At 46.0% G+C, this 57,671-nt stretch carries 50 protein-coding genes and 1 other RNA gene (1 of these 51 running past the window's edge); 29 read left to right on the top strand and 22 right to left on the bottom strand.

Translation table 11 applies throughout. From position 1 onward, the window contains the following. Positions 1–147, top strand: the 3' end of a protein-coding gene (locus V2H45_RS04055; RefSeq protein ID WP_330482338.1) for a type IV pilin-like G/H family protein. 771 nt of this gene lie to the left of the window's left edge; only the last 147 of its 918 coding nucleotides appear in the window; its start codon lies off the left edge, out of view; its stop codon occupies positions 145–147. A gap of 196 nt (positions 148–343) precedes the next feature. Continuing rightward, complete coding sequence (locus V2H45_RS04050) at positions 344–571, top strand: hypothetical protein (protein ID WP_330482337.1); 228 nt, start codon at positions 344–346, stop codon at positions 569–571. A gap of 33 nt (positions 572–604) precedes the next feature. On the opposite strand, the gene V2H45_RS04045 is transcribed toward V2H45_RS04050, so the two are convergent. Continuing rightward, the gene (locus V2H45_RS04045; RefSeq protein WP_330482336.1) at positions 605–1,309 is read right to left on the bottom strand and encodes a Uma2 family endonuclease; all 705 of its coding nucleotides are present in this window, start codon (positions 1,307–1,309) and stop codon (positions 605–607) included. 176 nt (positions 1,310–1,485) lie between these two features. On the opposite strand from V2H45_RS04045, the gene V2H45_RS04040 reads away from it, so the two are divergent. After that, entirely contained in the window at positions 1,486–2,277 is a 792-nt protein-coding gene (locus V2H45_RS04040) for an ABC transporter permease (RefSeq protein ID WP_330482335.1), read from the top strand. 71 nt (positions 2,278–2,348) lie between these two features. On the opposite strand, the gene V2H45_RS04035 is transcribed toward V2H45_RS04040, so the two are convergent. Then, complete coding sequence (locus tag V2H45_RS04035) at positions 2,349–3,188, bottom strand: RNA polymerase sigma factor SigF (RefSeq protein ID WP_330482334.1); 840 nt, start codon at positions 3,186–3,188, stop codon at positions 2,349–2,351. Between the two features lie 341 nt (positions 3,189–3,529). Between V2H45_RS04035 and V2H45_RS04030 the strand changes: the two genes are divergently transcribed. After that, positions 3,530–5,158, top strand: a complete 1,629-nt coding sequence (locus tag V2H45_RS04030; RefSeq protein WP_330482333.1) for an NB-ARC domain-containing protein — start codon at positions 3,530–3,532, stop codon at positions 5,156–5,158. Positions 5,159–5,289: 131 nt separating this feature from the next. Here the strand turns inward: V2H45_RS04030 and V2H45_RS04025 are convergent, their stop codons facing one another. Together V2H45_RS04025 and V2H45_RS04020 are read right to left on the bottom strand one after the other, a co-directional pair. Continuing rightward, positions 5,290–8,076, bottom strand: coding sequence for a phycobilisome rod-core linker polypeptide (locus V2H45_RS04025; RefSeq protein WP_330482332.1), 2,787 nt, complete (start codon positions 8,074–8,076; stop codon positions 5,290–5,292). Between the two features lie 306 nt (positions 8,077–8,382). Then, positions 8,383–9,765 (bottom strand): cation:proton antiporter, encoded by a 1,383-nt coding sequence (locus V2H45_RS04020; RefSeq protein ID WP_330482331.1) that lies wholly within the window; start codon positions 9,763–9,765, stop codon positions 8,383–8,385. A gap of 316 nt (positions 9,766–10,081) precedes the next feature. On the opposite strand from V2H45_RS04020, the gene V2H45_RS04015 reads away from it, so the two are divergent. After that, positions 10,082–10,732 (top strand): Uma2 family endonuclease, encoded by a 651-nt coding sequence (locus V2H45_RS04015; RefSeq protein WP_330482330.1) that lies wholly within the window; start codon positions 10,082–10,084, stop codon positions 10,730–10,732. Positions 10,733–10,846: 114 nt separating this feature from the next. Then, positions 10,847–12,013 carry a radical SAM family heme chaperone HemW gene (hemW, locus tag V2H45_RS04010; protein WP_330482329.1) on the top strand — a complete coding sequence of 389 codons (1,167 nt, stop codon included), beginning with the start codon at positions 10,847–10,849 and terminating at the stop codon, positions 12,011–12,013. Positions 12,014–12,025: 12 nt separating this feature from the next. Here hemW and V2H45_RS04005 read toward each other — a convergent pair whose 3' ends face one another. After that, positions 12,026–12,367 carry a CU044_2847 family protein gene (locus V2H45_RS04005; protein ID WP_330482328.1) on the bottom strand — a complete coding sequence of 114 codons (342 nt, stop codon included), beginning with the start codon at positions 12,365–12,367 and terminating at the stop codon, positions 12,026–12,028. Positions 12,368–12,442: 75 nt separating this feature from the next. Here V2H45_RS04005 and V2H45_RS04000 point away from each other — a divergent pair, with 75 nt between their 5' ends. The 3 genes from V2H45_RS04000 (at position 12,443) to avd (ending at position 16,331) form a co-directional block, all read left to right on the top strand. Beyond that, positions 12,443–15,352 carry an nSTAND1 domain-containing NTPase gene (locus V2H45_RS04000; RefSeq protein ID WP_330482327.1) on the top strand — a complete coding sequence of 970 codons (2,910 nt, stop codon included), beginning with the start codon at positions 12,443–12,445 and terminating at the stop codon, positions 15,350–15,352. A gap of 182 nt (positions 15,353–15,534) precedes the next feature. Continuing rightward, positions 15,535–15,684, top strand: coding sequence for an SUMF1/EgtB/PvdO family nonheme iron enzyme (locus V2H45_RS25520; protein WP_408648718.1), 150 nt, complete (start codon positions 15,535–15,537; stop codon positions 15,682–15,684). A 269-nt stretch (positions 15,685–15,953) separates the two neighbouring features. Then, positions 15,954–16,331 (top strand): diversity-generating retroelement protein Avd, encoded by a 378-nt coding sequence (gene avd / locus V2H45_RS03990; protein WP_330482325.1) that lies wholly within the window; start codon positions 15,954–15,956, stop codon positions 16,329–16,331. Between the two features lie 285 nt (positions 16,332–16,616). Here the strand turns inward: avd and V2H45_RS03985 are convergent, their stop codons facing one another. After that, positions 16,617–17,189: an REP-associated tyrosine transposase gene (locus V2H45_RS03985; protein ID WP_330482324.1), complete on the bottom strand. Its 573-nt coding sequence runs from the start codon at positions 17,187–17,189 to the stop codon at positions 16,617–16,619. Positions 17,190–17,503: 314 nt separating this feature from the next. Here V2H45_RS03985 and V2H45_RS03980 point away from each other — a divergent pair, with 314 nt between their 5' ends. Next, a complete protein-coding gene (locus tag V2H45_RS03980) occupies positions 17,504–17,923 on the top strand; it encodes a hypothetical protein (RefSeq protein WP_330482323.1) in 420 nt (139 codons plus the stop codon). Positions 17,924–18,173: 250 nt separating this feature from the next. Here the strand turns inward: V2H45_RS03980 and V2H45_RS03975 are convergent, their stop codons facing one another. Together V2H45_RS03975 and rpmB are read right to left on the bottom strand one after the other, a co-directional pair. Further along, positions 18,174–19,085, bottom strand: coding sequence for a prephenate/arogenate dehydrogenase (locus tag V2H45_RS03975; RefSeq protein WP_330482322.1), 912 nt, complete (start codon positions 19,083–19,085; stop codon positions 18,174–18,176). Positions 19,086–19,178: 93 nt separating this feature from the next. Next, positions 19,179–19,415, bottom strand: coding sequence for a 50S ribosomal protein L28 (gene rpmB, locus V2H45_RS03970; RefSeq protein WP_330482321.1), 237 nt, complete (start codon positions 19,413–19,415; stop codon positions 19,179–19,181). 267 nt (positions 19,416–19,682) lie between these two features. On the opposite strand from rpmB, the gene V2H45_RS03965 reads away from it, so the two are divergent. The 5 genes from V2H45_RS03965 (at position 19,683) to V2H45_RS03945 (ending at position 24,225) form a co-directional block, all read left to right on the top strand. Further along, positions 19,683–19,967, top strand: coding sequence for a hypothetical protein (locus V2H45_RS03965; protein WP_330482320.1), 285 nt, complete (start codon positions 19,683–19,685; stop codon positions 19,965–19,967). After that, on the top strand, positions 19,955–20,467 hold the full coding sequence (locus tag V2H45_RS03960) for a hypothetical protein (protein ID WP_330482319.1): 513 nt from the start codon (positions 19,955–19,957) through the stop codon (positions 20,465–20,467). Before V2H45_RS03965 ends, V2H45_RS03960 begins: the two co-directional genes overlap by 13 nt. Before the next feature lie 149 nt (positions 20,468–20,616). Then, complete coding sequence (locus V2H45_RS03955) at positions 20,617–20,805, top strand: hypothetical protein (RefSeq protein WP_330482318.1); 189 nt, start codon at positions 20,617–20,619, stop codon at positions 20,803–20,805. Between the two features lie 95 nt (positions 20,806–20,900). Further along, complete coding sequence (gene def, locus V2H45_RS03950; RefSeq protein ID WP_330482317.1) at positions 20,901–21,431, top strand: peptide deformylase; 531 nt, start codon at positions 20,901–20,903, stop codon at positions 21,429–21,431. A 187-nt stretch (positions 21,432–21,618) separates the two neighbouring features. After that, positions 21,619–24,225, top strand: coding sequence for a TIGR03960 family B12-binding radical SAM protein (locus tag V2H45_RS03945; protein WP_330482316.1), 2,607 nt, complete (start codon positions 21,619–21,621; stop codon positions 24,223–24,225). Positions 24,226–24,351: 126 nt separating this feature from the next. Here V2H45_RS03945 and V2H45_RS03940 read toward each other — a convergent pair whose 3' ends face one another. Next, positions 24,352–25,404 carry a hypothetical protein gene (locus V2H45_RS03940; RefSeq protein WP_330482315.1) on the bottom strand — a complete coding sequence of 351 codons (1,053 nt, stop codon included), beginning with the start codon at positions 25,402–25,404 and terminating at the stop codon, positions 24,352–24,354. Between the two features lie 163 nt (positions 25,405–25,567). Here V2H45_RS03940 and V2H45_RS03935 point away from each other — a divergent pair, with 163 nt between their 5' ends. After that, on the top strand, positions 25,568–27,067 hold the full coding sequence (locus tag V2H45_RS03935) for an AAA family ATPase (protein ID WP_330482314.1): 1,500 nt from the start codon (positions 25,568–25,570) through the stop codon (positions 27,065–27,067). Positions 27,068–27,138: 71 nt separating this feature from the next. On the opposite strand, the gene V2H45_RS03930 is transcribed toward V2H45_RS03935, so the two are convergent. From V2H45_RS03930 to V2H45_RS03920, 3 genes are all read right to left on the bottom strand, one after another. Then, a complete protein-coding gene (locus V2H45_RS03930) occupies positions 27,139–27,495 on the bottom strand; it encodes a hypothetical protein (RefSeq protein ID WP_330482313.1) in 357 nt (118 codons plus the stop codon). A 155-nt stretch (positions 27,496–27,650) separates the two neighbouring features. Beyond that, entirely contained in the window at positions 27,651–27,980 is a 330-nt protein-coding gene (locus V2H45_RS03925; RefSeq protein WP_408648717.1) for a type II toxin-antitoxin system PemK/MazF family toxin, read from the bottom strand. After that, on the bottom strand, positions 27,968–28,228 hold the full coding sequence (locus tag V2H45_RS03920; protein WP_330482311.1) for an AbrB/MazE/SpoVT family DNA-binding domain-containing protein: 261 nt from the start codon (positions 28,226–28,228) through the stop codon (positions 27,968–27,970). The genes V2H45_RS03925 and V2H45_RS03920 overlap by 13 nt, the downstream gene beginning before the upstream one ends. Before the next feature lie 152 nt (positions 28,229–28,380). Between V2H45_RS03920 and V2H45_RS03915 the strand changes: the two genes are divergently transcribed. Beyond that, complete coding sequence (locus V2H45_RS03915; protein ID WP_330482310.1) at positions 28,381–28,986, top strand: hypothetical protein; 606 nt, start codon at positions 28,381–28,383, stop codon at positions 28,984–28,986. A gap of 129 nt (positions 28,987–29,115) precedes the next feature. On the opposite strand, the gene V2H45_RS03910 is transcribed toward V2H45_RS03915, so the two are convergent. Next, positions 29,116–30,738: an NAD(P)H-quinone oxidoreductase subunit 4 gene (locus V2H45_RS03910; protein WP_330482309.1), complete on the bottom strand. Its 1,623-nt coding sequence runs from the start codon at positions 30,736–30,738 to the stop codon at positions 29,116–29,118. Positions 30,739–31,103: 365 nt separating this feature from the next. On the opposite strand from V2H45_RS03910, the gene V2H45_RS03905 reads away from it, so the two are divergent. Further along, positions 31,104–33,572 (top strand): single-stranded-DNA-specific exonuclease RecJ, encoded by a 2,469-nt coding sequence (locus tag V2H45_RS03905; protein WP_330482308.1) that lies wholly within the window; start codon positions 31,104–31,106, stop codon positions 33,570–33,572. Positions 33,573–33,745: 173 nt separating this feature from the next. On the opposite strand, the gene V2H45_RS03900 is transcribed toward V2H45_RS03905, so the two are convergent. Further along, entirely contained in the window at positions 33,746–34,066 is a 321-nt protein-coding gene (locus tag V2H45_RS03900) for an STAS domain-containing protein (RefSeq protein ID WP_330482307.1), read from the bottom strand. 348 nt (positions 34,067–34,414) lie between these two features. Here V2H45_RS03900 and V2H45_RS03895 point away from each other — a divergent pair, with 348 nt between their 5' ends. Then, positions 34,415–38,962 (top strand): PAS domain S-box protein, encoded by a 4,548-nt coding sequence (locus tag V2H45_RS03895; RefSeq protein ID WP_330482306.1) that lies wholly within the window; start codon positions 34,415–34,417, stop codon positions 38,960–38,962. 101 nt (positions 38,963–39,063) lie between these two features. After that, positions 39,064–40,230, top strand: coding sequence for a hybrid sensor histidine kinase/response regulator (locus V2H45_RS03890; protein WP_330482305.1), 1,167 nt, complete (start codon positions 39,064–39,066; stop codon positions 40,228–40,230). A gap of 28 nt (positions 40,231–40,258) precedes the next feature. Here V2H45_RS03890 and V2H45_RS03885 read toward each other — a convergent pair whose 3' ends face one another. The 3 genes from V2H45_RS03885 to V2H45_RS03875 form a co-directional block, all read right to left on the bottom strand. Further along, positions 40,259–40,573: a DUF1330 domain-containing protein gene (locus V2H45_RS03885; protein WP_330482304.1), complete on the bottom strand. Its 315-nt coding sequence runs from the start codon at positions 40,571–40,573 to the stop codon at positions 40,259–40,261. Positions 40,574–40,720: 147 nt separating this feature from the next. Beyond that, entirely contained in the window at positions 40,721–42,070 is a 1,350-nt protein-coding gene (locus V2H45_RS03880) for a vanadium-dependent haloperoxidase (RefSeq protein WP_330482303.1), read from the bottom strand. 488 nt (positions 42,071–42,558) lie between these two features. After that, positions 42,559–43,374: a mechanosensitive ion channel family protein gene (locus tag V2H45_RS03875; RefSeq protein ID WP_330482302.1), complete on the bottom strand. Its 816-nt coding sequence runs from the start codon at positions 43,372–43,374 to the stop codon at positions 42,559–42,561. Positions 43,375–43,722: 348 nt separating this feature from the next. On the opposite strand from V2H45_RS03875, the gene ssrS reads away from it, so the two are divergent. Further along, a non-coding RNA gene (ssrS, locus tag V2H45_RS03870) (6S RNA) lies at positions 43,723–43,907 on the top strand. Between the two features lie 21 nt (positions 43,908–43,928). On the opposite strand, the gene V2H45_RS03865 is transcribed toward ssrS, so the two are convergent. Continuing rightward, positions 43,929–44,954, bottom strand: a complete 1,026-nt coding sequence (locus tag V2H45_RS03865; RefSeq protein WP_330482301.1) for an NAD(P)-dependent alcohol dehydrogenase — start codon at positions 44,952–44,954, stop codon at positions 43,929–43,931. Positions 44,955–45,127: 173 nt separating this feature from the next. Here V2H45_RS03865 and V2H45_RS03860 point away from each other — a divergent pair, with 173 nt between their 5' ends. Next, positions 45,128–45,796 carry a TetR/AcrR family transcriptional regulator gene (locus tag V2H45_RS03860; RefSeq protein ID WP_330482300.1) on the top strand — a complete coding sequence of 223 codons (669 nt, stop codon included), beginning with the start codon at positions 45,128–45,130 and terminating at the stop codon, positions 45,794–45,796. A gap of 61 nt (positions 45,797–45,857) precedes the next feature. Here the strand turns inward: V2H45_RS03860 and menD are convergent, their stop codons facing one another. Further along, the gene (gene menD, locus V2H45_RS03855) at positions 45,858–47,738 is read right to left on the bottom strand and encodes a 2-succinyl-5-enolpyruvyl-6-hydroxy-3-cyclohexene-1-carboxylic-acid synthase (protein WP_330482299.1); all 1,881 of its coding nucleotides are present in this window, start codon (positions 47,736–47,738) and stop codon (positions 45,858–45,860) included. Positions 47,739–47,909: 171 nt separating this feature from the next. Between menD and V2H45_RS03850 the strand changes: the two genes are divergently transcribed. The 4 genes from V2H45_RS03850 (at position 47,910) to rpsB (ending at position 52,195) form a co-directional block, all read left to right on the top strand. Next, the gene (locus V2H45_RS03850) at positions 47,910–48,737 is read left to right on the top strand and encodes a YaaW family protein (RefSeq protein ID WP_330482298.1); all 828 of its coding nucleotides are present in this window, start codon (positions 47,910–47,912) and stop codon (positions 48,735–48,737) included. Positions 48,738–48,749: 12 nt separating this feature from the next. Beyond that, a complete protein-coding gene (locus tag V2H45_RS03845) occupies positions 48,750–50,330 on the top strand; it encodes a peptidoglycan-binding domain-containing protein (RefSeq protein WP_330482297.1) in 1,581 nt (526 codons plus the stop codon). Positions 50,331–50,525: 195 nt separating this feature from the next. After that, a complete protein-coding gene (locus V2H45_RS03840; RefSeq protein ID WP_330482296.1) occupies positions 50,526–51,206 on the top strand; it encodes a hypothetical protein in 681 nt (226 codons plus the stop codon). A gap of 203 nt (positions 51,207–51,409) precedes the next feature. Further along, positions 51,410–52,195 carry a 30S ribosomal protein S2 gene (gene rpsB / locus V2H45_RS03835; RefSeq protein ID WP_330482295.1) on the top strand — a complete coding sequence of 262 codons (786 nt, stop codon included), beginning with the start codon at positions 51,410–51,412 and terminating at the stop codon, positions 52,193–52,195. Positions 52,196–52,365: 170 nt separating this feature from the next. On the opposite strand, the gene rbfA is transcribed toward rpsB, so the two are convergent. Further along, positions 52,366–52,776: a 30S ribosome-binding factor RbfA gene (gene rbfA / locus V2H45_RS03830; protein WP_330482294.1), complete on the bottom strand. Its 411-nt coding sequence runs from the start codon at positions 52,774–52,776 to the stop codon at positions 52,366–52,368. A gap of 215 nt (positions 52,777–52,991) precedes the next feature. Here rbfA and V2H45_RS03825 point away from each other — a divergent pair, with 215 nt between their 5' ends. Continuing rightward, positions 52,992–53,210: a hypothetical protein gene (locus V2H45_RS03825; protein WP_330482293.1), complete on the top strand. Its 219-nt coding sequence runs from the start codon at positions 52,992–52,994 to the stop codon at positions 53,208–53,210. A gap of 108 nt (positions 53,211–53,318) precedes the next feature. Here the strand turns inward: V2H45_RS03825 and V2H45_RS03820 are convergent, their stop codons facing one another. Continuing rightward, positions 53,319–53,522, bottom strand: a complete 204-nt coding sequence (locus V2H45_RS03820; protein WP_330482292.1) for a DUF751 family protein — start codon at positions 53,520–53,522, stop codon at positions 53,319–53,321. A 503-nt stretch (positions 53,523–54,025) separates the two neighbouring features. On the opposite strand from V2H45_RS03820, the gene tkt reads away from it, so the two are divergent. Beyond that, on the top strand, positions 54,026–56,020 hold the full coding sequence (gene tkt, locus V2H45_RS03815; protein ID WP_330482291.1) for a transketolase: 1,995 nt from the start codon (positions 54,026–54,028) through the stop codon (positions 56,018–56,020). An 83-nt stretch (positions 56,021–56,103) separates the two neighbouring features. Here tkt and V2H45_RS03810 read toward each other — a convergent pair whose 3' ends face one another. Continuing rightward, entirely contained in the window at positions 56,104–56,721 is a 618-nt protein-coding gene (locus tag V2H45_RS03810) for a DNA-3-methyladenine glycosylase family protein (RefSeq protein ID WP_330482290.1), read from the bottom strand. Between the two features lie 197 nt (positions 56,722–56,918). Between V2H45_RS03810 and V2H45_RS03805 the strand changes: the two genes are divergently transcribed. Then, positions 56,919–57,641, top strand: coding sequence for an Eco47II family restriction endonuclease (locus tag V2H45_RS03805; protein ID WP_408648719.1), 723 nt, complete (start codon positions 56,919–56,921; stop codon positions 57,639–57,641). Positions 57,642–57,671 lie beyond the last annotated feature (30 nt).

The raw sequence follows: 57,671 nt of genomic DNA, 5'->3' as shown, positions 1-57,671 counted from the left end.
GTTGCAATTATGTGTGAGAGTAATGAGCCAACGACACAAATTCTAAATTATCAGCCACCCTCGCCAATTTCTATTTCAGATAATAAACCAACATACAATCTATCTGATTTAAAATGCCCTTCTGGCAGTAAACCCCGAGGAGCTTAATAGCTATGTCAGATTGGGAGTGAAATCACATTACATAAATTCCGTGATTGAGTCAATTTCAACTCGATCTTTTGGTTGAGTCCTAGCTATTTCAACGCGCCACTAACTTTTGTAGCGATCTCTTTAACTAGGAATTGAGAAGTGATCGCAACCAATTCTAAGTTCCATTCCCTCATTCCTTCAGCTTTTTTATAGAATGATTACAACAAAAGTATTACGCAATGGAATCCCACAATCAGGACTCAATGTTTATATCATTGCTGATATAAAACTCTGTACAAACGGCACTGTCAGAGATGCCATCACTGATGAAAATGGTGAGGCTAAAATTGACTTTAAGCCTTCGCTGACGGGAAATGTCATTATCAACAGACAAATCGTACATCAAGGCGCATTACTTCCTTATCTCACCATTCACATTTAGTGTTTGAGATTAAACATCGCACACTTTACTCCATCAGATCTCATCAGGATTTATCCCCATCGATCTTAAATAAGTAGCTAACTTCTCTTTTTGCTGACGTTCTTGAAGAACTTGTTCCTCAGCCGTTGGATATCTCACCCCATTGAGATCGTACCAATAGAGCCACTCGCGCTCCCATCCAATATGTTCGCCTTGCTCGCAGCCCAAACCTAAGCCAATCTCAGGTAGCCAAACTCGATTGTTTTCACTAGATAGAAGTTCATATTTCCCTGCGATTAGTTTATAGACTTCCAATCTTTGTCTATTTCTGAACCTGCCTCTTCTACCGCTCAATGGATTGTAAATGACATAATACAAAATCCCTAGGGTTTGATAATCTGCTAGCTTATCTTCATATTCACTGTTATAGCGTTCGGAAACTACTTCCAAGGCAAGGAACGGTATGATGTTTTGCTCTTCCCACAAAACATAGCTGAGTCTGCCTCTTTCGCCTGTATTCCGTTTCACCCCGATCGCAAGAAACCCATCAGGTACGATCGCAGGTTTGTCAGGATTATAGTGAACGGCCATATCCACGCCAAAGTACCAGTCATCGCGATTTGCCCAGATAAATGCCAATAAACTCAGCAATAGATTTGGAATGTCATTTTGGAGCTGATTATCCACAGGAGTTTCGTCAGAGGAAGGTAACTCCTCGGCAGTTGGTAGGCGGCGATATTCAGAAGGTACTGTAACCATAGCTTTTTGGCGCGTTACGTTAGCTTTATTCTGGCATGGTTTTATGCAAAGCTAAAGAGGCTTAGGCTCATACTTTTTGAGGTTTCTCACGACTAAGCGTAACCAGAAATCTACATAAGTCCTAAATAATTGCTTAAATTAAGTATGAGTAACAAGAGACTTGCTGTAGGTAATTTATGGGACGAACTTTAACAACAAGCTTAGGGCGGATTTTGGCGATCGCCAGCAATGTATTTCGCGAAACGGTGCGGGAGCAGGTTCTGTATTTAACCTTGCTGTTTACCTTCGTACTAATCGCCGCGATCTTGGCAATTCCAGAATTCTCGGCTGAGGGTGCACCCAGAATGATCGTGGACTCAGGTATGGCAGCGATCGAAGTTGTGAGCTTGATCGTGGCAATGTTTGTCGGCACAAATCTAGTGAATAAGGAACTAGAGAAACGCACGATTTTTGTGTTGATTGCCAAACCGATGAGTCGGGCTGAGTTTATTTTGGGCAAACACTTAGGCATTAGTGCCGTGATCGCTACACTAGTTTCGATCATGACCGCAATTTTCATCGCCTTAATGGCTATTCGTAAAATTCCTTTGCCAACGGATGCGATTTTGATCGCCAACTTTTTTACATTTTGGCAAATCATGCTGGTGGCAGCGATCGCTGTCCTATTCGGAACCTTCAGTAGTTCTCTGGTGGCAGCGTTGTTAACCTTGGCAAGCTATTTGGTGGGAAACTTTAGCCGCGATTTGCTTTTACTCGGCGAAATCTCTAAAAATGCTAGCTTTCAAAATGTTACCCGTTTTCTCTATCTGGTGTTACCCGATCTATCTCGCGCCAATTTAAAAAATGAGGCCGTATATGGGATTTTGCCCAGTATTTTCGACCTCTTCAACAATGGTGTGTATATTTTTAGCTACGCCTTGCTGGTGCTAGCGATCGCGATCTTAATCTTCTCAAGACGTCAGTTTTAGAGAAGGTTATCAGTTTTCAGTAATCGGTTATTGGTATCTAGACGGACAACTAAATAACTGACAACTAAAAGCTAGCAAGCCTCTGCTGCCATCACGCACTTTAAGATAGTTAGACCCTTTTTAACCTGACGGGAAATCGTAACGGCACTGACCCCTAGCATTTTGGCAACTTCTCGTTGGGTGAGGTCTTCTAGAAAGACAAATTCGACAATCTCGCGGGTACGTGACTCTAGATGGGTTAGTGCTTGCTGTAAACGAATATGATCGTCTTGCAGTCCTTGCAAACGCGGATCGGGAACCATCTCAGCAAGGCAAGCAGAGCAATCTTCATCAGACCGAACGGGGGCATCTAGGCTGAGGGGGCAGCGATTTTGATAGGCTAGTTTTACTTCTTGCCACTCGACTAGGCTTACACCTAGAGCATTGGCGAGTTCCTGTGGGGATGGTTCCCGCTTAAGTTCGCTGCGTAACTGTTGGGCTACTTTGATCGCTTGTTGGTGTAATTCTAGGCAACGGCGAGGGACTCGCAGGGTTGAGCTTTTGTCCCGTAGGTAATGTTGAATTTCGCCTCGGATATAGCGCACGGCAAAGGAACTAAAGGCATAACCGCGATTCACTTCAAATCGCTCGATCGCACCCATCAAACCAATCGACCCAACTTGTAACAGATCTTCATAGGCCTCTGACGCTTGGTTGATCCAGTAACTCACTTCTTTTTTGACCAGACCAATATTGAGCTTGACCAACTGATTGCGGACTTTTGCAGATGGCGATAGACGATAGGCTTTGAGCAGTTCAAGTGTTGTGCTCTTGTCTTCTGCGGAAAACTCTCTGATTTTGGATTCAGCGTTACGTTGGTTATCGGCAACAACGGCTAGATTTTTGGGTTCAACTGTGATTGTTTGCGTCATGTCTTCATTCCTGCCATCTGTTTCATTACGTTAGCCACCGACAAATGCTTAAAAATTATCCAGTTCAAGCATGTATGTAGCTTAGTCGAGCGATCGCCAAACCGTCACCTTGCAGCCCGTTAGGAATTTATGGCGTTTCTTTACTGGTTTTACCTAACAGCCTGTTAGGTTGAAGTTTTACAACAATTCCCAGATCGCCAGCTTTTGGTTGCATAATGCTGATGTCTTTATATAAATGCTTTGAAAATAGCTAATCGCTGACACTTCATTGCGATAAACGTTCGGATTGTCGATTTTTTGTTACGATCCTCAGTGATTGACTTTGTGACCGCAGTAATCCGATGGTATCCAACCTCGATAACTTTGACAGGCTATTTCCAGAAGCTGCACAGAACTGGGATCTTGCAAGGCTGTATGCAGATTTGGAAACTTCCACAGGAAAAGAACTCAAGCCCTTTGAGAAAGCTTGTTTGCGGGGACTGTTGTGTCGTTATCGCCCTGGACAAATCGCCTTTAAATTTGCTTGGACATCAGGAACCCTCAGAGTTGAGCTGAATAAAGGTCTATATCGATCGCTAGAGGCATTAACAGGAAATCCTTCTAACACGCTGAAATGGGAGCATATCGGCGAATGGTTAGAGGCAAAAGGATATAAGGTTTCATTCCAGCATCAGGTTGGCATTCAAGGGAATCGGATCGATTGGGGTGAAGCGCCGGATATCCCCAGCTTTTTTGGGCGGGTCGAAGATATTAGTAAGTTAGAGCAGTGGATTGGGAACGATCGCTGTCGTCTCGCGGCGGTATGGGGGATGGGGGGCATTGGTAAAACTGCCCTCGTCGCAAAATTAACCGAGAAAGTCCAAGCACAATTTGAATGTACGATCTGGCGATCGCTGCGGGGCGCACAGCCTTTATCCCAACTGCTAGAGGATATTCTGCCATTTCTGGCTGGGGGAAACCTTCAGGGCGCGGCAGATACCTCAGCTTTGCTCGAACTCCTAAAAACCAAGCGCTGCCTAATTGTCTTGGATGACTTTGAGACGATCTTACAAGATGGAGAACTGGTGGGACTGTATCGTCAAGGTTGCGAAGGCTATGCCCAGTTACTAGAACGAATTGGCTCAGAGCGCCATCAAGGCTGCTTGATTGTGGTGAGTCGCGAACAACCCAAGGAAATTTCTACCCATCAAGGACAAGATTTGCCCGTGCGCTCTTATAAACTGGGAGGCTTAAAACGCCAAGGCGCTTTGGAACTGCTCAAAGCGAGAGGTTTCTCTGGCTCTGAGAATGGTTTAGAGGTTCTGGTCGAGCAATATCGAGGCAACCCCTCGGCGCTCAAAATCGTGGCAACGACGATCCAAGATCTGTTTAATGGCAATATCTCGGAGTTTCTCAAGCATACTGCCTTGGCGTTGGGGGATATTCTGCGTACCTTGCTCTATCAGCAGTTTGAGCGTTTATCTGACCTAGAGAAAGATGTGATCTATTGGTTGGCGCTAAAACGTAGACCTGTATCTTTGGCGAATTTGCGTGAAGACATGGATCTGCAAACATCTGGCTCAGAACTCATTAATGCTTTGGAGTCTTTACGGTGGCGATCGCTGATTGAAAAAGTGACCGAGCAGGATGAAGTCATGTTTATGCTAGAACCTGTCGTCACCAAGTATGTAAACAAAAACTATATTGACGAAATTAGTAAGGAAGTTAATGACATTCTTACCAATCGCAGCTTTAGTAAGATTCGCCTGCTCAAAAGTCATGCTTTGGTGGAAGATCGTGCCCCAGACTCGATTCGAGCGATCCAGATCCGTTTGGTGCTCAAGCCCATTAAAGATAAGCTCGCCAAATCGTTGCTCCAAGCAGAACTGACAGCGGATACACTCCACGATATTCTCTCGGCACAATTAAACCCAGCTTTGCAGGATGGTTATGCTGAGACAAACATGGCTCTATTGGGGCTATGGTGGTAGTTCTTTCAATCGACTGTCCAAAATAAAACGACTGTCCAAAACAAAAACTCCCCATCAGCTTTGGGGAGTTTTTGTTTTTTCTCCCCCCTTTTGAAAGGGGGGCTAGGATAAAGCTAGGGTTACAGCTAGATTTAAACCAGTGTGACACTACCGATAAAGCGATCGGACTCTGCCTTTGCCTCAGACAATTGCTGGGAAAGGAGAGGTAGGTCAGCCCCATCGATTCTTGGTTTTACAGACTCAAAGGCAGGCACAACAATAGACTTGTCTTGTTTAGCAAGACGGTTGTAAAGCTCTTGGGTATGTGGGTAGTTGAAAGCAGGGAAGGTGGTATAGCGGTTGTAAGGTACGACATCTTCACCAAAAGCTTCTAGATACTCAAGGCTACTGACGAGTTCGGTCACAAATGTCTTGAGACCTTTGTTTGCCAGTACGAGATTGTACTTGCGAATTTCGGCTTGATCCAAAGGAGCGCGTCCCAAGAAGTGCTTTGTACCCAATTCGATCACCTTGGTGTTCGGATAAGGGGTGTAAAACTCCTTGATGTACAGGTCAGAAGTCCCGATCGCCAAGATAAATTCCTTGACAGAAATCTCACTATTTTTTAGACGGCTAGCAAAACGGCTAAATTGTTCGTCGGCAACATAGGCATCCATGTCACGCTCGAATACTTGGCGGTAAGCAGCACGGACGAGGCTGTTGACTTCAACTGGTTCGGTATTGGTGAGTTTGAATACCTTGGTTTGTACGCGTTTCTTGGTAACACCTTGGGCAATGCGATCGCGGATTGAAACCTCTGAACGTTGCTCCGTAACAGCACCCAATTCGATAAAGCGAGGAGTTTTCGTTTTATCAGCTTTTTCAACCGCTCTTCCGCGATTCTTTCTGAGAGAAAGACCTGCGGGGGTGAGATAACGCTCGTAAGGAACCGTATCTTCACCAAAAGCTGCCGAGTAGTCAGTGCTGTCAATCAAAGCATCAATCAAGGCATAGAAACCTTGTTTGGCACAGATGTCATAGTACTTATTCATCTCTGGGCGGCCATAGGTAGGACGACCGATCAGACGACGGTGGATATACTCGATCGCTTTACAGACATAGAGCTTTGTCCAATAGAGATCGCGGAATAGGTTGGACTTGGCAAGCTGACGCACAAACTCGCGTACCGTAATTTCGCCATTTTCCAGTTTGATCTCAGAGACTTTTAAACGCTGACCTTCATAAACATCCCGACCGATTACTTGCAGATAAATGGCTCGGATCACTGCTTGGGTAGAGTTTTCGGTGTTTTTGATGCTTATACCCTTCGTAAACTTTTTGCCACTAAAGGCTGGGAGTTGATCGAGCTTAAACACCTTAGGTCCAAGTGTTCCAGGGGGTTCACCGATCGCACCAGGATTGCCGAGTTCGTTAGAAGTTGGCGGACCAACGCGAATCAGAATGCGGTGCGTATCCTTGCCGAATGGAGCAGGACTGGAACTGGGATTTCTGGTTTCTTTGGGGAAGATCGCGCCAAATTGAATTTCCAGAGGATCGTTACCAGAGCCATAAACATGCTGATCGGGTAAGGAGCGTTGGTAAGACGCAAACAGGGTAATGAACTGAGGAACCTTACGGAAGGGGGCAGAATATTTAAACAGGTCAAACTGTGCGCCCCAGTTACGACTAGGTTGTGCCTCTTGACCATAACCGCGCTGATAGGGAACGGTTTCTTCGCCAAAATAGTCGCTGTACTCAGTAGAGTCAACCAGTGCATCGACTAGGGCACTCAAACCACCTGTAGAGACAATGGAGAAATACTTTTGTACTTCTTCGCGACTTTCAGGGGCGCGTCCGAGGAAATGCTTAAAGGCAAGTTCGAGAGCGCGTGAATTAATGAAGGGTAAAAAGAACTGGTCGCGATACAGAGGCGACTTGCCGAGGCGGCGCACAAACTCGCGGGTAGAGATTTCGTTGTTTTTAAGCTTCGATTCTAGGTCAGAGACGCTTTGGCTATAGGCACGGGTAATATCGCGCTCAAAAATTTGGCGATAGGCGGCCCTAACCACATCGTTCTTCTCGGTTGAAGAAAGACCGGGCTTCATCACAAACTTTTGACGGCGCTCAGCAGTGTTGAAGTAGATTTGGGGTAAGCTCAAGCCTTGCAAATCTGAGGAGTTGCGCTGACGAACCTTTTCAGAGGGGGTAGGAGCTTTAAACTCAGCGATCGCTACATCCATGTACTGACCGACGAGCGCGATCGCTTCAGCATCGCCAACAAAGTAGCTTGCCGCAGCTTGCTTCATGGTTTGCAGAGCCACAATCGTTGCCTCAGTAGAGCAAGCAGCCTCGATAATCTCGCGCAAACCTCTGGTGTTTTGAGCCAAGATATTGGGGTCACCTGCTACGATCGCGTAGGTGGCGTAACGCAAAAACCAGCTCAAATCCCGCAGCGACTTTTTCATGCGCTCGGGACCATAGCGAGAAATGTTAATGGGGCGGAAGTTGGCTGGAGGTTGATCGATTACACCTGTAATCCCAGTGGCGCTAAAAAAGGACTTGATCGTATCGATAAAGTTAGAACTAGCCTCAGCATAGGTAACCAACCCTAAATCCATACTGCGCTTGATGTTTATCGGAAGACCATCTTGAGCAACTTGGATTTCGTCTTCCTTGGGCTTCTCTAGAAACGCCATCGCCGAACCACCCGTAAAAATACGGCTAGCAGCACGAGAAACGATGTTATCGGAGTTTTTTGTCAGGATGGCAGCGATCTCTAAGCGTTTAACGCCAGATTGGAAATATGCAGTTAAGTCGTCAAGCTCACTACGGCCTGGAAACCGATCCTGTTGTTCTACCTGTGAAATTGTGGAGGTTAGGGCAGTCTGATATAACCGGGGACGGGCGTTAACTGCTCCGCTCGATGCTGTCACACTCATTTGTCTACCTTTTTTTAATGTAAGGATTGTATGTAAAACGTCAAATTAATATTCACCCAGTATAAAGGGGCTAGTAATCTATCTCACCAGAAAATGTCCACCTTACAAAGTAATTTCAACATTTCGTGAAGATAAGTTTTGTAAAGTATCTTAAGGTTAGGACTCGGATGACCCGCCCCAAAATATCTCAATAAAACAACTATAGCGATCCTTAATTGTTGGCGAGCCTAGTGAATTTCTAGTCTGTGCAGGCAAGATGCCTGCGTTACAGTTTTACAGATTTACAACTTATAGGATTTAGGATTGCTAGTTTGCCCTCTTGCGCGGCAACACAATGCCTAATAGGGGTGGCGCGATAAAAGTTGTAACAATCACCATCACCAAAATCGCGGCATTTAAAGCAGGGGATAGCGCCCCACTGGCTGCACCAACTCCCGCAAACACTAGCCCCACTTCACCGCGAGGAATCATGCCAACCCCGATCGCTAAGCGATTAATCGGTACTTTCCCACGGATGGTAAAGCCCGTTACCACCTTGCCCAAAATTGCCACCACAATTAAAAATGTGGCAATAATTAGCCCTTCTCGATTCTCTGGAATCAAGGGATTTAAAACGCCGAGATCGGTTTTAGCTCCTACTGAAACAAAGAAAATCGGTACAAAAATATCCGAGATCGGTTTTAACAAGACTTCGAGCTCTTTGCGCGGATCGGACTCTTCGAGCACTAACCCTGCGGCAAAAGCCCCTAAGATCGCCTCCAAATGTAATGCTGCCCCAAGATATGCCATGCTCAAAGCAAAAATCATGGCTGGAACAATTACTCCCCCTCTGGTTTTGAGGCGATTAATTACTCTTATGAATGCTCTGTTAAAAAATCTACCAAGCCAAATGGCTCCTAGTAGAAAAACTGTAGCGCCAACGATTAGCAAAACAACGTTGGTAACATCTACCTTTCCTGTTTTCGCAAGACTTGCCACCACAGCCAAGACCATAATTCCCAGAACATCATCGATGACTGCGGCTCCCAGAATAATTTGACCCTCTTTGGAATTTAACTGACCCAATTCTGATAGGACTTTAGAGGTAATCCCTATACTGGTTGCTGTGAGCGCAGCTCCTGCAAAGATCGCAGGAATTGCTGACATGTGAAACAGCAGCATCAAGCCCACCGTTCCAAGTGCGAAGGGTACGGTCACGCCTACCACTGCCACGATCGCAGCTTGAGCCCCCACTTTGAGTAATTCCCGAAGATTTGACTCCAACCCAATCTCAAACAGCAGAATAATCACTCCTAACTCTGAAAAATCATAGAGTATCTCACTGATTGAGGCGAAGGTGGCTGGTGTGGCTTCGGCACTTAGCCCATTTGTGGCTTGCAAAAAAGCCACAATCATAGAATTAGATCTCGCATCGTTTCCATTCGCAAATATAAGGATATGGAACGCTGAGACCCCGATTAAAACGCCACCAACCAGTTCGCCTAAGACTGTGGGAAATCCAAACCTATGCGATATCTCTCCACCTAACTTACTGGTGAAATAAATGACGACTAAGCTTAGTAAAACGCCTGCGAGGACAATGGAACTGCTTGCTTGGACTGCAGTTGCCAGTAAAAATGTTGGTTTGCTAAAATCAAACCCAAAATTGAAAATAGAAGCAAGAGAATCTCCTAGATTTGCTCGAATCATTAGCTCCTGATAGGTTGTGTTTACCCAAGATAGTATCAATTTTTCGCTTCGTTAATCGGTACAAGATCGTACATTTGCGATCGTAGCAGTCAAAGGAAAACTCAAGGGTGCTTTCCATGGATCTCTGCATCCCAACCAATTCTTTTGTTTAGCGCTCTGATTGAGCCGAATCTCGCTAGGTTTTTCACCGCAGTCGGCTGAATATTCAACTGATATCCAAACGGTAAAAGGGTGAGATGCCGCAAATGGCTTTGCGATTGTTTAAATTGCTATAATTAGGCTCAGCTTTTTGGCGATCGTTATGCGATCGAAACCTATGACGAATACAATCGGTAAATTAGAGACGATCTACCCTAGCACCGACGGACAACCGATGGCAGAAAGCACGGAGCATTATCAATGGATTGTCACGATCGCGGGGGGATTAGAATCTCTCTTTAAAGATGATGAGAATGTATTTGTTGCGGGGGATTTATTATGGTATCCCGTAGAAGGTAAGCCTGAAATTCGTCGTGCGCCTGATGCAATGGTGGTATTTGGTAGACCAAAGGGGTCAAGAGGTTCTTACATTCAACATTTAGAAGGAGGAATAGCACCCCAAGTAGTATTTGAGATTTTGTCTAGAGGCAATCGCATTTTAGAAATGTTGCGTAAGTTTGATTTTTATCAAACCTATGGTGTGGAGGAATATTTCGTTTACGATCATCTTTCTAATGACTTGGTAATATGGACGAGAAATCACGAACAGAATCGATTAGAACCTGTTGAAGATATCCAAAATTGGCAAAGTCCCCGTTTAGGGATTCGTTTTGAACTTACTGATGAGAGTTTAAATATTTTTAATCCTGATGGAACTAAGTTTTTGACCTATCTCGAACAGGTCGAGCAAAAGGAAAAAGCTCTTGATGCAATGTCTAAATATGCGACTAAGTTACGTGAAATGGGCATCGATCCTGATTCGCTCTGATTTTAATACCCGATCGCTGCCCCGATATTGGTATGGAGAGTCTTCAATCTGATCGACTGACAAAAGTAAATAGTGGGAAGGGGAAAGCATACAGAGAATGGATTTGAGTAAAAAATGAATCAAGAATTGCCAACATCCATTTATTTGCATATCCCATTTTGTCGAAGGCGCTGCTTTTACTGCGATTTTGCTATTACTACGGGGGGCGAAGACCTCAAACAACGCTATGTCGAAACCCTCTGTCAAGAAATCGCCCTGACTGCTGCCCATAAACCACCTAAAGCCCAACTCCAAACTATCTTTTTTGGTGGCGGCACTCCTTCGCTTTTGAGCGTCGCGCAAATCGATCGCATTCTCGAAGCGATCGCAAGGCATTTTGGCATCGTAGCAAAGGCAGAAATCTCTCTGGAAGCCAACCCAGGCACGATCGCTTTAGAAACCGCCGCAGGCTACCACGCCTCGGGTGTAAATCGGATTAGTTTAGGGGCACAGGCATTTCAGCAGGAACTTTTGGATGTTTGCGGAAGGGGGCATAGCGTCGAAGAAATCTATACTGCTGTAGATGTCATTCAAAAGGCGGGGATTGCGAACTTCAGTTTAGATCTGATCTCAGGCTTACCCAAACAAACGATCGCGCAATGGCAAGAGTCTTTAGATCGTGCGATCGCCTTTGCACCCACCCACATGTCGATCTATGACCTCACGATTGAAGAAGGAACGGCATTTGGGAAACGCTATCAAGCAGGCGATCGCCCCCTCCCTACTGAAGAGATGACCGTTGAGATGTATTTACTGGCAAGGCAAGCCCTGCAATCATCGGGTTACGAACATTATGAAATCTCTAACTACGCGCGATCGGGCTATCAATGCCAACACAATCGCACCTATTGGCTCAATCAACCTTTTTACGGGGTCGGCATGGGAGCGACCAGCTATCTAGATCGAGAACGCATCGATCGCCCTCGCAAAATCCGCGAATATTTTGAAATGGTGGAAGCTTGGCAGCAATTGGGCAAGGTTCCGTTTGCGCCTAAGGTTTTAGATGTAGAAGAGTTGTTAGACTTGCTCATGCAAGGTTTGCGGCTTTCAGAAGGCTTAAGCCTTCAATCTCTAACTCAAAGATATGGCAAGGAATTAAGCGATCGGGTGTGCGAGTTGATGGAACCCTATCTCGGTAAAAAATGGGCAAGTCTAGAGAATGGATATCTCAAATTGATTCCACCCGATGGCTGGCTTTTCTCAAATGAGATTATTACCGATTTGTTTGAAAAACTTGGCTGAGAACGAGGATCGCTATTTGGGTGGGAACTTACACTTGACCTGAATCTCAAAGTTGCTTTCGGCAGAGGCTTTAGTGAGGACGGGAATACCTGCTTCACCGCTAATCTTTAAGCCAAACTTGAGCGTGACTTCTTCTACCTGAGCATCACCGAGATTTTTGAACGCTCCGATCGCATATCTCGTATAAAGACGAATCGTTTCGTGAACTTCTTGCAGTCTAGCGATCGCGTCTTCTTTGACCCCATAGGACTCGCGATCGTTGCTTGACTCAGTGGGTAAATCGTCATCTGACTCAGCAATCTCGATCGTCCGAATTTCGCCATCTTCTTGTTCGATGTAAATTTTGTGAGCCATAGCAGAGACACAATTAAGAGTTTTGCCTGTATTCTATTAGCACAAGGCAGCGATCGCAATGTAGATTTTTAGATTATGGCTCGATATGGTTTGGTGGTGGGTGTAGCCAAATATAAAATGCCACTGGGTAGCCTCAGTAAGACGGAGGGCGATGCCAAGGCAGTTGCCGATCTGCTCAGGCAGCATGGGGATTTTGAAGATATTCAGGTGCTTACAGGTGAGGTGACAGCAAAGCAGCTAGAAGATGCGCTGGGGCGATTGCTGACGGAACGGGCAGAGCGTAATGAGGCTCTGATCTACTATACGGGTCATGCTGTAGTCGTGAAGGGAAATTTTGGCAAAAAACGCGGCTATTTTGCACTGTCAAATACAACGCTAAAAAATGGTAATGGGGCAATCACAGGAATTGAGAATGGCATTGCCTTAGACGATCTGAGCGGTCTGATTGGTGAGGCAAATTTGAGCAATCTAGTGGTGTTGCTCGACTGTTGTCATAGCGAGACATTATTGGAAGAAAGTCAGGGATTTTTGCAAAAGGCAGTTGTAACACAAGCATTTGCAGACTTTAAGAAAGACTATTTTTTGGTGTCGGCTTGTCGCAAGTTTGAAGAAGCCTATGCCATGAGAAGCGAAGCGCATAGCATTTTTACGGGGGCTTTATTACGCGGCTTGGCAAGCGATCGCGCCAACGATCGCGGCGTGGTCAATGCTAGCCAAATGTATGGCTATATTTCCGAACAGCTACGCGGTACGGGACAGGAGGCAGTCGATCTAGGGTTTGGTGGTGGCTCAATTCGGATGGTGGACTATCGGGCGGTGGTGGCAGAGAAAGTACCAGAGGATGTTTGTCCTTATGTGGGCTTAGAGGCTTTTACTAAGGAAACTGCCAAGTATTTTAAAGGGCGCGATCGCTTTGTGCGGTTGCTTTTACAAAAGCTGAATGAATCGAACTTTGTGCCTGTAATTGGGGCTTCGGGTAGTGGTAAATCTTCACTGGTGAGGGCAGGGTTGATCTCGGAGCTAGAGGCGCAGGGCAATTGGCTGATTTTGCCGCCAATTAAACCTGGGGACTTTTCTGACAACCCTGTGATGGGAATCAGTTGGGTATTGGCGCAACTTTGCCAGAGGGCGGATACCAAACGGGAAATTAGCAAAGCGATCGCGGCAGGAAACTTAGAAGCAGCGATCGCTTGTTTGGCCGAACCGAAAAAGATTTTGCTAGTCGTCGATCAGTTTGAGGAAATATTTACAGTTTGTCCAGTGGAAAAGGAAGCAGAACGCCAGCAATTTATCGATCTGTTGGTGGGGATTACGCAGTGCCCCGATTCGCGGTTGCGCGTGGTGACGACGATGCGGGCGGATTTCTTTGAGAATTGTCTCGGCTATCGCGGCTTAGGGGAGGTGATTCAGCAGCATCAGGTGCTGTTGCTGCCGATGAATGAGGCGGAATTGCAAGAGGCGATCGCTGCTCCCGCCAAAGCAGGTCAATATGAGCTAGGGGAGGGACTGCTGACAGCGATTTTGCGAGATGTGCGCGATGAAAAAAATGTGCTGCCATTGCTAGAGTTTGCCTTGACGCAGTTATGGGAACGCCGCGAAAATCGTCGGTTGACTTTCGCTATCTATGACGATTTGGGTGGGGTGATGGGAGCGCTGAACAATCACGCTAAGCTTATTTATGATTCGCTGAAACCTCAAGAGCAGGAATGGGCAAAGCGGATTTGTTTGATGTTAGTGCGTACTGGCATAGGGGAAAAGGATACGCGCCAACGCCAAACTAAGAAGGAACTTTCAAAACTGGCGAAAGATGGCGATCGCCAAGATTTTCAGATGGCACTGGATCGGTTGGTGGCAGCGCGACTATTGGTAACGGGAAAGGATGGGGATGGCGATGCTTGGGTAGATATGGCGCATGAGGCGTTGATGGATAAATGGCTATATTTCGCGAAGTGGCGAGAAGAAAAACGGGATGTGTTGCGGTTGGTAAATCGAATTAGGGATGCTTTTGATGAATGGAATAAAGCTCTGGACAAGGACAAGTTTTTATTACCTGAAGGTGTTGTCGCCCAAATCGAGGAAGTGGAAGTTGCCATTAACGATTACCTCACACCCGAACAACAGGAATTTGTGCGGCGAAATCGTTACAAATACAAGCCTTGGCTCGATCCTAGCAACTTTCCCGAAATGCTGGATATTCCCAGTGGCACGGTTTGGATGGGATCGCCCGATGGAAGAGGCTACGATGACGAAAAGCCCTACCACCAAGTCAGCGTACCTGCATTTCGCATGGGTAAGTATCCCGTCACTCAGGCACAATGGCGAACTGTAGCGATGTCGCCCAAAATAGATCGCGACTTGAGCCTATCTCCTTCCTACCATCGCGGCGACGATCGCCCTGTAGAGCAAATAACTTGGCACGAAGCCCAAGAGTTTTGCGCGCGGCTATCGAAACTGACAGGAGAGAGCTATCGCTTGCCCAGCGAAGCGGAATGGGAATATGCCTGTCGTGCGGGAGCAAAAGATTATACCGAGTATTGTTTTGGCGATGATGTCAGTCAGTTGGTCGATTATGCTTGGTTTGGAGACAATAGCGGCAAGTCTCCCTTGGATGCCACTGCGCTTTGGCAGGAATTTAGCAAAGAGAGTAGCAAATACACAAATAAACTTAGCGCAAATGGCAACAGAACGCACAACGTAGGAGGAAGACTGCCAAATGCTTGGGGTCTCTGCGACATGCACGGCAATGTTTGGGAATGGTGTGCCGACGATTGGCATGACAATTATGAAGGCGCGCCAAATGACTCACAGATTTGGGCAAAAGATATTAAGAATTATGAAGACGGCGAAAAAAAATTGCTTCGCGGCGGTTCTTGGGACTTTACTTCTTACGGCTGTCGTTCTGCTTTCCGTGGCAGGTACGTCGCAGACTATCGCTACGACAATATCGGTTTTCGGGTTGTTGTTTCGGTCTTCGGTTCTTCGTGAGGACTTCTCTTTTCCCTTTACACTCTTTCCCTCTTACCCTTTATCTTCGTGATTGGGGCGAAGCCCCTCAAATTTTTTTGCAAAAATAAAGAGTTGTAACTCTTCCAGCCAATCGTTCGACTTCGTGTCATGCTAAAAATCCCAATCCTTGTTTTTGCGTCTTAGTACGTAAGGCACATTGGGTGGGATTGAGTTCCAACCAGCTTCGCGGCGGTTCTTGGAACAATACTTCTAACAACTGTCGTTCTGCTAACCGTAACAGGAACGACGCAGACAATCGCAACAACAATATCGGTTTTCGGGTTGTTGTTTCGGTCTTCGGTTCTTCGTGAGTACTCTCAGCCATCAGAACTGATAAAAGGGATTTTATCGGGCGTATATTGAGAGTCCAAACTCTTTTCCAGCGATGCGGGTGACTGCATCCTAATATAAAACCGAGTCAGTTATTTTAGTAGGGTTTCCCGAAAGATTGACTGGCTCACCCACAGGTTTTAGATCCCAGCCCAGATTCAGATCCCCGACTTTTTCTACTTCAATCAAAAAAGACTTCAAATTTACAAAAAAAGTCGGGGATCTCAGCTCTACTACTCTTTTTATCTTGATGCCAGAACTTGCGATTATTCAAAAAACCTACGATCTGATTAAATGGTATGTTCCCATTCTCAATCGTTTGCCCAGAGAGCATAAGTTTCAGTTAGGAAATCGGATTGTCGAGACACTCTACAAATTCCTAGAATCCTTGATAGAAGCCAAGTATTCCAGACAAAAGCAGGCAAAACTAGAAAGCCTCAATGTTTCTCTTTCCATTCTTCGCTATCAAACTCGCCTCCTCTTTGACTTTGCACTTTTCTCAACCCAACGCTACGAATATGTCAGCAGGCTAATCGATGATATCGGCAACGATCTAGGGGGTTGGCTCAAACAACTTCAAAAAAGAACCGATGAAACGTCACGGCAACCTCTACCAGTAAATAGTTAGTTGGCTTGTCTGCTGGGCGTTCAGATCCCCGACTTTTTTACTCAAATCGCAGACAACTTTAAAAAATTACACCAAAAGTCGGGGATCTCGGCTTAGCTAGGGGCGTTTAGATCCCCGACTTTTTTACTCAAATCGCAGACAACTTTAAAAAATTACACCAAAAGTCGGGGATCTCGGCTTAGCTAGGGGCGTTTAGATCCCCGACTTTTTTACTCAAATCGTAGACAACTTTAAAAAATCGCACCAAAAGTCGGGGATCTTGGCTTGTCCCAAACTTGGCTCCCATTATTCATCTAACATTAAAGCCCTAAGTTGTGGAATTGAAGGGAGAGGATTTTCTGTTAAAAAAGACTGATATTCCTCCTTCGACGTAATCAGAGAGCGAATGAATTCTGTTTTAGGCAAACTTCCATTTCTCAAGCCTGCATATTCGCTAAAGCTAGAGAACTCCCATTCTAGAGCAGTTTTCACCAGACCAGCCTTGACTGGATTAAGATGAATATAACGCACCAAGTGAACCAAATACTCATCAGAATCAACTAACACAGCTTGAAATCTTCCCTGAAATAGCGAACCAACTCGATGAAAGCGCTTGTTAATACCTTTGGTATAGGCAAGAGAGAGCGATCGCATTGCTTCTGACAGACTACCTCCATTACATTGCACCAACAAATGATAATGATTGGGCATTAAGCAATAAGCCAAAATCGAGATATTGCCATCGATCGAATAGCGGCGAGCCAGCCTTAAAAAATGTAGGTAACTTTCTCTCTCAAAAAATATCGTTTGGTAATTATTGCCACGATTGTAAACGTGGTAACAGCTCCCTTGAGCAAAATTTATGGAACGGTGAGGCATAGCTAAAAATTCATAAAAAGGCTGCAAATGGGAGATTAAGATCCCCGACTTCTTTTATGATTAGCATAGATTCTCTTTAAACTTGCAAAAGAAGTCGGGGATCTACGGATCTGCTTTCAGCCAGTATCCATCATCTTTATTGCGATCGCTTATCCCGATTTGCCTAAGCGATTGGGCATGAGAAACTTGGAGATCTGTAGCATCGCGATCGCGCTTCAATTTGGGTACAAAGTTTTACCTGAACTTGCGATCGCGTAGATAATGATTTTCTATAATATAAATGCAGCAGTAAAAACATTACTTGCAAATAAAAAATGGCACAGCTAACCATCGAAATTCCAGACGAATTAGCCCAACGACTTGCCCCTTTTCAAAATCAACTGCCAGAACTGTTTACCCGTTTGATTGCTACAACATTACCTGACGAATCCCTGTCTGGTATCGATTTGAGTGTTTCTCAAGGGGCTGATGTTTCTCCTACTTATCTAGAAGTTCTCGACTTTTTAATCAATCGCCCTACCTCTGAGCAAATTGCCACCTTTAAGGTTTCAGAGCGATCGCAAACACGCTTACAGGAATTACTCCAAAAAAATTGTGATGCCAACCTTAGTTCTTCAGAAGTAGCTGAACTGAATCTCTACGAACAACTGGATGCACTCATGACCATGCTAAAGATAAGAGCCTACACTGCCCAAAAGTATCAAGGCACTTCCAGCGTTCCTAACCCAGCATGACTTCCTACATTTCTGCTTCACTTCGACAATTAGTGTGCGATAGAATTGGAATAAGCATTTTAAACATGAAGAAGGTTACATTTTAGGCTTAACCCCAATTGGCAGAACAACGATATTTTTGCTGAAACTAAATGAACCCAAGCGTTTGCAAATACGTAAAGCTCTAATATTGCAACAACTCTATCCATAAAATCTCTCTGTGAAAGATGGAAGAGTTGAATGATTCTGCACAACAAGCATTTTGAGTTGCCTATCCCTTACCATCCACATATGGGCGGCGATCGCTTTGGGTGATTTCTAGGGTATTTTCGATTCCCTGCCATTCCCCCGACTCTACCTTATCGATCAAATCTTGCAAAGTACTCTGATAAGCACGCAAACTTTTGAGTAAGGCGGGTTGATTGTATTCAGCCATTAATCGACCGAGTTCGGGATTGCCTCCGCCCACGCGACTGGTATCGCGGAAACCAGAACTAGCTAGTTTTTGAGCAAGCTCCGCGATCGCAGCATCCCCCTCTTGTTGGCAAGCCATAATTAAACTCGCGCTAACCATCACGGGTAAATGACTGATCCAAGCCACGGCGCGATCGTGTACCTCGGGACTGCACTCATGCACGATCGCACCCACAGACTGCCACAGCGATCGCACGATTTCTACAGCTTCGCGATCGAGGGCGTTATTTTGAGGATTTTCTAGTTGCGCTCCTTGAGGATCTACAGGATTTGCGAAGGGTGTGATCACGCAAGGACGTTGTTGAAATAAATTACGTTCGGCGGCGGAAATTCCTTGAAAAGCCGTACCCGCCATCGGATGACCTCCCACAAACCGACCCCATTGCTTAGACGCCTGTGCCACGATCGCGGACTTTACAGAGCCAACATCAGTAATGATGGCTTGGGGAGATAATCGACTGGAAATGGATGCGATCGCAGGCAAAATAGCAGGAATAGGCGTACAAATCACCACGAGATCGGCTTGCTTTAGATAGGGAATCATGTCTGGGTCTTGACTGGCAGCCTCGACTGCACCCATCAAGACTGCCTGCTTGCAGGTATCTTGATTTCGACTGATTCCCCAGACATAGTGATTTTGCTTTTGTGCGAGCAAATCTAAACCTAGGGATCCCCCTATTAGCCCCAAACCAATGATGCCAATGTTCATCTATTTGTCATTTGTCGGTTATCGTTAGAGCGATCGCAGTTGACGAATGACGTTGGTACACCCACGGTTGGGATGTAACCCGTAACTGCCGATCTAAAATTTGTTGAGGTTGAGCCCTGCTTCTTTTGCAAATGCTGCTAAGCCTTTTTTCTGAAGGGTCTTAATTGCTTTTGTGGAAATTTGTAAGGTGACGAAGCGCTTGCCTTCTGCCCACCAGATGCGTTTTTGCTGTAGGTTAACGTGTTGTAATCGTTTGTTACGTTTGTGTGAAAACGAGATGCTAACTGAGTTATTGGCTTTTTTGCCTGTTAGCTGACATTGACGACTCATGATTTTTGCTCCTGCATTTTATAGTCCAGTCAACCATTGTACAAAATTTGAGCACAAAAATATGGTTGCGATCGGTTATGTTGAATATTTTATGCTTTGCTGCTGTTCTTGTTAGCTTGTCAGTTAGCTTGTCATGGGCCTTCAACTACCTCCTATTCTACTGTCTTTAGCTCTGGTTCGGGTGTCGGTCGTGGGCTATGAGCTAAGATAAGAATCCGAAAGCATAGATCGCATGCGGTTTCTCGTAAAATCCCCCCAAATTTCAATATGGCGCTACCTCCTAAAACTCGACAAATCAACTTTAGATTTCCCGTGTCTTTATTAAATCTGGCAAAGTCAAAGGCAGAGGAAAATAAACAAACCTTGTCAGAGTGGATTGTTGACCTCGTCGAGCGCGAGTTAAACCCGCAAACATCAACAGCTCCAAATACGCCTGCGAATATTCCGACAGATTGGGCTAATTATATTGGCAAGTACATTAGCGATCGCATCACCCCCCTACAAAAGCAAATTACCGAATTGAGGTTTCAACTGGGGGAGTGCAACGCCTGATTGGTCAAGAAGACACTAATCAGGCAGAGGATTCAGCGCGTTCTTCTCAGCCGAGACCCAAGGATAAATCTAAGGATAAAACAGACGCAACGGGCGATGAGGATACGAACGATCGTCAAAACGCTCGTCAACAGCCCAGCCCAGCAGAGGCAAATATCCCCGAACCTGAGCCGATCCCCGAACCCGAACCCATTCCACCCGAGCCAGAACCCAACGCTTGGGAAGTCTGGACATATCTAGAACGGGAACGCCAAAAAACCTTAACCTGTATTGGGACTTTCGCCGCAGAATGGGAAGCCAGTCGATTTGTCGATGCTGCCGAGCGCAAAAACAGCGGCAGACTTCGTGTTCACTATGAGATTCACCCCATTATCATTCCATCAGAAAATACCCCTGAAACAGAAATGCCTAAGCAAGCACAAGAGCCCGCAGGCGATCGCAAAACCACGGAACCCGAAGCGATCGATGTCGAGGTCTTAGTCGAAGAAAGAGACCCTTGAGCGTAATGCCCCAGATATCATAGGATTCAGATTTGCCCCCAGTCCAAGCGATAAAACAGTATAATTTTCACAATTTAAGCCCTGTATTGTAAGATTAACCCGTAGTAGTGTAGAGAGTAAGCTAAATGCAAACTAGACGTACTGATAACGTGTATCCGGTTAGCTACAACAAGGAAACGGATGTCATTGTAGAAGGCATGACCAAGCGTGAATATTTCGCGATTATGATTATGCAAGGATTAACCGTATCCAATTTCCCGTTTGAAGACGTTTATCAAAAAGCTCGTGCCGCAGTTTTAGAAGCTGATGCCCTCATCGATATTCTGGCAAGTGAATGATCGGTAAAAAAAGCGGTAAGAGTAAAAGCATTCGGGCATAGATCTTCTTGTAACGCAAAAGCTCATCTACCGAATGCTTTGCGCCTACAATAACTATGGATATAGATATGGATATCTGCCAACTAGGAAATATAGGTTTGCGTCAAATTGCTCAACCCGTAGAGAATGTGCGCGATCGGGCTGTGCAAGACTTAATCGATCGCCTGATCGAAACCCTGAAGGTCAAAAAAGGGGTGGGGATCGCCGCACCTCAGGTAGGACAATCGCTGCGGTTAATCATTGTTGCCTCGCACCCCAACGATCGCTATCCCCATGCGCCACGGATGGCTCCAACTGCCATGATCAATCCTCGGATCGTCAGTCATTCCGAGCAAGTCGAAAAAGGGTGGGAAGGCTGCCTATCTGTACCGGGGATTCGGGGACTCGTGCCGCGATATCAAGCGATTGAGGTGGAATATTGCGATCGCGATGGCAACTTAGAAACTACTACCTTTACGGACTTTGTGGCAAGGATCTTTCAGCATGAGTACGATCACCTAGAGGGAAAAGTATTTTTAGACCGCGTGGAAAGTTCTTTAGAATTAATCTCTGAGGCGGAATATCTCAAGCTGATGGCTGCGAAATAACTATGAACCTCTCCCTCCCAGCCTCCCTCTCCTGAGAGGAGATGGAAGAGCAAGAAACTAGTTTTTTTAGCCCCTCGCCTTCTAGGAGAGGGGTTGGGGAGAGGTAAAACTCATGTAATTCCGAATGCTTCGATCCTACATGTATTTGCATTGTGTATTTACATTCCTAATTTGATCTTTGAGGTTTATGGCAATTACTGAAAATTTTTCTGCGCTCAATCCACTGATTACTGCCGATATTCTCAAGCCAGGTCGTTATTTGGGGAATGAATTGGGGGCAGTGCATAAGCCTTGGCATCAGGCGATCGCACGGTGGGCATTGACCTATCCTGAAATCTATGAGGTGGGTGCTTCCAATCTCGGGCATATCATTCTCTACAGCATTCTCAACGCACAAGATCGACAGCTCTGCGATCGGGCTTATCTCCCTGCCCCCGATCTGGCTGCAAAACTAAGGGGATCGAATACGCCTCTATTTGCCGTGGAATCTCAACGTCCTTTGACCGACTTTGATATTTTGGGCTTTAGTCTCAGCTACGAGTTAGGTGCAACCAATGTTTTAGAAATGCTCGATCTGGCGGGCATTCCTTTAACATGGCAGGAACGGAATCCCTTCTCTTTTTCTCAAGAAAAACAACAGTGGGAATATCCGCTGATTTTTGCAGGGGGACAGACAGCGACTTCTAATCCCGAACCCTACGCCGACTTTTTTGATTTTTTTGTCTTGGGCGATGGGGAAGAAGTCTTGCCTGAAATTGGCGTTGTCGTTACCGAGGCAAAACTCGCAGGGCGATCGCGGCAGGAAGTTCTCATGGACTTGGCAAAGGTTCCAGGAGTGTACGTCCCGCAGTTTTATGACATGAACCCTGAAGATGGTTCTGTTTCTCCCAATCGAGAAGGAGTTCCCAAACGTATTTTAAGAAGGGTAGCGGCTCCGATTCCCGAACATAGTATTGGCTTGGTTCCCTTGGTGGAAACTGTCCACGATCGCCTCACGATTGAAATTCGGCGCGGCTGCACGCGGGGCTGTCGCTTCTGCCAGCCGGGGATGTTGACCCGTCCCGCCAGAGATGTGGAACCAGAGGATGTCGTGAATACGATCGAACGAGCCGTGAAGGAAACAGGCTATAACGAATTTTCTTTACTCTCTTTATCCTGTTCCGATTATTTGGCATTGCCTGCGGTGGGCATTGAGATTAAAAATCGCCTCAATAATCAGCACATCAATCTCTCGCTCCCCAGTCAGCGCGTCGATCGCTTTGATGAGAATATCGCCAATATTCTGAAAGGGGATGGGAGGCAGCAAGGGCTAACCTTTGCTCCAGAAGCAGGCACGCAAAGATTGCGAGATGTCATCAACAAGGGACTTACCGATGAAGAATTGCTGCGCGGCGTGCGCACGGCTTACGAGCAGGGTTGGGATCGGGTCAAGCTCTATTTCATGATTGGATTGCCCACCGAAACCGACGAAGATGTGATTGGTATTGCCAAAACGATTAGCTGGTTGCAATCTCAATGCCGTCTAGATGGACGCAAGCGCTTGAATGTGAATGTGACAATTTCCAACTTCACACCCAAGCCCCATACGCCTTTTCAATGGCATAGTGTCTCTACGGAGGACTTTCTGCACAAGCAAAAGCTGCTCAAAACAGAATTTCGGTTTGCTAAAGGCGTAAAGGTCAACTTCACCACTGTTGAAATTTCGGCAATGGAAGATTTTGTCGGACGTGGCGATCGCAGGCTGGGTGCTGTGCTCAAACGAGCGTGGCAACTGGGTGCAGGTATGGATGCTTGGTTTGAAAATACCCATCGCGCGTTTCAAGCATGGACAACAGCGATCGAGGAATCGGGTCTGAAATGGGAAATGCCCGCACCACAATACGCTCAAGCTCTCCCTTGGGATCATCTCGATACGGGTATCGATAAACAGTGGTTGCTGGATGACTGGAACCGCGCGATCGCAGCAGAAACCGTTCCCGATTGTTCGTTTCATGGCTGTTCTAAATGTGGAGTATGCAGTCCCGACTTTGGTCATAACATCGTTGTGCCGCCACCACCGATTCCAGCATTTACAGGGTACTCGCAGTTGAGCGGCGTAGCAAGGCAGCAACGTTTGCGCGTCACGTTCGGCAAGTTAGGAAGCATGGCGTTGATTTCCCATCTAGATCTCGTGCGTTTGTTCAGTAGAGCGATGCGACGTGCCGATCTTCCCATTGCCTATACGGAAGGCTTTAACCCCTTGCCCCGTATTGCTTTAGCCAAAGCCCTCTCTTTGGGACACAGCAGCGCAGGCGAAGTTGCCGATTTTGAACTCACCGCCGCGATCGCTCCCGCAGAATTTCAACAACGGCTGGCGGCACAACTGCCCCCAGAGATTCCGATCTATGCTACCCATGACATTGCGATCGACGCACCCTCGGCAGATGTGACTTTGCAAATTGCCGAATATCGGCTCACCTTAGGAAGGGATACAGAAATAGATTCACGAATAGAACTATCAGAATCTATCGATCGCACCATTGAAAGCCTAATTCAGCAAGTGAACGCCGCCCAGTCGATTTTGATGCCCAAACGCTCTAAGTCTGGCAAGGAGCAACTATTGGAAATGCGCGATCGCTTATTTGAGCTAGATTTAATCGAAGTAAATTCTGCTTCAGATATTCAAATTCGCTATGTGGGGAGCTGCCGCTCGGATAGCACGCTCAAACCCGAGTATGTTTTGTTTATGCTAAATCAGTTTACCGTCGATGCTCCCCTTAAACTCCTCCACGTCCATCGTGAAGCATTGCGGTAATACTTCAATCATCCCAACATGAATTCAGAGCAAGAGTAAGAATCCACAAACCAAAAAATTACAGGGCTTCAGAAAAATCAAGAAGCCCTGTAAGTAAACCAATCAGTTTGAATAATCTGCGATCGCCTATCTGCTGGCAGTGAGTTTGCGATAGGCTCTAGCCACAAGTTTGTCTTCCACAAAAGTTGCATTCATACTCATATCGCCACTTGTCCAGCTGATAATTACAGCGCGATCGCCATACTTGCGATCGATTCCCAAAGACTTACCCTCACCACCGAGAATGCTAGCAACTTGGGGATAAGACATATCCTTTTGCAAGCAGATATAGTTTTTGAGGGATAGGCCAGGGTTACCACAACGATATTTGGTCGAGTCAATGGTTTCGTCGTAGTGTTGAGCGGGCAGAGTCGCTAAATTTACCGATGGACCTGAGAGAAAGTCTGTGACAAAGTAGAGGGCAACAATCAAAAAGCCAACGAGTAAAAAGTCTTCCAACAAGGCTTTCAGTAAATTGCGCTTATGGCGACGCTTTTGCCATTGCACCTTGGACTGCGTCCACTCTTCCCAAGGGAAAGTATCGACCCAATTGATTGCGGTATTTAAATTGGCGAGCGCTGCGCTCTTTGTTGCTTCTAGAAAGGTTTTAGGATCTCGAACGACCAACCTGCTACCCGTTTGCAGATTTTGCCAGAGTTTGGGATCTGTCAGCCATCCTTGGATGCGGCGAACGATATTGCCACCTCTGGCACGATTGGCCCCTGGTCTACCAGTCTGCACCAGTGCTTGATTTTTGTTGCTACGAACGATCGCACTGCGAGAGGCAGTCTGTATGGTTGTCTGAGGTGTGGGTGCTGGGACAAATTCAATATCAAACCCATGGGTCATTACAGGGGAGTCAGCACCGACACTGTAAAACTCAAATTCTATGCGTCTGACACCGAGGAGTTGCAGGCGACTTAGAAATCTCTCTAGGTTTTGGGTAAAGTAGTTGGCTCTATCAGAGTCCGAACGAGAGGAAATTAAAGTAAAGGCAAGGGACAAAACTTGCTGCTCAAACTTAAACTCCGTTTGTTCGGGTGCGACTAAGTCAATGTAGTCTGACACGAAGCTGGTAAGAACGTGCTGCAACTTTTGCCACGACTGTCTGTCTTCTAAATTTAACCGTACTGCTTTCATATATTGCCCTCACCTCATACCTAACTTGGTATAAGTTATTTGTACTGTCTTTTTACATTTTTGCTTGCATTGTCACGGGTCGTACGATCTTGAGGCAATTCCCCCAAATTTTTAACCTTTTTTGTGACAGCACAATAGTACCCAAACCATTAATTTCCTTATCATGAGCTTTGAAGCAGAGTTAAGTCTAACGCTCCGCGCTCGTTATCCTCTTATTTATATACCCTCCCACGAAGAGGAACGCGCTGAGGCAGTCATAACGGATGTGGCAAAATCCCTAGGGCGTAGCGTATTTATTTGGGATTTTGTCGATGGTTACCAGTCAAATCCTACGGATGCTGGTATGGGTAAACGCAACCCCCTACAAGCTTTAGAGTTTGTCGAGAAAATTCCTAAGGGGGCAGTATTTGTGTTGCGGGATTTCGATCGCTTTTTAGATGACATCGCGATCGCGCGCAAACTTAGAAACTTGGCAAGAAAGTTAAATCGCGAGCCCCAGAACCTAATTTTGCTTGCCTCCCAAATAAATATTCCCGATCACCTGAGTGAATTATTTGCGATTTTAGAGTTTCCCCTACCCCAACCGAGCGAAATCAAGCGAGAAATCGAGCAGCTTGCCGCGACAACGGGTGACAAGTTAGATGCCCAAGCTTTGGATGAACTGGTGCGATCGGGACAAGGTCTGTCTTTAGAGCGAATTCGGCGGGTACTGGCAAAAGCGATCGCTGCCAACGGTCAAATTCAAGCCGAAGATGTCGAGCGCATCCTCGAAGAAAAACGCCAAAGCATCCGTCAAACTCAAATCTTAGAGTTTTATCCCTCAACAATCGAGATTACCGACATTGGCGGACTGGACAACCTCAAAGAATGGCTGTTACGGCGGGGTGGCGGATTTTCAGAACGGGCGAGAAAGTATGGGCTTCCCCATCCAAGGGGCTTGTTATTAGCAGGAATTCAAGGAACGGGCAAATCGCTTACGGCAAAGGCAATTTCCCACCATTGGCATTTACCTTTACTCCGTCTCGATGTCGGTCGATTATTTGCTGGCTTGGTCGGGGAAAGCGAATCCCGCACGCGCCAGATGATTCAACTCGCTGAAGCCCTTGCTCCCTGCGTTTTATGGATCGATGAAATTGACAAGGCTTTTGCGGGTCTGGACGGACGCGGCGACTCGGGCACGACCAATCGGGTGTTTGGCACGTTTTTAACCTGGATGGCAGAAAAAACTTCGCCTGTATTTATTGTTGCCACTGCCAACAACATTCGCACCCTGCCCCCCGAACTCTTGAGAAAAGGGCGGTTTGATGAGGTGTTTTTTGTGGGGCTACCCAGCCAAGCCGAGCGCCTGCAAATTTTTACCGTGCATCTGAGTAAATATCGTCCGCATAATTTGCGTGCCTACGACTGCGATCGCCTCGCCTACGAAACTCCTGATTTTTCGGGTGCGGAGATCGAGCAGTCGATTATTGAAGCCATGCACTTGGGCTTTAGCCAAAATCGCGACTTCACCACCGAAGATATTCTAGAAGCGGCGAGTCAAATTGTGCCTCTCGCTCAAACCGCTCAGTCCGAAATTCAACTCCTACAAGAATGGGCTGCCTCTGGCAAAGCTCGCCTCGCCTCGCGTCAAAATGTTTTGGGTGGAAGGGGAAACCCAAACTAAGCAAAACGTTTTTTGTAATCAGGATTCAAGCTGGAGGCATAACAGAGAACCTATAGGCTATTTGAATTTGGCTACACGGTAACATAGCCCTCTTTCCAGTGGATTTTGTTGATTTGATATTCATCGATATAAAATCCAGAACGCTCATCACTGGATAACGGATCGATTATTTCTGGATAAGAAGAAAAACTAGGTTGATTCGATAATTGTTTTATTGCGTAGTGTGCTTGTTGAATATTTTCAAACACACCAATCATTTTAATGTCCTCGCTTCCATGTGGCATCACATGTAGATGCTGAAGAATTAGAATACGTTCCATTTTACCCTCATTTCCCGCTTCGACTTGCTGCCGAATACCAGAGTCATAGAGCGCCTGCCCACGTTGGGATAACGCTTCTTTGCTGTAACGTCTTTGACGAATTGCCATAAATTTGACCTCGTTGCGACTTGCTGTTTTCATCTTAGCCCAGAGCGTTGATCGCTACTACTTCTCCTTAATTTGTTGAGGAGAAGTTTGAATATTTTACAAATTTTGTAGCGATCGCCTAGTAATTCCTATGGTTAAAGTAAGCGCTAGGTAGCTTATTCGGCAAACATCTCAGCTAAAGTGTCAAGAACTTCTCTTTGCTCATCTTGATTGATTTGACCGAGCTTTTTAACCAATCTAGTTTTATCAACCGTACGAATTTGGTCGAGGACAATTTGACCGTCTTTACCCTGAAATTGACAAATAATTCGAGTTGGATATGTGCGTCCTTTGGTTGTCATTGGCGCAACAATAACTGTCCCAATATAGCGATTCATCTCGTCAGGTGAAACGACAACACAGGGTCTCGTTTTCTGAATCTCAACCCCAATTGTGGGATCTAGATTAACCAGAAAAACATCGAAACGCCTTACTACCACTCCCATTCCACCCGATCCCAATCTGTGGTGTTAACGTCATCTAATAGAGCGTCATCCTGTTGCTCTGCCATTGCAGCAAAGGCTCGCTCCCATCCAGTCCTTAACCGTTGAGCCGAGCGAACCGTGAGGCAATTACCCTGCACTTCAATTTCAACCTCTGCATGAATACCACTTTGCTCTAAAAGAATTTTAGGAATACGAATCCCTTGAGAGTTGCCGATTTTAATGATTCGGGTTCTGATTGCTGCGCCCATACTTGCCCCAAAATAAAGGTAATTACATTGTATGCACGGACGAAGCGATCGTCAAGTGCAATTAGTGGTCTTGAATTAATAAACTAAAATCATAGGTAGGATGGGCAGCGATCGCCCTAGTTCTTTATTTTTCTCACTACTAGGATCGTCGTATGGCATACAGCAGTTTTAGTTTGAGGGATGTAGAAAAAGACTTCTCACTCACCATAGAAGAAGAAATCAATCTTTTTGCCTCTACGGAAAGCTTGCCACAAAGTGATGTGCTGAGACAGACATTTGCCGAAAATGTCTCTTTAGCGCTGGCAATTAATACCGAAAAAGCACGCTCGGAATTGATCGTTATGCCTTTGCTGTTGGAAGTTCGTCGGCGATCGCCTGTTCCCATAAGTCTTTTCTCTGGCTCAGAATTTAATGTAGATCCTGAAAAAGGGCTGACAGGATATTGCGATTATCTAGTTAGTCTTTCTAAGCAACAACTCATGATTAGCGCTCCTGTAATTGCAGTAGTTGAAGCCAAAAATGAAAATATTAAAGGCGGATTAGGACAGTGCATTGCTGAAATGGTAGCAGCGCAGATTTTTAACCGTCAACAAGGGAACGCGATCGATACGATTTATGGAGCAGTAACTACGGGTGAAATTTGGAAGTTCTTAAAACTATTTAACAACACTATCCAAATCGATTTGATGGATTATTACATCAAAGATGTGGATAAAATCCTTGGGATTTTATCTCAAGCAATCCCAAAAGTCGCTTAGACTCATATGATAAAGCGATCGCTGAAACGTGGTCTGTGCTGCTTAAAATTACCCCCCAGTTATCTTAAAGGCAACAGAACTATCGTGCGTTTCAAGTGCGATCGCTTAATCTAAATCCATCTTTAGAATCTATTCCACGACTCCTAAGAGAGCTTGTGATTTGGCTTGAAGTAAACGAGGAATGTTGAAACCAGCAGAATAAACGTGAGAACGTTCTTGGGCAACTACAGAGTAGGCACTGCGTACTTCTGAAGCTACGGCTACTGTTTTCATATCATAGGTTTGCGTTGCCAATTTAGGATACAAACCGATGCCAATGATTGGTAGCAATAGGCAAGCTGTGATAAACACTTCTCGAGGGCTGACATCCTTAACATAAGCACCCAAAGTACTACCTAAAGGAATCGCAGCATTACTATTCCCAAAGAAGACTTGACGTAGCATCGACAGTAAATAAATTGGTGTGAGAATCAATCCCACCGCTGTCAGGGCAATCATCACAACCTTAAAGCTAGAAGAGTAAGCATCGCTGGTCGCAATTCCCAAGAATACTTGCAACTCGCTCACAAATCCACTCATACCGGGCAAAGCCAGTGAAGCCATTGCGCCAATGGTAAACAGGGCAAAAGCCTTAGGCATGACTTTTGCAATGCCGCCCATTTCGTCCATCATCAGGGTGTGGGTGCGATCGTAGGTGACACCAGCCAAGAAGAACAAGCAAGCAGCGATGAAACCGTGGGATAACATTTGCAGAACTGCGCCACTGATGCCCACATCGGTGAAAGAGGCAAGACCCAGTAAGACAAAGCCCATATGGGAGATCGAAGAGTACGCCAAGCGACGCTTCATATTGGTTTGGGCAAAGGCTGAAAAAGCGCCGTAGACAATATTCACAACCCCAAGCACCGCTAAAACTGGCGCAAAGTAAACATGAGCGTTGGGCAACATCTCAATATTTATGCGAATCAGCGCATATCCCCCCATCTTGAGCAAAACGCCTGCCAAAATCATCGATACAGGTGCAGAAGCTTCGCCGTGAGCATCAGGTAGCCAAGTATGAAGTGGGAAGATTGGAAGTTTGACTCCGAACGCAATCAGAAAACCAGCATAGGCAAACAATTCAAATACGAGGGGGTAATGCTTCATCCCCAACTCTGCCATGTCGAACGTGACGCGATCGCCGTAAAAAGCCATCCCCAAGCCCGCGATCAAAATGAAAATCGAACCTGCTGCCGTGTAAAGAATAAACTTGGTTGCTGCGTATAAACGCTTTGCGCCCCCCCAAATCGAAATCAGCAAGTAAACGGGAACGAGTTCAAGTTCCCACATAAAGAAGAACAAGAGGATGTCTTGAGCCACAAATACGCCGATCTGAGCGCTGTACATTGCTAGCATCAACGCATAAAACAGTCGGGGCTTTTGGGTGACGTTCCAAGCTGCCAAGGTGGAAAGCGTTGTGACTAAACCTGTGAGTAAAACCAACGGCATCGATAAACCGTCTACCGCGAGAGACCAGTTCAACCCGATCTGAGGAATCCAAGCATAGGACTCGGTTAGCTGAAACGAAGAAGTCTGTAAATCGTAGTTGCTCCAGAAAGCGTAGATCATTAACGCTAAATCTACCAAACCTACGCTTAGTGCATACCAACGAACGGTCTTGCCATCTTTGTCTGGAATTACGGGTATGGCTAGAGAAGCCACAAGTGGCAGCAGTACGATCGTGGTGAGCCAGGGAAATTGTGAAGTAATCATGAGTGAGAATAAATACTTACTTGCCTTGTATGTATCTTATTAAATATTTGTAAATTTTACTTAACTCTTTAGAGATAAAAGTTTACAAATTAGCAAATGATGACAATCAATCCAAATCTATATCTGGCAAGGATTTCAATGATTATTATTGTGTTTGATTGATAATTTATCATCCATTGAATCTTAATCATTGATTAAACTCGATGATAGAAAATGAACAATTAGAAGTACGTTTCTTAACAATTGATATATAGGCAAAGAATTTTATTGGCTGATTAAGATAGAAAATGAAGGTGGAACAAGCGAATTTTTTCTGAGTCAGCAGTCCTCCTTAAATCCTTGTAATTGTTAAACGATTTTTAGATATGTCCTCAGAAAAGATTGCAACTCACTGGCAAATTCTGCCAACCTGCCAACCTCCTGTATGGCTAATTGATCGCGTCGGGAACTTTGCTGCTCAACTTTTGTGGCAACGCGGGATCCAAGAACCAGAACAAGTTGAAGCCTTTTTATCCCCAGAAGCCTATCAACCGACGAGTGCTTTTGCTTTTGGGGCAGAGATGCAAGCCGCGATCGCTAGAATTCAACAGGCATACGTAACAGGTGAGAAAGTAGCGATCTGGGGAGACTTTGATGCCGATGGCATTACCGCCACATCGGTTTTATGGGAAGGGTTGGGTGAATTTTTCCCACAATCTCGGCAGTTGACCTATTACATTCCCGATCGCCTCGCAGCATCTCACGGTTTATCCATAGAGGGGATCGATGAATTAAAGCAGTGGTTTCAAGGAAATACCCAAGAAAATTCTCATGCAGATTCCGATCGAAGTGCTCTTGAAGATATAAGCGGAGATCGCTCCTCGGAATCCTGCGAACAGGGACAAGGCTTGATCGTTACCTGCGATACGGGCAGCACCAATCTAACTGAAATCCTTTATGCCCGATCGCTAGGAATAGACATCATTGTTACCGATCACCATACCCTGCCTGCGGAACGTCCTCCTGTCACTGCCATTGTGAATCCTCGTTATCTCGATCCCGAGCATCCTCTATTTCATCTCTCAGGTGTAGCTGTTGCCTATAAGCTGATCGAGGCACTTTACGAAACTCTGCCTGATGTGCCCCAACAGCCCATTGAGAATTTATTGGATCTCGTAGCGATCGGTCTGGTTGCGGATCTGGTGCAATTGGTGGGGGACTGTCGCTATTTAGCCCAACGAGGCATCGAAGTCCTCAAGCAAAAATCGCGGCTGGGTGTGAAGTTTTTGTTAGAACAGTGCAAAAAGGCAGGCGATCGCCCTACGGACATTAGTTTTGGGATTGCGCCGCGCATCAATTCGGTCAGTCGGATTTGGGGTGATGTGCGTAAGTGCGTGGAGTTACTGACTAGTAAGGATGAAGCAAGATGTCAAGAATTGGTCAAATTAGCGGAACTCGCCAACACCCAACGCAAGGCACTGCAAAAGAAAGTCTTCGCTCAGGTCAAAGCCAAACTCGAGCGAATCGATCTTTCCACCATGGGAATTTTGGTGCTTGACGATCCGCAGTGGTCGGTGGGAATTTTGGGACTGGTCGCAGGGCAGGTTGCCAGCGAATATGGCAGACCCGTCATTCTTTGTACGGTTGAGGATGAGGATGGCAAAAGTATTGCTAAAGGCAGCGCGCGATCGCCTTCGGGCATCGATCTATACGACCTGATTAAAGGTCAAGAGCACTTACTGTTGAGTTTTGGTGGACACCCCCTCGCAGCGGGACTGAGTTTGCTTGCCGAAAATTTACCTTTGCTACGGGAAGCCTTAAATCAGCGATTTTGGAGTCAGTACGATCTTTCCACTACTTCCCTAGATCGAACTTCAGGCAGAAAGGGGATTCTATCCACCCTGCAAATCGATCTCGTCGTAAAGATTGCCGATCTCGGGCAGCAGTTATTCCGCGAACTTAAGTTACTCGAACCCTACGGGATGGGAAATCCTGCACCTAAGCTTTTGATTCAAAACTGCCACTTTGAAGATAAATTCAACGCCAATATCAAGAATATTCGAGGTCAGAAGGTTGAATACATTAAGTCCGAATTCTCTCTGGTCGATGAAACGGGTGAAATTCGCGGCGATTGGTGGGGGCATTACAGCTACGAGATTCCCGATGGGGTTTGTGATGTCGTCGTCGAGCTGATCGATAATTCCTTTAAAAAGACCTACGAAGTCAGAATCATTGATATTCATACCCAAGAAATTGGAACTTCAGAATTGGAACTCGTGAAGTCCATCAAAGATATCCCCGCAGCATCAGCTAGCCCCTCAGACATCGCCATCCTAGACTGGCGCGGCAAGTCCACACCCTTACCTGATGGTGTAATCGCTTGCGATCGCTGCCCGACAAGTTGGCAAGAAATTCACGCGCTGATCGAGATTGCCGAGCGATCGCAACAGCCTTTGGCTCTAATCTATCCCCCACCTGAAAACATGAGAGGCAGTGAGGCATGGCGGATTTTAGTGGGTATTGCCAAACACCTCGATCGCACGGGTAAAGTCATCGATCTCGATCGCTTACAATCCAAGTTGGGAATTCGCGATCCTAAAATTCTTCAAGAGGGTCTAACTGCCTTAGAAAGCTGTGGTTGGTTTGTAAATCAAATGGAAGGCGATTCCCAAAACGGGGATGCGTTCCGCCGCATCGCCATATCGCTGAATGACTCGAATCCTCCTCAAACTCTAGCAGTATCCTCATCGGTACAGAAATTTATCAAGTTAGCGAACGAACTAGCATTTCAACAGCAGTTTTTCGACCGTCAAACTATTCAGCTCATCCCAGTTTCATCGCTATCGTCCCCTTAACAGGGTATCCAAGATTAGTGAATGCAGTACCCGAACAATGTTTGAGATAGAAGCATAGGAGATAAATGAATGACCCCGTCACAAGCGGACGGGGTATCAAAATCTAAATTCCTTTGGTCAAAGACTAACACTCTAAAGGGCGAGGAATTCGCCCCTTGATGAGATGAAATAGATTAACTTTCTATGGTGCGATCCAAGGCAGTGCGATCGGGCAAGATTGTGAAAACCTTATCCATTTTTGTCATTTCCATAATAATTTGAACTTGATCGTTGAGCGAACACAGAAAAAGATTGGCTTCCCTTTTGCGAACTGTTTGGAGTGTGGCAACCATAGCACCGAGTCCAGAGCTATCCATAAACGTAATATTTTTAAGGTCAATCAAAAGCGTTTCTGCCCCTGCTTCGAGTAGATCGACTACCTTACGACGAATCTGATTGCCTCCAGCACTATCAATTATACCTTCGGGTTCTAATACTCTTACAGAGTCACTCATGGTTTGCTCCTTGCTTGCAAATTAATTGTTTACATATTTTAATTTAGTGGCTTCTTTAGGTTGCCACACAGCGACTTGGATCACAACTGAATTCTAAGCAAAGATTATAGAATGTTACAAGCTGTCGATTTTAGTGTTTCGGTCTCTAGGGAGTGTATATCTAAGTCTCTGAGACTTTAGATACGTTCGGGGAGGCGTAAAAGTATGATTACTCAAACCATTATGCGAATAAAACTAACATTTTCTAGGTTCTTTCTTTAAGATTTTTGCTCTTTTGACAATCCCTGTAGGAATTAAGGCAAGATCTTTAGATCTCCTACAATCAATAGGTAGGGTAAAGCAAATTCAATGCTCACTGGAACCGAACTAAACAATATCCTCAATAGCGCGATTGCTTCCATTGTCTGTTATCGGGTCTATGACAACAGAGATTGGGAGTACGCCTATCAGTCGGCGGGAAGCGAAAGACTGTTTGGATATACGGCAGAGGAAATCGTCGCAGACAAGGCGCTTTGGCAATCCTGTATATTTCCCGAAGACTGGGAAAGCAAGGTTTCACCGATATTTGATGATATTTCTTCTGAATTGGTGAGGACGATTGAATATCGCTTTTATCATAAAAATGGTTCCCTACGCTGGATTTCAGCCACCTACGGCGCTCAACGCGACCAAGAGGCTAATTGCTGGATCGTTACAGGGATAAGTACAGATATCAACGATCGCAAAGCTGCCGAAACTGCTTTAGCTAGAGAGGCACTACGGGTTAAAACACTGCTCAACACATCTTTTGACGGCGTTGTTGTGATTCATCAGAATCAAGTCGTGGAAGCCAATCAGAGGTTTGCTGAGATGTTGGGCTACACGCTTGAGGAAATAACAACTTTAAATGTGATGGACTGGGAAACCCAATGGAGTCTAGGCGAACTCCATGAAACCGTCGATCGATGGAAACATAGAGAAGGAATGCGAAGAATCTTTGAGACTCGCCATCGGCGTAAGGATGGCTCAGTATTTGATGTGGAAATCTCAAACAATAGAATGGAATGGGATGGAAAGTTCTTTGATTTCTGTATTTGTCGAGATATCAGCGATCGCAAACGTATTGAAGCTGAACGCAACCATGCCGAGACCACTCTGCGCGAAGCAGAGGAACGTCAGAGATTGATTTTAGATCTCAATCAAGTCGGTACTTGGGATTGGGATCTTCAAAGCGGCGATCTAACTTGGAACGACCAAGTATTTAAGTTGCTGGGGCTTAATCCCAAGACAGATTTTGCCAGCTATCAGACCTTTCGCAATGTCATCCATCCCGATGATGTCGCTCCCTTTGAAGCCTGTTTATCTCATGCATTACGTAGCAAGATCGACTATGAAATCGAATATCGTGTTGTGTTGCCAAACGGGAGCATTCGGTGGCTCCAGGCAAAAGCACAAAGTTTTTATGAGAACGATACGCCAATCAGGGTGTTAGGGATCTTGTTAGATATTAGCGATCGCAAGGAGGCTGAGATTGCGCTACAAGAGCGTGATGAAATTCTCCGCAAACTATCAGAACAGGTACCAGGATTTATCTATCAATATCATCAGCACCCCGATGGACGCGCCTACTTTCCCTATGCCAGTGAAGGAATTCGAGACATTTATGAGGTTACTCCCGAGCAGGTCAAAGAAACCGCTGAGGGCGTTTTTGCTGTTTTGCACCCTGCCGATCTGGGATCTGTTGCCGAGGCGATCGCACAATCCGCTCGCAGCTTACAACTATGGCAGGCTCAATATCGAGTTATCTTGCCGCTAAAAGGTTTGCGCTGGCTAGAAGGTCATGCCATGCCCGAACGATTACCCGACGGCAGCACCCTTTGGCATGGCTATATTTGGGATATTAGCGATCGCAAAACTGCCGAAGCCGCCTTGCAGAAAAGCGAAGAACGTTATCGTCAGATCGTCGAAATTGCCACAGAAGGAATCTGGATGATTGATGCCAACAGTGCTACTACTTTTGTCAATCCCTGCATAACCGATATGTTGGGTTATCGCAGTGAGGAAATGATTGGCAAATCTCTCTTTGATTTTATGGACGATGAAGGACGAGAAATTGCCATGCGACTGGTCGAACGGCGACGTCAAGGTATTACTGAGCAACATGACTTCAAATTTCAACACAAAAATGGCTCCGATGTCTGGACGATGATCTCGACTCACCCCTTAATGGACGAGGCTGGTCAATATGCAGGGGCATTGGGGATGTTGGCAGACATCACCCAGCGTAAAGCTGCCGAGAATGTCTTGCGGCAATACGAACGTATCGTTTCCGCCACACCCGACTGTGTTGCCCTGATCGATCGCAACTATATCTATCAGGTCATCAACCAGACCTATACAGTTTGGAATAACAAACCCCACGAAAAGATTGTCGGACATAGCGTTAGCGAGCTATTAGGAGAAGAATTTTTTCAAACGCGCAGTAAACCTTTGCTCGATCGCTGCCTTGCAGGTGAGAGTAACCATGTCGTGGAGTCATGGCTTACCTATCCCGATGGTAAGCGCAGGTTTGTCACAGCCAAATACTCTCCCTATATCGATTTAGACGGTGGGGTTTCAGGAGTGGTAATCAACGTCCACGATCTGACCAGCCTCAAGCAAGCCGAAGAAGCCCTGCAACACCGCACAGAAAGAGAACAGGGAATCAACCGCGTGTTTCAGGTGATTCGGAATTCTCTCGATCTAGACACCATTTTTGCTACTGCTACGGCGGAAACGGCGAATCTACTAAAAATCGATCGCGTTCAGGTCATGCAATATGTGCCCGATCGCCAGTGTTGGCGCATCGTAGCTTCCTATCATCCCCACTTACCCGATACAGTAGGACTAGAAATCCCTGAAGACTGTTTCGAGTGCCAACAAAGGGAACTCGCTCGTGTTGAATATCCCAACATGCCTGCAGATGGACTCTTTTGCGGGATTCCTCAGGTGCTTGCTGGAACTTGGCTAATGCAGCCCCTCGCGATCGAAGGTAAGGTTTGGGGATGTCTTGCGGTCAATTCCCTACAGCAACCCTTTCACTGGGACGACGAACAAACTGAATTGGTACAGTCTGTAGCGGATCAATTGGCGATCGCAATTCAACAGGCTAACCTCTATCACAAGGTGCAACTAGAGTTGGCAGAAAGGCAACGAGCAGAAACCGCTCTGCAAGTCCTGAACCGCGATTTAGAAAGACGGGTAAAAGAGCGCACTGAAGCACTCAAACAACAGGCAGAGCAGGAAAGATTGTTGCGGTTTGTCACCCAGCGCGTCCACGCATCCTTGAACTACGAGGAGATCATCAATACAGTTCTGACTGAAACGCGGCAGACAATCTATGTAGATCGGGTGGCAATTTATCGGTTTGATGCGGATTGGAGTGGGAGGTTTGTGGCTGAGTCTGTGAGTGAAGGCTGGATGCCTCTGGTGGGACCTAATATTCAAACGGTCTGGGAAGATACCTACCTACAAGAAACCCAAGGCGGCCGCTATCGCAATAACGAAACCTTTGCTGTTAACGATATTTATACGATTGGGCATACGCAATGCCATGTCGAGATTTTGGAACAATTTCAAGTAAAAGCCTATGCGATCGCACCGATCTTTGTACGCGGCAATCTCTGGGGACTGCTCGCAGCCTATCAAAACGCTCAACCCCGCCAATGGCAAAATCGGGAAATTATTCTAATCCAGCAAATTGCTATCCGCACTGCGATCGCGATTCAACAATCGGATCTGTTCCAACAGGTACAAACCAATCTAGCGGTCAAAGGTTTATTGGTGGAGGTTGCCGAGACGATTAACGAGTCGCTCGATCTCGATTGCGTCTCCGAAACCTGTTTAAAACTGATTCGGCAGTTTCTCAACTGCGATCGTGCGATCGTCTGCAAACTGGATGACCATGGCAGCGGTACGATCTTTAAAGAAGATCTTTCTCGCTCGGAATTATCGATTTTAGGGCAAGTTATCTCTGACCCCTACTTCTCAGAATCCTGTCTTGATGGGTATAAACAAGGGGGAGTAATCATTCTTAACGATCTCGAAACCGACAATATCGCTCCCTGCTATGCCGAGTTTTTAGCGCAGTTGCAAGCCAGCGCAAATCTAGCCGTGCCGATCTTTCATGTTGACAAACCTTGGGGATTGTTATTGGTCAATCAGATGAATTCACCTCGCCATTGGCAACCCTTTGAAATTGAAATGCTCAAATGGGTAGCCTTGGAACTTGGGATTGCCAGTCAAAAAATGGAACTCTATACCCGATTGGAAAGCGAATTGCGACAAAAAGAGATGTTGATTAAGGAAGTACACCATCGCGTCAAAAACAATCTGCAAGTTGTTTCTAGTTTGCTCAATCTGCAATCTGCCTCCATTGAAGATCCTAATATTCTAGAGCCCTTCCTCGAAAGCCAGCGACGGATTAATGTGATGGCAGCAATCCACGAACGCCTCTACCGTTCTGGGAACCTCGCCAGTCTTAATTTTGCGGAATACATCCAAGATCTAGTCGAAGATGTATTCCAATCCTATCTTCCGCTTAACCTAGACGTTCAATGGCAGGTGGAAGTAGCCAATCTCGATCTGGAGTTAGATATTGCGATTCCCTGTGGCTTGATCGTCAACGAACTGGTTTCCAATGCGATCAAATATGCGTTTCCTCACAGGTATGCTGGCAAGATCGATATTATGTTTACCTACGAAAATTCTCGCCATCGGTTGGCGATCGGAGATAATGGTATTGGGTTTCCTGAAACATTGGACTTTCGTAATACAGAGTCACTGGGAATGCAAATCGTTTGTGCCCTAACGCGCCAATTAGGAGGAACCATCGCGCTCAACCGCGAAGGCGGCACGACCTTTGTCATTACCTTTTAGATAGAAAACGCTTGGGTTTAAGGTTGTTATTTTTATATTAATTTTATTATCGATCGTTATTTTTTAGGATGACAGCCTTACAAATATCAAAATTACAAATTATGAGTGCCAAAATTTTAATTGTCGAAGACGAACAGCTTGTTGCCCTTAACATTCAACGACGATTAACACAACTTGGGTATATGGTTGTTGCGATCGCGGACAGCGCCCAAACAGCTCTAGAAGCCGTGGCTAAGCATCGTCCAGACCTAGTCCTAATGGATATTCATCTCAAAGGAAATATCGATGGCATTACTACGGCTACCCAAATTCGAGCCGAGTCCCATTTGCCCGTGATTTTTCTGACTGCCCATGCGGACGAAGCAACCGTAAGCCAAGCAAAAGAAACGCAGCCCTTTGGCTATTTAATCAAACCCATACAAACCAAAAATCTCAGTACGGCGATTGAAATTGCGCTGACCAGACACCAAGCGGAAGTCATGATGCAAACAGCACTTGATAAAGAACGAGAAGTAAGCGAATCCTTACAACGGGCGCTAGAACAGGAAAAGAATCTAAATGAACTTAAGTCTCAGTTTGTTTCTATGATCTCCCATGAATTCCGCAATCCCTTGAGTACGATTATCTTGGGAATTGATGCGTTGGAGGGGCGCAATACACAATTTACCCCTGAGCAACGATTGCAGAAACTACAACGGCTAAAAAAGGCAGCAAACACCTTAGTTCAACTAATTGAAGATGTACTTACCCTCAGCGAAGCAGAAGCAAAACATTTTCAATGTCACCCCGTTCCGACAGATGTTCTCTCTTTTTGTCAGGAGCTGATTGATGATTTTCAATCCATGCTGGTGAGCAAACACAGGATTCTTTTCAAGGTCTGCGGTTGTCAAGAAGCAGGCAAAGCATTTTACAACCTAGATGGAAAGCTACTTGGACATATTTTGACCAATCTTCTTTCTAATGCAATCAAATATTCTGCCGATGGTAGTGAGGTAGAGTTTCTTTTATCTTGCGAGACCGAGGTAGTAGTCTTTCGTATTCAAGATAGAGGTCTTGGTATATCCCCTGAAGATCGAGAACATTTATTTAAATCGTTCCGCCGAGGTGCGAATGTGAAATCGATTTCGGGCACGGGACTAGGACTAGTGGTTGTTAAAAAGTGTCTTGATGCTCATCAAGGAAGTATTACAGTAGAAAGTGAAGTCGGTGTGGGAACGACTTTCACAGTCACAATTCCTCAAAATCTTGGCTTTCAAGATAAGCAATAGGCAAAGAATTCGGTATTAACCACCCACCTTAAAGATAAGGCTTACCTTCCTGCCCAATTACGATCTCTGTGCGAGCGATCGCTGATTGACGGAGATCTGCAAGCTTCACTAGGTCTGAATCGTTTCGGTATAACTCAAACTGCTCCATACTTGGGAAAGATACGAGATGAACCTCGTGCGGTAATACAGGATCTTGTCCTGAGCCTATTGGTCGAATTACCTTTACAATTCGCCCACCATACTTTTGCATGATTCGTGCTGCTTCCATTTCAAATTGCTGAAACTCAACCTCTCGACCCACATGAATAAAAAGTTGCACGACCAAAATGATTTCTGTATTCATAGGATTGTGATGTGGTATCAGCTTCCAATTCTTTCAGGCAAGATGCATGCGCTACAAATTCATTACAACTGGTATGTAGTGGCAATTCACTTAGGATTGCCACTACAATTCTAGGCAGAGAAGCGATGATTCATCTGGTAGCGCAGGCTATTTGAAAGCCGCAGCCACTTTAGCAGCGACATCATTACCCACCTTCTGACCGCCTGTGGCATCAAAAGACCAGTGCACGCCAAGATAGATACGACTAATCTTATTGTCTTCGATCGCTTTCCGTAGGGTAAAAGTCTCTACGAGCCTTGGACGAATGGTACCTGTGTTATCTGTCGTTTCTCCGTTAAATTCGCCAGAAACAAAGTCTTGCACGGTAATATTCTCAGGTTTTTTACCAAGGAAAGCGGCAACTACTTCAAAGCAAGCCGAGCCAAACGTAGCATGACCAGAGGGGTAGGCGGGGAAGTTAGGGGTGAAATTGCTATTCTCAGCGATCGATGTTGGCTTTTCAGGAGTAATAGGATTGCTCTTGGGTGCTCCTAAAGGTAACCAAAAAGGATCTCCCTTTTGACGATGGGTATTACCATCCCCTTTTCCAGTTGGGCCCCAGCCCTTATCGGCTTCCCGAATACCGACAACAGGTCTCCAAAAATCGTACTCATACTTCCAGTACCATGCTGCGATTCCTGCATCTGCCATGGCGACATTGATTGCAGTTAAAAGCTTCACTTGCTGAGCATGGGAGAGCGTTAGAACTTCTGGAATTGCTAGCACAACTCGGTTGTAGAGTCTTGGAGGCGTTCCGAGTTTATTAGAACCGTCATATCCCCAAAAGATACCGACAGTGGCATTTTTTCTAGCATCTGTACCCCCTCGAATGATGGAATCTTTACCAATGTCAATCACTTCGTCAAAGGCTTTGGCATATTCAACAGTGTCTAATGCTGGAGGTGGTGCTAAATAAGCATCCGCGACAACATCCTTGAGCACGAAGGGTTTTACCAGTCCCCATGTGCGACCCAGCGTTGTCTGCTTGGGATTGAGCGGATCGCGGCGATGCCGACCGGGAGCCTGATCGAAAAGCGTGTCCTCTTGGGGGAGTGCCGAACCATCGTTTTTCCGTTCGTTCAACCAAGCATCGGCAACTTGCTCGCCATATCTTAATGCGATCGGATTAGTTCCAGTGGCAATAATTTTGGCGGCTTCTGTAGCAATAAAGGCGGCGTCATCAGGATAGAGTTGCACGGCAGCTCGGATGCCAGCTCCTAAAAGTGCAGCAATTCCAGTGACCTCGTCAGTACCGATCGCAGCGGGCTTATTGGGCAAAGTTGAAAGCTGGGGTGTTAGCTTTCCTGTCACTTTTGCGTAAGCATCATGGGCAGCGAGGTGAATGAGCGCTAAAGCACGAGATGTCTTGGTTGGGCCACCATTGGTGGGTTTGTGTCCATCGCTAAAATCACGTTTGACTAACTCAAGGGCTAATTCGTTGATTTTCAGAATGCTCATTAGGATTCTCCGTTATTGGGTGATGTAAATCTGTTGAAGTCCTAGTGGCGCTATCTACTTGTTGTATTTAAAGAATGAGCTTTTCAGGAAATGTTCCCGTTTCTAGTGATTTAAGCTTAAATTGACTGATTTTGGCTAGAAATCTTGATTTTTCTGCCTTTATATCGCACTAAAAGCATCTAAGGCTGTAATTCGATCTTTTGAACATTATCTATAAAGAAGTGAATTTTCTGAGAAAGTTCCTAGGTTAATCTGTTTTATACCCTATTGCGATATGACTGTAGCAAACGAAGGCGAACTGGTACAAATGCAATAGCTTCTCCATTCGAGCATGTTCCCATTAATTCCTTCGTAAAGGATGTGCGAGAATTACGCTTCGTTCTTGCTCAAAAAAACAAACCCCTCTCCTGTAAGGAGAAGGGCTAGTCATTATCTCAAGCTTATTGAAAGAAGAGAGGTTCGCGAGATTTCTACCTAACTCGCACTGTTTAAGATTGACGAACTTGAAAGTGTTGTTGTGGAACAGCAAACCCTGAATCACTAAAGCTTTCACGAATTACACGATTGGTGTCAAAATAGACCTGCCAATAATGCGTGTTATTACAAAAAGGGCGAACGACCAATTCAGGCCCCATGGGGGTGAATTGTGAAATTTCGATTACAGGAGCAGGTGTACTCATGATGTTAGGAATATTCGCAATTCTTTCTCTGAGAACTCGTACAGCTTCATTGGGGTTGACTGTGTGATCTAATAGAACTGTGAGATCGACACGGCGATAGTCATTGGCAGAGAAGTTTTGAATATTCTCAGAAAAGAGTTTGTTGTTACCAATGATCGTGCGCACGTTGTCAGGGGTATTAATGATTGTCACAAACAAGCCTATTTCAACCACGGTCCCTGTAATGCCTGATGCTGCAATATAGTCGCCCACTTGAAACGGACGCAGAACAATGAGGAATGCACCTGCGGCAAAATTTGCCAATAGACCACTCCATGCTGCCCCGATCGCAACACCAGCCGCTGCCAAAAGTGCGGCGAATGATGTGGTCTCAACACCAAAATAGCCAAGAATTGCCACCACCAAAATAATGTTCAACAGCACGGATAGGCTGGAGCTCAGGTAGCTGATTAGGGTGGGATCGATGCGTTGTTTTTTGAGGGCGCGCGAGGCTAGACTGATCGATAGATCGATCAATTTACGACCAATAAACCATAGGATAATCGCGGCAACTACTTTAAAAGCAGCGCCAGCCAGTAGGTTTAAGTTCGCTGTAAGAACATTTTGAATTGTTGTTGGATCCATAGATGTAGGGATTCACTCCTCTTCACTAGTGTTGAACGTGAGACTCAGAAAAATCTCACTCGAACATTTTATTAGGTAAGGGGCAAAATCTCGATGGGGATGCGATCGCAGTTTTTAAACTAGTGTTCTGTCAAGAATTTTTTGAGGGGTGAAACCCCTCAAAAAACACACCCACAAAACTTTCTGGATTCCGTATACCCATCAACTAATCGTTGACGGACTACCAGGTCGAAGACTTTCTATTAGGCTTGTCTTTGCCTCACCCATTCCCACAGGTCTTGTATCTCTCAAGACAGAAAAACATAAAAGAATTGATCGATAGGCAAATAAACGCTTATATTGGTATCTGCCTCTCTGTGGCGTGCGTGACTACCAACAATGTTTCTTGATCTATGATTGTTTTTGAGGAGGCGTCCTCTTCTTAGCAACAGTAAACCAGACAAGTATTTGGGAACTTAAGTTAGCTAAGTGTTCTGTCTCCACCTGGTTATTCCGGGTCAAAAACTGCGGTAAGACGGCGTTGCGGAGGGGTTTTAATCTTTTGCATACAAATTTTATAGGCGAATGGCAATTTTCCCCATCACCTGCCGTTCTTCGATGTGACGAATTGCAGTTGGGACTTCGCTGAGACTGTAGCGGCGATCGATAAAGGGTGTGATTTTTCCAGCTTCAATCAGATCCTTCAAAACTAACAGATCCGCCTGATTTGGTTTTGAAACCAAGCATTTTACCTGTCGGCGACTGAGTCTCGAAATCCAAGCTCCGAAAAACAGCACTTGAAAAAGTCGAGCGGTAGAGCCACCCACCAGAACGTACCTTCCCTTGGTCTTTAATACTGGCAGATAGTCAAACACCGAGCGGTAAGCAGCAACATCAAGTATTAGGTCGTAATGCCGACCGTTCTTAGTCACATCTATTTGCGTGTAGTCGATCGCATGGTCTGCACCCAGCGATCGTACCATCTCAATTTTTTTCGTGCTACAGACAGCAGTCACCTCCGCCCCAAATGCCTTGGCAATCTGCACCGCAAATGAACCCACGCCACCAGAAGCACCATTAATTAAGACCTTTTGTCCAGCCTGAATCTGCCCATAGTCTCGCAGTCCCTGTAAAGCGGCAAGGGCTGACACAGGAACAGTAGCCGCTTCCTCAAATGAGAGAGTGGTGGGTTTAAACGCCAAGACTGCTTCGGTGGCACAGACATACTCGGCAAACGCGCCGAAACCACATTCAGTTAGATCCCCAAAAACTTCATCGCCAATCTGAAACTGGGTGACATCTTTGCCCACGGATTCAACCCGTCCTGCCACATCAGTACCGAGGATCTTGATTTTGGGCTTCAGGATCCCGCCAAAAATGAAGCGGATCAGGAATGGAGTCCCACGCATCAGATGCCAGTCGCCAGCATGGACAGCAGCGGCGTGAACTCGTACCAGTACGCCATTGTCTGACATGACGGGCTTGTCAACTTCTTGCAAACTCAATACATCCGTTGAACCATACTCGGTCTGAACGATCGCACTCATTTTGTCATTGCTTTTGCGATCGCCTTGGACAAGAGAGAGGGTATTCGTTGTCATAGCTTTTTCTATCATTTGGATGGAAATAACTTAGGTGCTAGCTGAGCCACTCATAAGTTATACTTACAGTGTAAGCATAACTTACGGCGTAAGTTTGTCAAGATAGTAAGCGGATAGATCCTTCCAAGGATAGATTGGCGCTATCAGCTATAGCGCAATTCAAGACAGGTGAGATGAATAAAACGAGCAACTTAGATACTTTGCCCCACTTTCCGTTGAGTCGAGAACGAATTTTACGTGCAGCGATGCGCTTGGCTGACGCATATGGTTTGGAGTCGCTCTCGATGCGAAAACTGGCTCAGGAACTTGGCGTTCAGGCGATGTCGCTTTATAACCACGTTGCTAACAAAGACGACATGCTGGATGGGCTTGTTGACATTGTGGTTGGTGAGATCGAGGTGCCTGAGCTTGGCATTGATTGGAAGATAGCGATACGGCGACGAGCAAACTCAGCTCACGAGGTTCTGTTACGTCATCCTTGGGCAGCAATGGAGCTGATGTCACGGCTCAATGTGGGACCAGCGATGTTGCGCTATATAGATGCGACCCTAGGCTGCTTGTATGAGGCGGGATTTTCATTAGAGATGGCCGATCGTGCGTGGAATGCGATCGACAGTCACATCTATGGTTTCACGCTTCAGGAACTGAACTTTCCAATCAATAAGTCAGATTATTCGGAAGCAGCGGCGCATGGACTTTCGCTCATCCCCGCTGACAAATACCCCTATATGAACCAGCTCACACATTACGTTATGGAGGGTCGTTACAATGGTATTCATGACTTTGAGTTCGGTCTGGAATTGATTCTCAATGGACTCGATAGGTTTCGACACAACGCCTGATAATCGATTTGCGTCAGTATAGTTAATCCCGCTTTTGAGCAATCGAAGTGAATGAATTTTTCTACATTGGACTTTGCGGAGGAGCTTTAAAACTGCGATCGATTAAATCTGAGATGTTTGACCAAAGCGTCTGATGTAGTATTTTGTTTTGTTTGCGATCGCTTTTGACTTCTAACACCTGCGTTCCCGATCGCTGCAAAGAATCTAAAACGGCCTGTTGGAAATGCTGCCAATCTTTAATTTCCACAAATTCGCCGCCATAGGCTGTGACGATCGGAGCGAAATCTAGTCCATGGGGCGTGCCAAATAATTCTTCAAAGGGTGGCTCAAAATTGGCGATCGGCAATAGCTCAAAAATGCCGCCACCATCGTTATTTAGCAAGATTACGGTCAGATTTACGTTATATTTTTTTACCGCCATCAACCCATTGAGGTCGTGATAAAAAGCCAGATCGCCGCAAATTAACAGCATCGGATCTTTGCATCCCCATGCTGCCCCCAAGGCACTGGACAGCGTGCCATCAATGCCATTCGCGCCACGATTTGCTAGGACTTTGATCGGCTGCTGACTGTGAAAAAAGGTATCTAGATCTCGGATCGGCGTGCTGCTGGCAATATAAATATGCGTGTTGGCTGGCAACCACTTCCCTAGTTCGGCAAACACCTTGCCATCAAACAGCTCATCGACTGAGGCGAGAAACTCGGCGATCGCACCGCTCACGATACTTTCTGCGCGTTCAAATCCCTGTCGCCATTTTTTGTTTTGCTCGCGATCGCGCCAACTGGGCAGGGTATAGTTTTCGAGATAATCGGCAAGTTGATCGCAAAAGTTGATCGGGTTAGCGTAAATCGACTGGGTTAAGCCATGGGTGGGGTCGTTATTCCCCGTCCCCACAATAATTTGTTGGCACTGAATATGTTGCTCTAGCCAAAGCTGATAGCGCTTAGATGTGGGCATCGCTCCAAATCTGATCGCCAACTCGGGGGCATAGGTTTGGCTAAACTGCGGCGATCGCAAAAAGCTGTCGTAATGCCCGATCGCCCCCCGTCGATCTAACCCCGTGGACTCGGCTAGCAAAGGATAGCCCGTTGCCTGCGATAACCTTCTCACTGCCTTGGCAAAGCTCGCAGGAGCATCATAGACCCCCACAACGATTACGCCTTGGGGATGGCTGGTAATTTGGTTGGCAAGGGTCGCGATCGCATCCGTACTCAAAATCATTCTGCCTGTGACCGTTTGCACATAGGCCTGACGTTGAGATGGGCTTGGGCTTGGGCTTCGATCTGAAGTTTGCTCGGGACGCTCGACATTCTGTCTACCATGCCATGCCGTGGGATCGGAGGCTTCTAAAGCCTCAGGCAGATCGTCTGCTACCTTGACAGGGATTAAGGGATCGGCAAAGGCAAAATTGAGATGCACGGGCCCTGCTAGGGTATAGGCTTTGCCCTCTGCCATACTCACCACGCGACCGACCAGCGATCGCAAATAGCGCAGCCGCATTCCCGATATGGCAGGTGTCCCCACTTCAAAAAAATAACGGACGTGATTTCCATACAACTTAATCTGATCGATCGTTTGTCCCGCACCGCAGTCTCTTAGTTCGGGTGGGCGATCGGCAGTTAAGATCACGAGGGGAATGCCGCTATAGTAAGCCTCCACGATCGCAGGGTAATAATTTGCCGCTGCCGACCCAGAGGTACAGAGCAAAACCACAGGCTCAGATCGAACTTTTGCTAACCCAAGGGCAAAAAAACTACTCGATCGCTCATCAATGTGAATCAAAACCTCCAACCCTTCTACCTGCGATCGGAGGGCAGCAAACGCGATCGCCAAGGGCGTAGAGCGCGAACCTGGTGAAATGCAAATGGTGCGTACGCCAGACCGATAGAGTTCTTCCGCTACGATACTTGCCCACAGGGTATTACGGTTTGCTGTGTTCATTTAGAGTGATAGATTGGGTTGGATGACGAATGAAATAACTTTTACGTTGCTGGGGGTGAGAGTAATCTTGGCGACGATAGAATTGTGTAATCGTGAGTATGATTGTGGAAGTATCAACTGGCAAGTTGCGTCTAGCAAGTAGCCTAAAAAGTACATGTGAGAAGGAAGCCAATGGATGAGTTAAGTTCTGCTTTAGCCTTAGCGACCGATGATGAACTAGATCAGATTGCTGACATTCTATTTAGGCGAAAATTTAATCCCATTGACTATTTTGCCATGCCACCCGTCGCGCAGGTGCAAAGTCAGGAGCGATCGCAGTTAATTGCAGCAATTATCGAGCGGTTCAAGTTTTTGGCGGCTGATGGGTTTACGGTCTTAAAGAGAAAAACGTCTCAAGTCAGCTATCGTCAGGTTTTAGAGCGCGTTTGTCAGCATCTCAAGGTTAAATACTCTGCCGCTCAGACCGTAGCCGAGATCGAATCAGAGCTGTTTTTGTGCCTCATCAGCCGCTCTTGGCAACGCATGTCGCCCTCAGAACAAAATAGCCTCAATGCTTCGATGCAATCTGCTCTCACCGAGTCAGATTTGCAAAAGTCCCTGCCCCGCGACCTCCAACGCGACCCCATCAGTCTGGTACTAAAAGGGGGCAGTGCCTTGGCAGTGACGACTGTGGTCAAGCCTGCGGTCATGCTCTTGATTGCAAGACAAATGGCTTGGCATTTTGCCACCTATCAAGTTGGTCGGGAGGCACTCAAAGCGGGAGGCACGGCGATCGCGACGCGATTGCAGGCATACCTATCTACTTATCTAGCCAAACGAGGTATGGTGGCTGCTGCCACCCAATACACCGCCGCTCGTACTGCCTTTGCCTTGATCACGCCTGCTTTATGGGGATTGTTTTTTGCGGATTTGGGTTGGCGAGCGATCGCGACCAACTACAGTCGCATTATTCCCGTTATTTTCACCTTGGCGCAAATTCGCTTGCTAAGAGACTATTAAAGAAATCACCCTATGCAAGCACTTGCACCCTCAACCGATCGCTTAAAAGCCAATTCTGACCTCGTCACCCAAGTGCAGAGCTATCTACAGCAGTTAGGGCTATACGATGCTGGCGTGGATGGGATCTTGGGGCAGTACACGCAATCAGCCCTATTTAAGTTTAGCGATGCGCTAAGTCTAGATATGGGTTTAGATATGGGTTTAGACATGGGTGTAGATCCAAAGCTAGGCATAGACTTCAACGATCGCTCTAATTCTGCCGTAAATAGTCTCCTGAGCATTCCTGAAGTCGTAGCGATCGTGCTCGATCGCGCTAGCGATTCCGAGCGTGTCTTCCAAAAATTCTCGAATATTCAAAATACGCTGTTACAGCAGAAATTTTTAACCGAAGAGCATCTTGCCATTTTAGATCGAGGCGTAAATGGCTCTACCGTCACGAATGACTCTGCTAGCTATAGTTTCCCTGCTTCTCCGTTTAAACAGGAGATCGGTCAATATGCCAACCGCTTAGCCACTTTGCCCGCGATCGCGATCGCTTCCTACGGTCAGATCGCTGTGTCGGCAACCACAAACCAGCGGGTGAGATTTACGCCCTATCCTAATTTGGGGGTGATTCCCCCGATTGATAACCTTAGCTTGGCATTTTTGCACCCAGATATCACGGAGGCTTGTGTCTGTATCGGTAGCTTGGTGGACGGGCATATCATGACCCGCTGGTTGGGCAAAAATATGCTCAAAAACGTAGAATTTTGGAGTTCTACCAAGATTTTGGCAATTTTGCACTTGATCTCGAAAGCAAATCAAGTTGCCCCCAAGACCGCGATCGCCAGTTTGTTAGTTACGGATGCTCAAAAACAAAAGGGTTCGATTGCGATCGCAGAAGTCCTCCAAAGAATTGTCAGTTACGAAGAAGTTGGAGCCATGACTTCTAATGCTTTGGCTGCCATGTGCAAGCAATTTGCTACGCCTTCCCAGCTCGATCGATGGGTACAGCAAGTGACAGGCAATCAAGCCCTAGAGTTTAAAGGGTTATATGGCGAGCCGCCTTATATCAGTCAGCCCGTTTTGTTAGACCCAAATACCAAACGTACAATTTTACCGCCCGCCACCGAAACCCACTTCAAAAATGGTGGGAGCAATACCCTTTCCGCCTATGACCTCACCCGTTTTATCTCCCTGCTAGGATGGCATCACGCTATCCCAGCCACAGCGCGTCTGCCAGGTGCCCAGTGGCATAGCCTCCAAACCCTCGTCCGTGTTATGGGTATGGATACAGCCCGCTATGTTGACGCCGCGATCGCCACCCTAGGGTTACAAAATCAAATTAGCGCCCCTGTGGTGATCTCAAAAATGGGTTTTGGTCGTAGTCTCATTCGTGATCGGACTGAAGCCACCTATACCGCGTTTGTGCAATTTGTCGATCGACTTGCAGAACAGACAAATGGGGAGGGGAAGTTGCGATCGTTTTGTTTTACGCTACGCGCCGCCAAGCAACTTAACGATCCGATCCAAGAAGCTCTGGAAGTCGATGCACGCATGGCAACAGAGGTCACAGAGATCGTTCGACGGGTGGTAACCGAAGAGCTGATTTAGTTGGGATTTACGAATGTCGCACAAAACGAAATTCTAAACGCTGAAAGCGCACCACTATACAATGTATAAATAAGGAGATTTCTGGCAAACCAATTCCCTGTGAGGCGTGGATTCCCTGAGATATTGCCTAAATCTCGATCTCGTTATACTTCCTTTACAAATTGTCTAGTTAGACTGAGTAACACGCAGATGTCAATGAAACCACAATTATCAGACGTGGGGCTATGGTGGCGCTGGGTGTTATGCACGATCAGTGGCTTTCTGATCGGTAATGTATTTGGCATTCCCGCCAGTCTCCTCGGTCTATATTTTTTAGGACCTACCCTACAGTCCTTTGGTTTTTGCCGCCAGAATATTCTCGCAACGGGCTGTGTTATTTTCGCAGCGATCCTGATTGGGGCGATCGTTTTTGGGGTAGCGATTGGCTATTTACAATGGTTTGTTGTGCGCAAACTCACCAAACGTTCGAGTTGGTGGATTCTTGCCAGCACGGTTGGATGGACGGTCGTGGCGATCGCCCTCGGTGAGTTGGCCTATATGCCCGTATCGGGCGTCATCGGCAATCTAGACGGCAGCTTTGAAGAGGTTTCCTTTTTAGTCCATTTGCCAGCATTGGCGATCGCAACCGTTTGGGTAGCTTTCTCAGGTTTACTACTAGGCGGATTGCAATGGTTAATTTTGCGGCGATCGCTGCCTCGATCGCTGTGGTGGATTGGGGTGAATGTTGGCTTGATGCTTGCCGCCGCGATCGCCATGATTCCAATTCTCAGGGGCGAGACCCGTTTGCTTAGCTTACTGTTTTTCTTTATGGGCTTTTTGCCGATCTACGCGGTAGTAACTGGGGCAGCGATCGTCAAAATTCGCCACAGTTCCTGAGAAACGGTTTTGAGCAGATTGGTGTAGACTAGAAAAGCTGAAAAAATACACACACACTTGGGGATTCGGGTGTTTTATAGGCAAGAAGTAGTTAGTCGTTGGCATTTAGCTTCCAAACAGCTAAGAGCCAAGAACGAACAGCAAACTGCCCCAAAATACGCCCAAGTGCCAGGATAAACCCGAACACAAGGAGAAAATCATATATGCCAGTTGTTTCCCTAGCCCAGTTGCTAGAGTCGGGAGTTCACTTTGGGCACCAAACGCGTCGTTGGAACCCCAAAATGGAACCATACATTTTCACCGAGCGCAATGGTGTTCACATCATTGACTTGGTGCAAACTGCCCAGTATATGGATGAAGCGTATAACTACATGCGCCAAGCTTCCGAACAGGGCAAAAAAGTATTGTTTGTCGGTACAAAGCGTCAAGCCGCTGGGATCGTTGCCCAAGAAGCCTTACGCTGCGGTAGCTACTACATCAACCAACGCTGGTTGGGGGGTATGCTCACCAACTGGACGACCATCAAAACTCGCGTCGAGCGCTTAAAGGATCTAGAACGTCGCGATGAAAGCGGTGCTTTAGATCGCCTTCCCAAAAAAGAAGCTTCCGTTTTACGCCGTGAAATGGAAAAGCTCCAAAAATATCTGGGCGGGATCAAGACCATGCGCAAGCCCCCAGACATTGTGGTGATTATTGACCAAAAGCGCGAGTATAACGCCGTTCAAGAATGCCAAAAGCTACGAATTCCAATTGTGGCTATGTTGGATACCAACTGCGATCCTGACACAGTGGATATCGCTATTCCTGCGAATGATGATGCCATCCGTTCGATCAAACTGATCGTGGGTAAACTGGCTGATGCTATTTACGAAGGTCGTCACGGTCAAGTTGATGAAGTTGACTATGATGCCTACGATGTTCCAGAAGATGCGGAGATCGCGGCTGAAGAAGAAATTGTCGCTGAAGACGTTGCCGAAACGGAAGTCTAGTCAGTTATTTTTTCGATAAGCAAAACCTACCCCTTTCGAGAACAGTTCTTGAAAGCTAGATTCCCTCTCCTTGCAGGAGAGGGGCAGGGGAGAGGTTAATCAAGGAATATAGTCAAATCCAGAGAGGCTGAAGAACTTTAGTTCTTCAGCCTCTTTTCTGTTATTTCGAGCTAGAGCAGTGAATTTTCTTCGCTATCCGTATCCTCATTGCTTGCTTCCTTTTCTTGGCGATCGCGGCTGAGCTGATTGATCAGAGATAGAACTTTTACGCCTCTCTCAAACGAACGATCTTCTTCAAACACTATTTCTGGCGTGCGTCGTAAGGATAATCTTTGCCCAATTTCTCGTCGCACGTAGCCTGTGGACGCAAGTAGTCCTTCCATGGTTTCGGCTCTGGCTTCGTCAGTACCGTAAATACTCACAAAAATCTTGGCATGTTGGAGATCGCCTGAGACAATCACATCGGTCACGCTTGCCATACCCACGCCCACGCGATCGTCTTTAATTTCTTGCAGCAGCATGCTCCCAACCTCTCGCTTGATTAGTTCTGCAACGCGTGCAACTCGCCGACTAGTAGCCATAAAATCTCAACCTCAAAACCTAGAACCTATATTTATCAATGCTTGGCGCGATATCACTGCTAGCAATATGGCAAAAAGATGAATGTTCGTATCTCTGATTACAGTTTACTCTGATATCAAAGCTATAGTTCTAACAAGCATTTATACTCATTATTTCCATATTTGCAAGAGCGAATGCTTACGTAAAACGTACCTATGATGTGTTAGGAGGACTTATGATCCAAGCTCCAGAGCCCCTTATTCGTTCTATTGAAAAGCTATATATGGATATTACCGAGCCTTTAGATCCCTATGTTGCCTTGGCTTTGACCAACTTGAGCGTAAAAGTTGCGGAGATGGCATATTTAATGGGACATCAAGATGGCAACAGCAGCCAATCGCCGAATTGTGATTGCCCACCTGGCGTGTGTCTTGGTCTTGGTAAAGCATTTTAAGTTTACGATCGCTTCTTAACTTTAAGGCTTAATTTTAGGAACAAAGCATTCGGACATCATTCTTCGTAATCCCTGAGAGCTTGTAGGTCTCGAATGCTTCGTTCTTCACTAAATTGCATCCAATCCCAGCATGGCACGTAAAACTAGAGATACCCCAATAAAGCCGCTCACAAGCGCAACGATCAGCACGATCGCTGTAAGCGGTCGTTTTAATAAAGGCACAAGCGGCTGAATCACGATCGAAAGCACTCCCGCTGTAATTAAAGCTAAGAATTTGGGGTAGCGGAGGAGGTTGTTAAAAAAGTTTTTCATGTTTTATCTAGTTTTTATCTAGGGGCTGAATCTCTAGTCTGAATATTTTAGGGAGTAAGTCCTTTTTGGGTTGTATGGGAATTTTAGATGAGTGATTGTGTGGGTCAAAGCTCAATCCTGAAATCTAATTTTAGTAGGACTTAGGTAGTAAGCTCACACGGACCTTAAGACTAAAACTCTAAACGAAAAGCTCACCCTAGTTAATATTGAGATTTATTCGCGATTCTAGGTGACCTTGACGATGAGCCCAGAAATAAATCTCTCAGTAGTCGAGCGATCGACCAAATCCTAAAAAGATCCTACCAGACCAATTTAGGAGATTTCTAATAATAGATCTGAAAATCCGTCATTTTTGCGTGGCATAAATCCGATATTTAAACGAATCAAACCTGCCAAAGCGATCGCAATTGGTATCAAAACCCACGAAAATTAAAAATTTCTATTGTTTGGTGTCAAGCTTGGGTGAGAATATAGCTAGGTATAAACTCAGGTAAAAGACAATTATGGCTGCGGCAACCCAAACTTTAGAACAACTCTGCATAAACTCAATTCGCTTTTTATCCATAGACGCAGTAGAAAAAGCAAAGTCTGGTCATCCAGGATTGCCTATGGGTGCGGCTCCTATGGCTTTTGTGCTATTTGACCAATTTCTTAAGTTCAATCCCAAAAGTCCTAAATGGGTTGACCGCGATCGCTTTGTGCTGTCGGCGGGTCACGGTTGCATGTTGCAATATTCCCTATTGCACCTGACTGGTTACGATAGCGTACCCCTAGATCAAATTAAGCAATTTCGCCAATGGGGCAGCAAAACCCCTGGGCATCCAGAAAACTTTGAGACCGAAGGCGTGGAAGTCACCACAGGTCCCTTGGGTCAGGGTGTGGGCAATGCCGTAGGGTTAGCGATCGCTGAAGCGCATTTAGCCGCACGTTTTAACAAACCAGGTCATAACATTGTCGATCACTATACCTATGTGATTTTAGGTGATGGCTGCAACATGGAAGGGATTGCATCCGAAGCAGCTTCTTTGGGCGGACACTTAAAGCTTGGTAAGCTGATCATGCTCTATGACAGCAACAGTATCTCTATTGACGGCAGCACCGATCTTGCGTTTACCGAAGATGTAGGCAAGCGCTATGAAGCTTACGGTTGGCACGTTCAGCACGTTGCTGATGGCAACGAAGATTTAGACAGCATTGCCAAGGCAATCGCGGAAGCCAAGAAAGTTACCGATAAGCCTAGTTTACTTGTTGTCACCACGACGATTGGTTTTGGTTCGCCCAAAAAAGCTGGTACCGCTGGCGTGCATGGTGCCGCCCTAGGTACAGATGAAGTCGCCGCTACCCGTGCCAATTTGGGTTGGAGCTACGATCCCTTTGTGGTACCTGAAGATGCCCTCAAGCGCTTTAGAAAAGCGATCGACAAGGGTGCTACCGCCGAAGCAGAATGGAACGAACGCTTTGCTGCTTATGAAAAAGCCTACCCTGCCGAAGCTGCTGAATTTAAGCGGATTATGGCTGGGGAATTACCAGATGGTTGGCAAAAGGCACTCGAACCTGTCACTCAAAAAGAAACCTCTACCCGTCTATTGTCCGAAGCTTGTTTGAACGCTCTTTCCCCTGTCCTGCCTGAGTTTCTAGGTGGTTCGGCTGACTTGGCTCACTCCAACATGACCTATGTCAAGGGTGTTCCCGACTTCCAAGCTGGCTCCTATGAAGGTCGTAACTTCCGCTTTGGCGTGCGCGAGCATGGCATGGGCGCAATTATGAATGGGATGGCGTTACACGGTGGGCTGATTCCCTACGGTGCTACCTTCTTGGTATTTGCTGACTACATGCGTGGTGCTATTCGCCTGTCTGCATTATCTCAAGTTGGCGCAATCTACATCATGACCCATGACTCGATCATGCTGGGTGAAGATGGGCCTACCCACCAACCTGTGGAAACCTTAGCTTCTCTCCGCGTAATTCCTGATTTGTTGGTATTGCGTCCTGCGGATGCCAAAGAAACGGTTGGTGCGTATGAAATCGCGATCGCCAATCGCAAGCGTCCTTCTCTCTTAGCATTCACCCGACAGAATGTTAAAAACCTTCCTGGTACATCGGTTGAAGGTGTAGCGAAAGGTGGCTATGTGGTCGTCGATGCTGCAAATCCCGAACTCATCATCATTGCTACTGGTTCCGAGCTAGAGTTGGCAACCAAGGCAGCCGCAACCCTCGCCGCAGAAGGCAAAGCTGTTCGCGTTGTTTCACTTCCTTGCTGGGAACTGTTTGAAGAGCAAACCCAAGAATATAAAGATTCCGTTCTTCCTCCATCCGTGAAGAAGCGTGTTTCTGTAGAATCTGGTTCGACAATGGGCTGGCATAAGTATGTCGGTACTGAAGGAGCCGTAATCGGGATCGATACCTATGGCGCTTCTGCACCAGGACCTACTTGCTACGAAAAGTTTGGCTTTACTGTCGATAACGTGATTGCCACCAGCCGCAAAGTGCTTGGTTAATCGTTCTCTGTTGAGAATTTAGATTCAAAATTGAGGAGCTAGGAATGCAGGACTTCTGCGAAATTCCTAGCTCCTTTTTGCAATTATGCCTTAAGTTCCAAACTGCGCCATAAATACCACGATGCGATCGAGCAATAGGGTTGCCATTTTTGAGCTAGGACTTCTATTTGTTTTTTATTGGGTAGCTCGTCCAATCCATACACTTTTTTGATACCCATGCGAATGCCTAAATCATCCACAGGCATGACATTCAAGCGATGCATCCGAAAGATTAATAGCATCTGTACCGTCCAACGTCCCACGCCTTTGACCTCGGTCAGGGTTTTGACGATCGCTTCATCATCCATTTTCTCTAGTTCTGCGAGACTCGGTAACCCATCGATTACTTTTTGCGATAAATCCTTGAGATATCCAATCTTTTGTCGCGAAATTCCCACTCCTCGTAAAGCATCATCGTCAGTATTTAGAATATCTGTGGCAGTGGGATGTAAGCGATCGGGATAAAGTTGTAGAAATCTTTGATGAATGGTCGCTGCGGCTTTGCCAGACAGTTGCTGATAGAGAATCGATCGCACCAATCCAGATAAGACATCTCCTTCCACGCTCTCTTCACCTAAACGACATGCTCCAACTTGAGCAATAATCTCGGCAAGTATGGGATCTGACTTCTGTAAAAAATCTTCGGCTTCAGCATGTTGCATAGCATTACATTGTGATGGAGACGGCAGAGCAAATTGTGACGGCACGACGATCTATAGAATATCAAGGAAACCATAAAACTATCCTGCGCTATGAAAGGAGTTAAACTTGCACTCAATAGTCTGTCCTAAAAATTCAGTATACTAAATACTCATATGTCAAGATTCAGATAAAAAATGATGTGCAGCAAAAAGAAAATATGCGTGATTACAATCTTGGCTTTATAAGTAACGACGACATTTATAACCACGTTCAAGAAACTGTTCAAAAATACAGATTCAAGATTAATTTAACGAAATTCAGTGAAAACCTAATAGATCCCATCAAATTGACGTTTGATGCAAAAGTGTATAGAAAAAGCATTAATTCTGTAATAGAGAATGAAGTTCTGAGGCAAATAGATAAATCCAACACAAACCACATTGGCTATTTCCATCAAAACATATTTCGATACATGGGTAATGGATGGGAAGTCCCAGCCCAAGGCTATGACGTAGTCAATCCAAAACTTAGTTACTTTGTTGAGATGAAAAATAAGCATAACACGATGAATTCATCATCTTCTCAAAAGACTTACATGAGAATGCAAAGTACCTTGCTGTCGAATCCAGATGCAACATGTTTGCTAGTAGAAGTCATATCAAAAAAAAGTCAGAATGTTGTATGGAAAATGAGCTTAGATGGTCAAACTGTATCAAATGAAAAAATACGTCGCGTTTCTATTGACAAGTTTTATGAATTCGTAACTGGTAATAGGTTTGCATTTAAAGAATTGTGTGAAAAACTACCGTCGATCATCGAAGATATTCTAGAGAATAGCGATTTTGAAGCTGAGTCAAACTCTGTATTTAGTGAGCTAGCGGATATCGATCCTAATTTACTGAGAAGTATTTACTTACTTAGAGAGTGTTTGAGAAGTTAAGCAAGACGTTTTAGGAGGATTTGAATCATC

The organism is Tumidithrix elongata BACA0141 (assembly GCF_036349135.1).
GTDB lineage: Bacteria > Cyanobacteriota > Cyanobacteriia > Pseudanabaenales > Pseudanabaenaceae > Tumidithrix > Tumidithrix elongata.
Note: the sequence above shows the minus strand (reverse complement) of the source record. Positions and strands in the feature narration are given on the sequence as shown.

Bases quoted from the DNA above. Each gene is read 5' to 3' on its own strand.
- V2H45_RS04050 (WP_330482337.1), top strand. From the start codon at position 344: ATGATTACAACAAAAGTATTACGCAATGGAATCCCACAATCAGGACTC.
- V2H45_RS04045 (WP_330482336.1), bottom strand. From the start codon at position 1,309: ATGGTTACAGTACCTTCTGAATATCGCCGCCTACCAACTGCCGAGGAG.
- V2H45_RS04040 (WP_330482335.1), top strand. From the start codon at position 1,486: ATGGGACGAACTTTAACAACAAGCTTAGGGCGGATTTTGGCGATCGCC.
- V2H45_RS04035 (WP_330482334.1), bottom strand. From the start codon at position 3,188: ATGACGCAAACAATCACAGTTGAACCCAAAAATCTAGCCGTTGTTGCC.
- V2H45_RS04030 (WP_330482333.1), top strand. From the start codon at position 3,530: ATGGTATCCAACCTCGATAACTTTGACAGGCTATTTCCAGAAGCTGCA.
- V2H45_RS04025 (WP_330482332.1), bottom strand. From the start codon at position 8,076: ATGAGTGTGACAGCATCGAGCGGAGCAGTTAACGCCCGTCCCCGGTTA.
- V2H45_RS04020 (WP_330482331.1), bottom strand. From the start codon at position 9,765: ATGATTCGAGCAAATCTAGGAGATTCTCTTGCTTCTATTTTCAATTTT.
- V2H45_RS04015 (WP_330482330.1), top strand. From the start codon at position 10,082: ATGACGAATACAATCGGTAAATTAGAGACGATCTACCCTAGCACCGAC.
- hemW (WP_330482329.1), top strand. From the start codon at position 10,847: ATGAATCAAGAATTGCCAACATCCATTTATTTGCATATCCCATTTTGT.
- V2H45_RS04005 (WP_330482328.1), bottom strand. From the start codon at position 12,367: ATGGCTCACAAAATTTACATCGAACAAGAAGATGGCGAAATTCGGACG.
- V2H45_RS04000 (WP_330482327.1), top strand. From the start codon at position 12,443: ATGGCTCGATATGGTTTGGTGGTGGGTGTAGCCAAATATAAAATGCCA.
- avd (WP_330482325.1), top strand. From the start codon at position 15,954: ATGCCAGAACTTGCGATTATTCAAAAAACCTACGATCTGATTAAATGG.
- V2H45_RS03985 (WP_330482324.1), bottom strand. From the start codon at position 17,189: ATGCCTCACCGTTCCATAAATTTTGCTCAAGGGAGCTGTTACCACGTT.
- V2H45_RS03980 (WP_330482323.1), top strand. From the start codon at position 17,504: ATGGCACAGCTAACCATCGAAATTCCAGACGAATTAGCCCAACGACTT.
- V2H45_RS03975 (WP_330482322.1), bottom strand. From the start codon at position 19,085: ATGAACATTGGCATCATTGGTTTGGGGCTAATAGGGGGATCCCTAGGT.
- rpmB (WP_330482321.1), bottom strand. From the start codon at position 19,415: ATGAGTCGTCAATGTCAGCTAACAGGCAAAAAAGCCAATAACTCAGTT.
- V2H45_RS03965 (WP_330482320.1), top strand. From the start codon at position 19,683: ATGGCGCTACCTCCTAAAACTCGACAAATCAACTTTAGATTTCCCGTG.
- def (WP_330482317.1), top strand. From the start codon at position 20,901: ATGGATATAGATATGGATATCTGCCAACTAGGAAATATAGGTTTGCGT.
- V2H45_RS03945 (WP_330482316.1), top strand. From the start codon at position 21,619: ATGGCAATTACTGAAAATTTTTCTGCGCTCAATCCACTGATTACTGCC.
- V2H45_RS03940 (WP_330482315.1), bottom strand. From the start codon at position 25,404: ATGAAAGCAGTACGGTTAAATTTAGAAGACAGACAGTCGTGGCAAAAG.
- V2H45_RS03935 (WP_330482314.1), top strand. From the start codon at position 25,568: ATGAGCTTTGAAGCAGAGTTAAGTCTAACGCTCCGCGCTCGTTATCCT.
- V2H45_RS03930 (WP_330482313.1), bottom strand. From the start codon at position 27,495: ATGGCAATTCGTCAAAGACGTTACAGCAAAGAAGCGTTATCCCAACGT.
- V2H45_RS03925 (WP_408648717.1), bottom strand. From the start codon at position 27,980: ATGGGAGTGGTAGTAAGGCGTTTCGATGTTTTTCTGGTTAATCTAGAT.
- V2H45_RS03920 (WP_330482311.1), bottom strand. From the start codon at position 28,228: ATGGGCGCAGCAATCAGAACCCGAATCATTAAAATCGGCAACTCTCAA.
- V2H45_RS03915 (WP_330482310.1), top strand. From the start codon at position 28,381: ATGGCATACAGCAGTTTTAGTTTGAGGGATGTAGAAAAAGACTTCTCA.
- V2H45_RS03910 (WP_330482309.1), bottom strand. From the start codon at position 30,738: ATGATTACTTCACAATTTCCCTGGCTCACCACGATCGTACTGCTGCCA.
- V2H45_RS03905 (WP_330482308.1), top strand. From the start codon at position 31,104: ATGTCCTCAGAAAAGATTGCAACTCACTGGCAAATTCTGCCAACCTGC.
- V2H45_RS03900 (WP_330482307.1), bottom strand. From the start codon at position 34,066: ATGAGTGACTCTGTAAGAGTATTAGAACCCGAAGGTATAATTGATAGT.
- V2H45_RS03895 (WP_330482306.1), top strand. From the start codon at position 34,415: ATGCTCACTGGAACCGAACTAAACAATATCCTCAATAGCGCGATTGCT.
- V2H45_RS03890 (WP_330482305.1), top strand. From the start codon at position 39,064: ATGAGTGCCAAAATTTTAATTGTCGAAGACGAACAGCTTGTTGCCCTT.
- V2H45_RS03885 (WP_330482304.1), bottom strand. From the start codon at position 40,573: ATGAATACAGAAATCATTTTGGTCGTGCAACTTTTTATTCATGTGGGT.
- V2H45_RS03880 (WP_330482303.1), bottom strand. From the start codon at position 42,070: ATGAGCATTCTGAAAATCAACGAATTAGCCCTTGAGTTAGTCAAACGT.
- V2H45_RS03875 (WP_330482302.1), bottom strand. From the start codon at position 43,374: ATGGATCCAACAACAATTCAAAATGTTCTTACAGCGAACTTAAACCTA.
- V2H45_RS03865 (WP_330482301.1), bottom strand. From the start codon at position 44,954: ATGACAACGAATACCCTCTCTCTTGTCCAAGGCGATCGCAAAAGCAAT.
- V2H45_RS03860 (WP_330482300.1), top strand. From the start codon at position 45,128: ATGAATAAAACGAGCAACTTAGATACTTTGCCCCACTTTCCGTTGAGT.
- menD (WP_330482299.1), bottom strand. From the start codon at position 47,738: ATGAACACAGCAAACCGTAATACCCTGTGGGCAAGTATCGTAGCGGAA.
- V2H45_RS03850 (WP_330482298.1), top strand. From the start codon at position 47,910: ATGGATGAGTTAAGTTCTGCTTTAGCCTTAGCGACCGATGATGAACTA.
- V2H45_RS03845 (WP_330482297.1), top strand. From the start codon at position 48,750: ATGCAAGCACTTGCACCCTCAACCGATCGCTTAAAAGCCAATTCTGAC.
- V2H45_RS03840 (WP_330482296.1), top strand. From the start codon at position 50,526: ATGAAACCACAATTATCAGACGTGGGGCTATGGTGGCGCTGGGTGTTA.
- rpsB (WP_330482295.1), top strand. From the start codon at position 51,410: ATGCCAGTTGTTTCCCTAGCCCAGTTGCTAGAGTCGGGAGTTCACTTT.
- rbfA (WP_330482294.1), bottom strand. From the start codon at position 52,776: ATGGCTACTAGTCGGCGAGTTGCACGCGTTGCAGAACTAATCAAGCGA.
- V2H45_RS03825 (WP_330482293.1), top strand. From the start codon at position 52,992: ATGATCCAAGCTCCAGAGCCCCTTATTCGTTCTATTGAAAAGCTATAT.
- V2H45_RS03820 (WP_330482292.1), bottom strand. From the start codon at position 53,522: ATGAAAAACTTTTTTAACAACCTCCTCCGCTACCCCAAATTCTTAGCT.
- tkt (WP_330482291.1), top strand. From the start codon at position 54,026: ATGGCTGCGGCAACCCAAACTTTAGAACAACTCTGCATAAACTCAATT.
- V2H45_RS03810 (WP_330482290.1), bottom strand. From the start codon at position 56,721: ATGCAACATGCTGAAGCCGAAGATTTTTTACAGAAGTCAGATCCCATA.
- V2H45_RS03805 (WP_408648719.1), top strand. From the start codon at position 56,919: ATGCGTGATTACAATCTTGGCTTTATAAGTAACGACGACATTTATAAC.